Source organism: Yoonia maritima, assembly GCF_003003285.1.
In the GTDB taxonomy this organism is placed as follows: Bacteria; Pseudomonadota; Alphaproteobacteria; order Rhodobacterales; family Rhodobacteraceae; genus Yoonia; species Yoonia maritima.
In genome coordinates this window covers 56387-114057 of sequence record NZ_PVTP01000002.1, presented here as the reverse complement: position 1 = coordinate 114057, position 57671 = coordinate 56387, and the positions used below count along the sequence as shown (strand labels likewise).

General features: G+C 53.8%; 57 protein-coding genes and 1 pseudogene (2 of these 58 running past the window's edge). 20 read left to right on the top strand and 38 right to left on the bottom strand.

Going from position 1 to position 57671, the window contains the following annotated elements; all coding sequences use genetic code 11:
- Positions 1-1481, top strand: the 3' portion of a protein-coding gene (locus tag CLV80_RS03035) for an FMN-binding glutamate synthase family protein (RefSeq protein ID WP_106354693.1). 139 nt of this gene lie to the left of the window's left edge; 1481 of the gene's 1620 nt are visible here — the last part of the coding sequence; the start codon falls outside the window, past its left edge; it ends in the stop codon at positions 1479-1481.
- A gap of 2 nt (positions 1482-1483) precedes the next feature.
- Here CLV80_RS03035 and CLV80_RS03030 read toward each other — a convergent pair whose 3' ends face one another.
- The 3 genes from CLV80_RS03030 to CLV80_RS03020 all read right to left on the bottom strand — a co-directional run bounded on the left by CLV80_RS03030 (position 1484) and on the right by CLV80_RS03020 (position 4669).
- Positions 1484-2458: a DMT family transporter gene (locus tag CLV80_RS03030; protein WP_106354691.1), complete on the bottom strand. Its 975-nt coding sequence runs from the start codon at positions 2456-2458 to the stop codon at positions 1484-1486.
- 153 nt (positions 2459-2611) lie between these two features.
- The gene (leuB, locus tag CLV80_RS03025) at positions 2612-3715 is read right to left on the bottom strand and encodes a 3-isopropylmalate dehydrogenase (RefSeq protein WP_106354689.1); all 1104 of its coding nucleotides are present in this window, start codon (positions 3713-3715) and stop codon (positions 2612-2614) included.
- Positions 3716-3772: 57 nt separating this feature from the next.
- A complete protein-coding gene (locus CLV80_RS03020) occupies positions 3773-4669 on the bottom strand; it encodes a LysR family transcriptional regulator (protein WP_106354687.1) in 897 nt (298 codons plus the stop codon).
- Positions 4670-4758: 89 nt separating this feature from the next.
- Here CLV80_RS03020 and CLV80_RS03015 point away from each other — a divergent pair, with 89 nt between their 5' ends.
- Positions 4759-5670: a Rossmann-fold NAD(P)-binding domain-containing protein gene (locus CLV80_RS03015; protein ID WP_106355336.1), complete on the top strand. Its 912-nt coding sequence runs from the start codon at positions 4759-4761 to the stop codon at positions 5668-5670.
- Here the strand turns inward: CLV80_RS03015 and CLV80_RS03010 are convergent.
- The 4 genes from CLV80_RS03010 to leuC form a co-directional block, all read right to left on the bottom strand.
- Complete coding sequence (locus CLV80_RS03010) at positions 5605-6477, bottom strand: endonuclease/exonuclease/phosphatase family protein (RefSeq protein ID WP_375342187.1); 873 nt, start codon at positions 6475-6477, stop codon at positions 5605-5607. The genes CLV80_RS03015 and CLV80_RS03010 overlap by 66 nt on opposite strands.
- A gap of 101 nt (positions 6478-6578) precedes the next feature.
- Positions 6579-7418, bottom strand: a complete 840-nt coding sequence (locus CLV80_RS03005) for a hypothetical protein (RefSeq protein WP_243394387.1) — start codon at positions 7416-7418, stop codon at positions 6579-6581.
- A 334-nt stretch (positions 7419-7752) separates the two neighbouring features.
- Positions 7753-8358, bottom strand: a complete 606-nt coding sequence (gene leuD / locus CLV80_RS03000; protein WP_106354685.1) for a 3-isopropylmalate dehydratase small subunit — start codon at positions 8356-8358, stop codon at positions 7753-7755.
- Positions 8358-9764, bottom strand: coding sequence for a 3-isopropylmalate dehydratase large subunit (leuC, locus tag CLV80_RS02995; protein ID WP_106354683.1), 1407 nt, complete (start codon positions 9762-9764; stop codon positions 8358-8360). The genes leuD and leuC overlap by 1 nt, the downstream gene beginning before the upstream one ends.
- Before the next feature lie 348 nt (positions 9765-10112).
- Between leuC and CLV80_RS02990 the strand changes: the two genes are divergently transcribed.
- Both CLV80_RS02990 and CLV80_RS18790 read left to right on the top strand, forming a co-directional pair.
- Complete coding sequence (locus CLV80_RS02990) at positions 10113-11396, top strand: mechanosensitive ion channel family protein (RefSeq protein ID WP_106355329.1); 1284 nt, start codon at positions 10113-10115, stop codon at positions 11394-11396.
- A gap of 37 nt (positions 11397-11433) precedes the next feature.
- A pseudogene (locus tag CLV80_RS18790) lies at positions 11434-12239 on the top strand (M90 family metallopeptidase).
- Positions 12240-12325: 86 nt separating this feature from the next.
- Here the strand turns inward: CLV80_RS18790 and acs are convergent.
- Positions 12326-14284, bottom strand: a complete 1959-nt coding sequence (gene acs / locus CLV80_RS02980; protein ID WP_106354681.1) for an acetate--CoA ligase — start codon at positions 14282-14284, stop codon at positions 12326-12328.
- Positions 14285-14488: 204 nt separating this feature from the next.
- Here acs and CLV80_RS02975 point away from each other — a divergent pair, with 204 nt between their 5' ends.
- A complete protein-coding gene (locus tag CLV80_RS02975; protein ID WP_106354679.1) occupies positions 14489-14953 on the top strand; it encodes a YdcF family protein in 465 nt (154 codons plus the stop codon).
- 53 nt (positions 14954-15006) lie between these two features.
- Entirely contained in the window at positions 15007-15699 is a 693-nt protein-coding gene (locus CLV80_RS02970; RefSeq protein WP_133169738.1) for a hypothetical protein, read from the top strand.
- Here the strand turns inward: CLV80_RS02970 and ureG are convergent.
- From ureG to CLV80_RS02925, 10 genes are all read right to left on the bottom strand, one after another.
- Positions 15668-16279, bottom strand: coding sequence for an urease accessory protein UreG (gene ureG, locus CLV80_RS02965; protein ID WP_106354673.1), 612 nt, complete (start codon positions 16277-16279; stop codon positions 15668-15670). The genes CLV80_RS02970 and ureG overlap by 32 nt on opposite strands.
- Before the next feature lie 16 nt (positions 16280-16295).
- Positions 16296-16973 carry an urease accessory protein UreF gene (locus CLV80_RS02960; protein ID WP_243394383.1) on the bottom strand — a complete coding sequence of 226 codons (678 nt, stop codon included), beginning with the start codon at positions 16971-16973 and terminating at the stop codon, positions 16296-16298.
- Complete coding sequence (locus CLV80_RS02955) at positions 16921-17379, bottom strand: urease accessory protein UreE (protein ID WP_106354669.1); 459 nt, start codon at positions 17377-17379, stop codon at positions 16921-16923. The genes CLV80_RS02960 and CLV80_RS02955 overlap by 53 nt, the downstream gene beginning before the upstream one ends.
- Before the next feature lie 61 nt (positions 17380-17440).
- Entirely contained in the window at positions 17441-17578 is a 138-nt protein-coding gene (locus CLV80_RS18375; RefSeq protein ID WP_165793308.1) for a hypothetical protein, read from the bottom strand.
- Between the two features lie 96 nt (positions 17579-17674).
- Positions 17675-19435: an urease subunit alpha gene (gene ureC / locus CLV80_RS02950; RefSeq protein ID WP_106354666.1), complete on the bottom strand. Its 1761-nt coding sequence runs from the start codon at positions 19433-19435 to the stop codon at positions 17675-17677.
- Position 19436: 1 nt separating this feature from the next.
- On the bottom strand, positions 19437-19742 hold the full coding sequence (locus CLV80_RS02945) for an urease subunit beta (RefSeq protein ID WP_106354664.1): 306 nt from the start codon (positions 19740-19742) through the stop codon (positions 19437-19439).
- A gap of 40 nt (positions 19743-19782) precedes the next feature.
- Positions 19783-20085: an urease subunit gamma gene (locus CLV80_RS02940; protein WP_106354662.1), complete on the bottom strand. Its 303-nt coding sequence runs from the start codon at positions 20083-20085 to the stop codon at positions 19783-19785.
- Between the two features lie 3 nt (positions 20086-20088).
- On the bottom strand, positions 20089-20856 hold the full coding sequence (locus CLV80_RS02935; RefSeq protein WP_511261308.1) for an urease accessory protein UreD: 768 nt from the start codon (positions 20854-20856) through the stop codon (positions 20089-20091).
- A gap of 259 nt (positions 20857-21115) precedes the next feature.
- Complete coding sequence (locus tag CLV80_RS02930) at positions 21116-23404, bottom strand: glycosyl hydrolase family 28-related protein (protein ID WP_106354658.1); 2289 nt, start codon at positions 23402-23404, stop codon at positions 21116-21118.
- 166 nt (positions 23405-23570) lie between these two features.
- Positions 23571-25136, bottom strand: coding sequence for a lysine--tRNA ligase (locus tag CLV80_RS02925; RefSeq protein WP_106354656.1), 1566 nt, complete (start codon positions 25134-25136; stop codon positions 23571-23573).
- Positions 25137-25244: 108 nt separating this feature from the next.
- Here CLV80_RS02925 and CLV80_RS02920 point away from each other — a divergent pair, with 108 nt between their 5' ends.
- Positions 25245-25664 (top strand): tellurite resistance TerB family protein, encoded by a 420-nt coding sequence (locus tag CLV80_RS02920; RefSeq protein WP_106354654.1) that lies wholly within the window; start codon positions 25245-25247, stop codon positions 25662-25664.
- A 64-nt stretch (positions 25665-25728) separates the two neighbouring features.
- Here the strand turns inward: CLV80_RS02920 and CLV80_RS02915 are convergent, their stop codons facing one another.
- The 6 genes from CLV80_RS02915 to mgrA all read right to left on the bottom strand — a co-directional run bounded on the left by CLV80_RS02915 (position 25729) and on the right by mgrA (position 31729).
- Positions 25729-26031 (bottom strand): hypothetical protein, encoded by a 303-nt coding sequence (locus tag CLV80_RS02915; RefSeq protein ID WP_106354652.1) that lies wholly within the window; start codon positions 26029-26031, stop codon positions 25729-25731.
- Positions 26032-26131: 100 nt separating this feature from the next.
- Positions 26132-27601, bottom strand: a complete 1470-nt coding sequence (gene dacB, locus CLV80_RS02910; protein ID WP_243394380.1) for a D-alanyl-D-alanine carboxypeptidase/D-alanyl-D-alanine endopeptidase — start codon at positions 27599-27601, stop codon at positions 26132-26134.
- The gene (locus CLV80_RS02905) at positions 27598-28194 is read right to left on the bottom strand and encodes a nicotinate-nucleotide adenylyltransferase (protein ID WP_243394379.1); all 597 of its coding nucleotides are present in this window, start codon (positions 28192-28194) and stop codon (positions 27598-27600) included. The genes dacB and CLV80_RS02905 overlap by 4 nt, the downstream gene beginning before the upstream one ends.
- 60 nt (positions 28195-28254) lie before the next feature.
- The gene (locus CLV80_RS02900; RefSeq protein WP_106354645.1) at positions 28255-29085 is read right to left on the bottom strand and encodes a TolB family protein; all 831 of its coding nucleotides are present in this window, start codon (positions 29083-29085) and stop codon (positions 28255-28257) included.
- Positions 29082-30677 (bottom strand): glycoside hydrolase family 43 protein, encoded by a 1596-nt coding sequence (locus CLV80_RS02895; RefSeq protein ID WP_106354642.1) that lies wholly within the window; start codon positions 30675-30677, stop codon positions 29082-29084. Before CLV80_RS02895 ends, CLV80_RS02900 begins: the two co-directional genes overlap by 4 nt.
- Positions 30674-31729 carry an L-glyceraldehyde 3-phosphate reductase gene (gene mgrA / locus CLV80_RS02890; protein ID WP_106354640.1) on the bottom strand — a complete coding sequence of 352 codons (1056 nt, stop codon included), beginning with the start codon at positions 31727-31729 and terminating at the stop codon, positions 30674-30676. Before mgrA ends, CLV80_RS02895 begins: the two co-directional genes overlap by 4 nt.
- A 169-nt stretch (positions 31730-31898) precedes the next feature.
- Between mgrA and CLV80_RS02885 the strand changes: the two genes are divergently transcribed.
- The 5 genes from CLV80_RS02885 (at position 31899) to CLV80_RS02860 (ending at position 35737) form a co-directional block, all read left to right on the top strand.
- Positions 31899-32129, top strand: a complete 231-nt coding sequence (locus CLV80_RS02885; RefSeq protein ID WP_106354638.1) for a hypothetical protein — start codon at positions 31899-31901, stop codon at positions 32127-32129.
- A 533-nt stretch (positions 32130-32662) separates the two neighbouring features.
- Positions 32663-33595 (top strand): aldo/keto reductase, encoded by a 933-nt coding sequence (locus CLV80_RS02875; RefSeq protein ID WP_106354632.1) that lies wholly within the window; start codon positions 32663-32665, stop codon positions 33593-33595.
- The gene (locus CLV80_RS02870) at positions 33592-34662 is read left to right on the top strand and encodes an NAD(P)/FAD-dependent oxidoreductase (RefSeq protein ID WP_106354630.1); all 1071 of its coding nucleotides are present in this window, start codon (positions 33592-33594) and stop codon (positions 34660-34662) included. The genes CLV80_RS02875 and CLV80_RS02870 overlap by 4 nt, the downstream gene beginning before the upstream one ends.
- 9 nt (positions 34663-34671) lie before the next feature.
- A complete protein-coding gene (locus tag CLV80_RS02865) occupies positions 34672-35400 on the top strand; it encodes a GNAT family N-acetyltransferase (protein WP_106354628.1) in 729 nt (242 codons plus the stop codon).
- A 31-nt stretch (positions 35401-35431) separates the two neighbouring features.
- The gene (locus CLV80_RS02860; RefSeq protein ID WP_106354627.1) at positions 35432-35737 is read left to right on the top strand and encodes a hypothetical protein; all 306 of its coding nucleotides are present in this window, start codon (positions 35432-35434) and stop codon (positions 35735-35737) included.
- A gap of 18 nt (positions 35738-35755) precedes the next feature.
- On the opposite strand, the gene CLV80_RS02855 is transcribed toward CLV80_RS02860, so the two are convergent.
- The gene (locus CLV80_RS02855) at positions 35756-38257 is read right to left on the bottom strand and encodes a GcvT family protein (protein WP_106354625.1); all 2502 of its coding nucleotides are present in this window, start codon (positions 38255-38257) and stop codon (positions 35756-35758) included.
- A 173-nt stretch (positions 38258-38430) separates the two neighbouring features.
- Between CLV80_RS02855 and CLV80_RS02850 the strand changes: the two genes are divergently transcribed.
- Positions 38431-39084, top strand: coding sequence for an alpha/beta hydrolase family protein (locus tag CLV80_RS02850; protein ID WP_106354623.1), 654 nt, complete (start codon positions 38431-38433; stop codon positions 39082-39084).
- A gap of 15 nt (positions 39085-39099) precedes the next feature.
- Here CLV80_RS02850 and CLV80_RS02845 read toward each other — a convergent pair whose 3' ends face one another.
- Positions 39100-40320: a hypothetical protein gene (locus CLV80_RS02845; protein WP_106354620.1), complete on the bottom strand. Its 1221-nt coding sequence runs from the start codon at positions 40318-40320 to the stop codon at positions 39100-39102.
- A gap of 99 nt (positions 40321-40419) precedes the next feature.
- On the bottom strand, positions 40420-41406 hold the full coding sequence (locus CLV80_RS02840) for a 2-hydroxyacid dehydrogenase (protein WP_106354618.1): 987 nt from the start codon (positions 41404-41406) through the stop codon (positions 40420-40422).
- Between the two features lie 108 nt (positions 41407-41514).
- Between CLV80_RS02840 and CLV80_RS02835 the strand changes: the two genes are divergently transcribed.
- Both CLV80_RS02835 and CLV80_RS02830 read left to right on the top strand, forming a co-directional pair.
- Positions 41515-42045, top strand: coding sequence for an SH3 domain-containing protein (locus CLV80_RS02835; RefSeq protein WP_106354616.1), 531 nt, complete (start codon positions 41515-41517; stop codon positions 42043-42045).
- 43 nt (positions 42046-42088) lie between these two features.
- The gene (locus CLV80_RS02830; RefSeq protein ID WP_106354614.1) at positions 42089-43009 is read left to right on the top strand and encodes a cation diffusion facilitator family transporter; all 921 of its coding nucleotides are present in this window, start codon (positions 42089-42091) and stop codon (positions 43007-43009) included.
- An 8-nt stretch (positions 43010-43017) separates the two neighbouring features.
- On the opposite strand, the gene CLV80_RS02825 is transcribed toward CLV80_RS02830, so the two are convergent.
- The 7 genes from CLV80_RS02825 to CLV80_RS02795 form a co-directional block, all read right to left on the bottom strand.
- A complete protein-coding gene (locus tag CLV80_RS02825) occupies positions 43018-45045 on the bottom strand; it encodes a M3 family metallopeptidase (protein ID WP_106354612.1) in 2028 nt (675 codons plus the stop codon).
- 91 nt (positions 45046-45136) lie between these two features.
- Positions 45137-45925, bottom strand: a complete 789-nt coding sequence (locus CLV80_RS02820) for an amino acid ABC transporter permease (protein ID WP_106354610.1) — start codon at positions 45923-45925, stop codon at positions 45137-45139.
- Between the two features lie 17 nt (positions 45926-45942).
- Positions 45943-46725 (bottom strand): transporter substrate-binding domain-containing protein, encoded by a 783-nt coding sequence (locus CLV80_RS02815; protein ID WP_106354608.1) that lies wholly within the window; start codon positions 46723-46725, stop codon positions 45943-45945.
- A gap of 42 nt (positions 46726-46767) precedes the next feature.
- Positions 46768-47823 carry a HesA/MoeB/ThiF family protein gene (locus CLV80_RS02810; protein WP_106354606.1) on the bottom strand — a complete coding sequence of 352 codons (1056 nt, stop codon included), beginning with the start codon at positions 47821-47823 and terminating at the stop codon, positions 46768-46770.
- Entirely contained in the window at positions 47820-48275 is a 456-nt protein-coding gene (gene dut, locus CLV80_RS02805) for a dUTP diphosphatase (RefSeq protein WP_106354604.1), read from the bottom strand. Before dut ends, CLV80_RS02810 begins: the two co-directional genes overlap by 4 nt.
- A complete protein-coding gene (coaBC, locus tag CLV80_RS02800) occupies positions 48272-49465 on the bottom strand; it encodes a bifunctional phosphopantothenoylcysteine decarboxylase/phosphopantothenate--cysteine ligase CoaBC (RefSeq protein ID WP_106354603.1) in 1194 nt (397 codons plus the stop codon). The genes dut and coaBC overlap by 4 nt, the downstream gene beginning before the upstream one ends.
- 67 nt (positions 49466-49532) lie before the next feature.
- Positions 49533-50411 carry an RNA polymerase factor sigma-32 gene (locus tag CLV80_RS02795; RefSeq protein WP_106354601.1) on the bottom strand — a complete coding sequence of 293 codons (879 nt, stop codon included), beginning with the start codon at positions 50409-50411 and terminating at the stop codon, positions 49533-49535.
- A 95-nt stretch (positions 50412-50506) separates the two neighbouring features.
- On the opposite strand from CLV80_RS02795, the gene cobU reads away from it, so the two are divergent.
- Genes cobU through CLV80_RS02775 form a run of 4 tightly spaced genes read left to right on the top strand, consistent with a single transcriptional unit; the run spans position 50507 to position 53917 of the window.
- Positions 50507-51028, top strand: a complete 522-nt coding sequence (gene cobU, locus CLV80_RS02790; protein ID WP_106354598.1) for a bifunctional adenosylcobinamide kinase/adenosylcobinamide-phosphate guanylyltransferase — start codon at positions 50507-50509, stop codon at positions 51026-51028.
- A complete protein-coding gene (locus CLV80_RS02785) occupies positions 51025-51603 on the top strand; it encodes a histidine phosphatase family protein (protein ID WP_207766493.1) in 579 nt (192 codons plus the stop codon). Before cobU ends, CLV80_RS02785 begins: the two co-directional genes overlap by 4 nt.
- A gap of 58 nt (positions 51604-51661) precedes the next feature.
- The gene (locus CLV80_RS02780) at positions 51662-52351 is read left to right on the top strand and encodes a glutathione S-transferase (protein WP_106354594.1); all 690 of its coding nucleotides are present in this window, start codon (positions 51662-51664) and stop codon (positions 52349-52351) included.
- A gap of 51 nt (positions 52352-52402) precedes the next feature.
- Positions 52403-53917, top strand: a complete 1515-nt coding sequence (locus CLV80_RS02775; RefSeq protein WP_106354592.1) for a YifB family Mg chelatase-like AAA ATPase — start codon at positions 52403-52405, stop codon at positions 53915-53917.
- Positions 53918-53968: 51 nt separating this feature from the next.
- On the opposite strand, the gene CLV80_RS02770 is transcribed toward CLV80_RS02775, so the two are convergent.
- From CLV80_RS02770 to rsmI, 4 genes are all read right to left on the bottom strand, one after another.
- Positions 53969-54775 carry an alpha/beta hydrolase fold domain-containing protein gene (locus CLV80_RS02770; protein WP_106354589.1) on the bottom strand — a complete coding sequence of 269 codons (807 nt, stop codon included), beginning with the start codon at positions 54773-54775 and terminating at the stop codon, positions 53969-53971.
- 1 nt (position 54776) lies between these two features.
- A complete protein-coding gene (gene gshB, locus CLV80_RS02765; RefSeq protein ID WP_106354587.1) occupies positions 54777-55721 on the bottom strand; it encodes a glutathione synthase in 945 nt (314 codons plus the stop codon).
- A 70-nt stretch (positions 55722-55791) separates the two neighbouring features.
- Positions 55792-56148 carry a YraN family protein gene (locus CLV80_RS02760; protein WP_106354585.1) on the bottom strand — a complete coding sequence of 119 codons (357 nt, stop codon included), beginning with the start codon at positions 56146-56148 and terminating at the stop codon, positions 55792-55794.
- Positions 56145-57005 (bottom strand): 16S rRNA (cytidine(1402)-2'-O)-methyltransferase, encoded by an 861-nt coding sequence (gene rsmI / locus CLV80_RS02755; protein WP_106354583.1) that lies wholly within the window; start codon positions 57003-57005, stop codon positions 56145-56147. Before rsmI ends, CLV80_RS02760 begins: the two co-directional genes overlap by 4 nt.
- Before the next feature lie 26 nt (positions 57006-57031).
- On the opposite strand from rsmI, the gene CLV80_RS02750 reads away from it, so the two are divergent.
- On the top strand, positions 57032-57671 hold the 5' portion of the coding sequence (locus tag CLV80_RS02750) for a penicillin-binding protein activator (protein ID WP_375342186.1). 608 nt of this gene lie beyond the right edge of the window; 640 of the gene's 1248 nt are visible here — the first part of the coding sequence; the start codon lies at positions 57032-57034; its stop codon lies beyond the right edge, outside the window.

Genomic DNA, 57671 nt, shown 5'->3' with positions numbered 1-57671 from the left:
GAATCCGCGACATGCGGCAAACCCGTCATTCGATTCTGCGCAACTACCCGGTTTTGGGTCATCTGCGTTTCCTGTTTGAGGCAATCCGCCCCGAAATTCGCCAATACCTGATTGAGAACGATCAAGACGAACAGCCGTTCAGCCGCGAACAGCGTTCGTTGGTGTATCAGCGTGCAAAAGGTGCCGAAGATAAGCGCCCGTTTGGTACCCAAGAAAAAGTGTACGAGGCCGGTTATTCGTGGCTCACGCACTCGGTTCAACCGGTCCATTTCTCGGACACCGATTTTCGCGTTATGATCGGCGGTCCAGACTGCAAGAAGCCCTACAGCGCGTCGCTTTACAACATCTCAGCGATGAGCTTTGGATCGTTATCTGCAAATGCGATCAAGGCCCTGAACACAGGTGCCAAACTTGGTGGATTTGCTCAAGACACGGGCGAAGGAGGCATCAGCCGCTATCACCGCGAACCGGGCGGCGACCTGATCTATGAAATTGGGTCGGGCTATTTTGGGTGTCGCAATGATGATGGCACATTCAGCCCCGAAAAATTCGCAGAGCAAGCCGCAGACGATCAGGTCAAGATGATCGAACTAAAACTTAGCCAAGGCGCTAAGCCCGGTCATGGTGGGATGCTACCTGCGTCAAAGATTACGGAAGAAATTGCAGAGGCACGCCATATTCCAATGGGTGTGGATTGCGTTTCACCCGCTGCCCACAGCGCGTTTTCCTCACCACGACAGCTGATGCGTTTCATCGCGCAACTGCGTGATCTGTCGGGCGGTAAACCCGTTGGTTTCAAGCTATGCATTGGCCACCGCCGTGAATTCATGTGCATGGTCAAGGCAATGCTGGAAACGGGGGTCATCCCCGATTTCATCGTGGTCGATGGGACCGAAGGCGGCACAGGTGCAGCGCCGCTGGAATTCGCAAACCACGTCGGGATGCCAATGATCGAAGGTCTGACATTTGTGCACAATACGCTGCGGGGCGCTGGCATCCGTGACCACGTAAAAGTCGGTGCCGCCGGTAAACTGGTCAGTGCCTTTGATATTGCTCGCGCGCTGTCATTAGGCGCAGATTGGTGCAACTCGGCGCGTGGATACATGTTCTCGATCGGTTGCATTCAGGCCCAAGCCTGCCACACGAACCACTGCCCTGTGGGCGTCGCGACCCAAGATCCACTGCGCCAAAAGGCACTGAACGTCGAAAACAAAAGCCAACGGGTCGCGCGGTTCCATGCGAACACGCTTAAGGCGCTTGGCGAAATCGCCGGCGCTGCAGGGCTGAACGACCCCAGTGGTTTCCTACCCTATCACTTTATGACGCGTCGTGGTGACGGGCAGATGACCGAAGCCAACGATGTCTACAACTATCTACCGATTGGCTTCTTGCTTGAAGATGGCGACGAACACATCGTCTATAAAGAACGCTGGGCACGGGCATCAGCCGACAGCTTTGCCCCGCCAGAAGCCCGCACATAGGCTTACTCGGTAGTTTCTTCCTGCCGTGGCGGGGTTTGTCCCAGCACACGCATAAACAGGCTGACACGCGGTTCTGCACTGGTAACAGTGCGGGACCGATTTCGTAGAACTGGTGTGTTCTGTGACGTCCCTTTGCTTTCGCGCAACACGATATAAAGGCCGCTTGCGATGATAATCGTCGCACCTACACCCGTGAACAAATCCATCGTTTCGTCAAAGAACAGCATCCCGAAAATCGTGGCCCAAATGATCTGGCTGTACTGCATCGGCGCGATGATTGCGGCCTCGCCCGCCTGATAAGCAAGAATAACCAGAAAGCTAGCGATCCATGCAAACAAGGCGATCACACCCAGCATTCCCAGATGCGTAATCGGCATCGGCTCATAAACGAACGGTAGCGCGCAGCCCATCAGTACAAAGTTAGCAACCATCGGATAGATCAGCATCACGACAGGGCGCTCCTCTGATCCAATTTTACGCACGACAATCGATGCAATCGCACCGCACACCGCAGATGCAAGTGCTGCAAGATGACCACCAGTCAGCGGGGTCTGCCCCGGTCGCAACACGACCATAACGCCAACAAGGCCAACCAAAACCGCAATCCAGCGGCGCAATCGCACGGTTTCACCCAAGACCGGGATCGCAAGCACAGTGATTAAAAGCGGCGTCGCAAACAAGATCGCATAAACCTGCGCCAGCGGCAGCACAGAGAACGCATAGAACGCCGCAACACCTGTCACTGTTGCTGCCGCCGTACGCAAAGCCATCCACCAAGGGTGCACAGGCACCAATGTACCCGGCTTTGCGTCACGCATCAGCATAACAGTGGCTAGTGGGAAGCTTAGCAAAACGCTAAAGAACACGATCTGAAACGGCGAATACGTCGCGCCCAAAATCTTGATGATCACATCATGCGTGGCAAAGACAGCAAAAGCAGTCAAAGCAAACATAGCGCCTTTTGCGTTGGGTGACATATCCGGTCTTTCGTTGATTTAGCTACATACTGACAAAAAACGATAGCCCGCAGGTGTCAAGATCAACGGCCAATTTAAAGACACTGATCAGGCACCCACGGGCATCATGATGTTTCTGGATCGCACCCTAGGCAGGATGCGATAAAAATTTGTTTACAGTGACGCGTCCAGCGCAGCCAAAATGACATCACCCATTTCTGTTGTGGACAGTGGTGTGCCGCCTTCTGGCCCCATCAGGTCGCCAGTACGTGCGCCGTCTGCCAGAACCGCCTCGATAGCCGCCTCAAGGCGGTCAGCCTCTCCGCCCATGTCGAACGAATAGCGCAGCGCCATTGCGAACGATAAAATGCACGCGATTGGGTTGGCTTTGCCTTGGCCCGTGATGTCAGGCGCAGAGCCGTGTACCGGTTCGTACATTGCTTTCGGACGACCATTTTCCATTGGCACGCCAAGGCTGGCTGATGGCAACATGCCCAGAGAACCAGTCAACATCGCCGCACAATCCGACAGGATGTCGCCGAACAGGTTGTCTGTGTAGATCACATCGAACTGCTTTGGCGCACGCACCAACTGCATCGCACCGTTGTCGGCGTACATATGGGACAGTTCTACCTCTGGGTAATCCGCATGCACTTCGGTGACAACATCGCGCCACAAAATGCCGGATTCCATTACGTTTGCTTTTTCCATGGAACACAGACGCTTGTCGCGCTTCATCGCCAGTTCAAACGCTGCACGTGCACCACGTTCGATCTCGGCTTCTGTGTAACGCTGGGTGTTGATGCCCACGCGCATGTTATCTTCCATGTGAATACCGCGTGGTTCACCGAAATAAACACCTGAGGTAAGTTCACGGACGATCATGATATCCAGACCGGCAACCAATTCTTTCTTCAAAGAAGAGAAATCTGCAAGCGCGTCAAAACACTGCGCAGGACGCAGGTTTGCGAACAGGTCCATTTCTTTGCGAAGACGCAGCAGGCCACGCTCCGGCTTTACGCTGAAATCCAGATCATCGTACTTTGGGCCGCCAACAGCGCCCAGCAGTACGGCGTCTACTTCTTGGGCTTTTGCCATCGTGTCGTCATGCAATGGAACGCCGTGCTTGTCATAGGCCGCGCCACCAACAAGGTCTTCGGACACGTCAAAAGAAACGCCACGCTTATCGCCGAACCAGCCAATAATCCGCTTTACCTCGTCCATGACTTCGGGGCCGATGCCGTCACCGGCGAGGATCAAAAGGGAGGGGTTTGCCATATGTCTGGTCCTTGGTTGAAAATGTTGTCAACGGCCTAGCCTGCCAAGGCCAAAGGTTCAAGATACCAAGGGGCGCAGACCGTCCTCAAGCATATCCCAAACGCGCCGAATACGTGGGGTTTGGCGCATTGCCTCGTGTGCTGTTAGCCAAATGGGTAACGATGGCAGCGGAAAGCCTAACTTCACCCGTTCGACCGCTGGATCATTGTCCCCCACTACGGCCTGTGCAAAACCGATACCACAGCCTGCGCGCACCAATTCCCAATAGGTTACGTGATGATCGCAGCGTGTTTTAAAAAACTCAGGACCTACATTGATCCCGGCCGCGCGAAAACCGTCGATAATCATCTGGCTTCGATCGTAGCCAACAAAATCATGGGTCATCATTTCGTCTAAGGTCCGCGGCATTCCCCGCCGTTTCAAATAGGACCCAGCCGCGTATGTCCCTAATTCAAGATCACCCAAGTGTTTCGTTACCAAATCGAGCTGCGTCGGCCGGTACATCCGCACCGCAATGTCAGCCTCGCGGTAAAGCAAGTTTTGACTGTCGTCGGTTGGCACAAGTTCAATTTCGATCTCGGGCTCTTCGGTGCGAATACGGGCAATGATCGCAGGCATATGATCCGCCGCGACAGCAACACTGGCCGAAATACGCACAGCACCTGCTAGGCTGGCCTGCTGCCCAGCGGCCGTCAACGCAATCTGCTGCATCGCGTCGCGCATTGTCCGGGCTGGCGCAACCAACTCTGCACCTGTCTGCGTCAAGGTAAACCCGCGCGGTTGGCGGTGAAACAAATCCGCCTTTAACTGTGTCTCCAAGGTTCTAATCTGGCGTCCTAGCGTGGGCTGGCTTGCCCCCAAAGCGCGCGCTGCGGCAGATAGGCTGCCCCCCTCGGCCACCGCAAGAAACGCCTGCACGAGCGACCAATCTAAATCTGACAGACGAATATCCATTCAAAAATGAATACATGACCTGCACATTCAGGCAATTCATTTTCACATACGAACAGATCACCTTTGAACCACAACCAAAGGAGATCACAATGACCAAAACAGTTCTTATCCTCGGCGCCGCGGGAAAAATCGGCAGTCACGCGGCGGTTGCCTTTAAACAGGCAGGCTGGTCCGTTCGCCACTTCAACAGAAAAACTGACGACATGACACGTGTCGCAATGGGTGCCGATGTCATCATCAACGGGCTAAATCCTCCGCTTTACCATGACTGGAAAACCCTCATCCCGCAGATTACGGCACAGGTGATCGACGCTGCCAAGGCCAGTGGTGCGACTGTCATTCTACCTGCAAGCATCTATAATTTCGGCAATCAGCCCGGCACATTTGATGAAAACACCTTACAAACTCCAAACACTAGGAAAGGCAAGATCAGGGTGACAATGGAGCAGACTTATGCGTCATCGGGGGTGCAGGTCATTATGCTACGTGCGGGAAACTTCATTGACCCCAACGGTAACGGCGATTTCATGAGCGTGGGTAGTCTGCGTCGCATCCGCAAGCGCCAATTGGTCAATGTCGGCAACCCGAAGGCCATGCAGGCATATTGCTATACCCCAGATTGGGCGCGCGCGGCCCTGATGTTGGCGGAGCGTCGACATGAACTTAGTCAATTTAACGATATTCCGTTTCCCGGCCATGCGTTCACGAATGAGACGCTCAAACACTGTCTGGAAAACCATCTTGGTTATCACCTCAAGTACACTTCGTTTCCTTGGTGGGCGATGCGGCTTTTTTCCCCGATTTGGGAACTGGGTCGCGAAATGTCGGAAATGCGCTACCTTTATTCAATGCCACACACGATTTCCGCCGCCAAATTCAACCGGATTTTACCCGACTTCCAACCGACCGATTTGAAAACCGTGATGTTGGCTGGGTTACCGACTGATATCTACCCAAACAAGCCGGTGCGGTCCGACGGCCATACTGTCATCACTCTGTGATGGCTGCTCAGGTGCCGGGCGCATTACCTGAGCACCTGTCACCACCCAATCTTGTGAAGGTAACACATAGCTAACGCGCAATTCACCAAGTTCAGGCAGGTGAGGCCAATAAGCTGTAGCGATCCCCGGCAGTGGGTCTTGCAAACGTGGATCGCCAAGAAATTCGCCCATCGCCACCCGCATGCCGTCGCCCGCCTGCGGGTCTAGGTTTGCGTTCCCTATGATCACGAAGCTATCTGGCGCCTGACCGAACGCGCCGTCCAGCACCGCAGTCCAAAGCATTAGCTCATCGCGATTACGCAGCCCATTGCGATCCTCTGGGCCATCAAAAACGGGCGGGGTCGCTGAATATGCCATCAAGTGAAGGTCATTATTAGGCAATGCAATCGGAACCATCCAATGGTTCGTCGACGAAAGTCGCTGTACCGCAGCCGCTTCTGGCTCCATCGGAGGCAAAACGGCCCCAGGAACGTCCTGCCACAGCAAATCGGAAAGATCCGTCACATCTCCAAATGGAAATCGCGAAAGTATCGCCATACCGCCGTCGCCAGAGAACTCTCCGTATCCCTGCGCATCTCTGGCTTCGCCCAATCGACCATTCCCGTCAATATCCAGCCCTGTTGGCACGCCTGCATTGGGCTGCGCGGAATAAATATAGGGATAGGGGCCGTCTAAGATTTGGGAAAAGCTTTTCAACGCAAAACCATTCAAATCATAGTCGAAATCCGTCAGCAGTAAGACATCAGGTGAAGCGTCATTAATCACCGCAACAATGGCAGAAATTTCATCATCATTATCCTTTTGCAGGTCCCGAAGAAGTAAGCCGGGCCCGGCGCGGCTAAGCGGCGCAGCAAATGTTGCGATACGGTATGTTTCAGCCTGAATGACGCCCGGAAACGTAACAGCAATTAGACAACATAAGCACCATCTGAAACCGCGCGTTCGTATGCGACTTTCCGTTGCTGTTTTATCATCTGCGCCACACGACTGAGCGCGACACCACGCATTAATATACTTGCCGGCAAGAACGCCCATGCTGTCACAGTCCAAATCAACATATGCATATCATCCAGTTGGACGGGCATTCCAAACACCGCGCATAGTTTAAGTAATGCTGGAACAAGAAAGGGCAGCAAAAATCCTAAAATTACGTTAACGCGGCCATCACGTTCGAGGCGATCAACAACATCCCCGCCCGCAGCAGCATCAAACGTCGGCAAATTTACCCAAACATTAAATGGCCCCTCGCGGCGCGGCCAGTGCTGCAACCGCAAAACAATAATAAACCAAAGAATAGCGAAAATTGACACCAGATAGCTAAGTCCTGCAGCATCGCGTACACGCTGAACGACTTCAGGTACGGCGTCCTGCGGCAACATCAAAACCATAAGTCGGACAGGAGAATACGGAAAATCGATAGCCTCTCCAATACTAGACCCGCTTTTCTGAAATAATTCGGTAAATGCCGAAGGTGACACATAGCCGCGAAAAATCATCGACAGGCACAGCACCGTCGCAAACAACGTTGAAAACCGGACGCGATTAAAGGGCGGCGCATCCCTGAACTCGACCAATGTTGGGCTCGCGGCACTGTATTCGACCAACGTAAAGATAGCGGCAAAAATTGCGAATAACACGACAATCTGAAGGCTTTCGTGCGTCTCACGCGGCAGGATTACCGCCGGCATAACAACCAGAAACACGACCATAATTGCGCGCACTATTGCTCCGGGCAGACGATCAGACACTCTACAACAATCCCCATACATACCGACAGGCGGTCTAGGTTTCTTTGCATTTCAACAGTGAAATGCTGGGCGAACATATGCGTGCCGCTGCAACTCGATAACATACTATAAAACAGCGAATACCTAAACGACGACTATGGTACTGGCGCAGTTGCATCCCTTCGATCACATCGGACGAACCACTGCTGCATCGAATGTATTGCTAAATAGTGTACTGTACTTGTTACAACCTGTCACGCTGCTGAAATTAGATCACAAAATTTTCGACAAGTTTATCATTAAATGAAACAGGCCGCACAGCAGTGCGGCCTGTCCTATTAGATATTAGACTAGCTTAGGCCCAAGGACGTTCAGCGGCAGCCTTTGCCTCAAAGCTATCAATTGAGGCAACCTTTTCGAGTGACAGACCGATGTCATCCAAACCGTTCAGGAGGCAGTGTTTTTTAAATTCATCAACTTCAAAGCTGAACACCTCTCCATCAGAAGACGTGATTGTCTGCGCCTCAAGATCGATTTCGATCCGGGCATTCGACCCTTTTTCAGCATCTTTCATCAATACGTCGACCTGTTCTTGCGGCAGCGCAATCGGCAGAATGCCGTTTTTGAAACAGTTGTTGTAGAAGATGTCCGCGAATGACGACGCGATCACACAGGTAATCCCGAAGTCGGCAATCGCCCAGGGCGCGTGTTCACGTGATGAACCGCAACCAAAGTTATCGCCAGCAACAAGAATTTGCGCATCGCGGTACTGCGGCTTGTTCAAAACGAAATCTGCGATTTCGTTACCTTCACGATCAAAGCGCATTTCATCAAACAGGTTCGCGCCAAGGCCCGACCGCTTAATCGTTTTCAGAAACTGCTTTGGAATGATCATATCGGTGTCGATATTCACCAACGGCAAAGGGGCGGCAATACCGCTAAGTTTATTGAACTTTTCCATTAGTTCATCTCCCGGATATCAGTCAGGTGACCGGTGATTGCTGCTGCTGCAGCCATAGCTGGAGACATCAGGTGCGTACGCCCCTGGTAACCCTGGCGACCTTCGAAGTTACGGTTCGAAGTAGATGCACAACGTTCACCCGGCGCCAATTGGTCTGGGTTCATCGCTAGACACATGGAACAACCAGCAAGGCGCCATTCAAAACCCGCATCGATAAAGATTTGGGCGATGCCTTCTTCTTCGGCTTGCGCACGGACCAGACCAGAGCCGGGAACGACCATTGCGCGCATCCCTTCCTTGATCTTTTTGCCTTTCAGAACCGCTGCTGCGGCACGGAAGTCTTCGATACGGCCATTTGTGCAAGACCCGATGAAAACAGTGTCGATTTTGATGTCAGACAGTTTTTGTCCAACTTCCAAACCCATGTATTCGATTGAACGCTGAACCGCGCCGACTTTACCACCTGTAAAGCTGTTTGGGTCTGGAACGACTGCAGTGATCGGCAGTACGTCTTCTGGCGATGTGCCCCAAGTCACAAGTGGCGCGATGTCTTCGCCGCGGATTGTCAGCACTTTGTCGAAATGCGCACCTTCGTCTGTGAAGAGCGTTTTCCAGTATTCCAGTGCGGCGTCCCATTCATCACCTTTCGGTGCATGCGGACGGCCTTTGCAGTAGGCGTATGTCGTTTCGTCTGGCGCGATCAGGCCAGCGCGTGCGCCGCCTTCAATCGCCATGTTACAGACGGTCATACGGCCTTCCATAGAAAGGCTTTGAATTGCTTCACCACAGTATTCGATCACGTAACCTGTACCGCCAGCAGTACCAGTTTCGCCGATAACAGCCATGGTGATGTCTTTTGCGGTCACACCGGGGGCAAGTTTACCGGTGATTTCGACCTTCATGTTTTTCGATTTTTTCTGGATCAAGGTCTGGGTCGCGAGAACGTGCTCAACCTCAGAAGTACCGATACCGTGCGCCAATGAACCAAACGCGCCGTGTGTCGCTGTATGGCTATCGCCGCAAACAACGGTCATACCGGGCAATGTCCAGCCCTGCTCGGGGCCAACGATATGCACAACACCCTGACGAACGTCAGATACGGGGTAGTAGTGCAGGCCGAATTCTTTGGCGTTCGTGTCAAGCGCGGCAACCTGAACACGGCTGTCTTCGGTCATCGTGGATGCATTCGCGCGGTCGAGCGTGGTTGGCACGTTGTGATCCGGCACAGCGATGGTTTTATCAGGCGCGCGCACGGTTCGCCCGGCCATACGCAGGCCTTCGAATGCCTGTGGGCTGGTTACTTCGTGAACCAGATGGCGGTCGATATACAGCAAACAAGTGCCGTCTTCTGCTTCGTGCGCGACATGCGCATCCCAGATTTTGTCATAGAGCGTTTTGGGGGACATGGTCCTCTCCCGTATAAAATGTGATGATGAGTAGGCGAGCGGAAAGGCTGGCGGCCTTATCCCCGCGCGAGAAGCGTACAGATCGCAGAATAGAACCGCCAAGGCAGTCGTGCGCGATCGTCCATATCAAAAACCCGTTTCATAGCGGGTCATTTATACCCCTGAACCGAGTCCCGCAAGGGGCAGTACAGCACTTGCTTGTGTTTATCGCCCATGTAATCTGGGGTTTCAGAGATTTAGCAGGAACGCATGGCATATCATAATCGCTTAGCACAGGTGGCAAACGGCGTTTCCGTTGACAACCAAATTGATCAGGTGATTTCTTTGGGTACGCGTTTTGTCGATTTCATGAGCAAGTACGCAGATATGTTTGTGCGTCCTTGGAACCTGTATCAGATCGGCATTGCGATTGGCCTGTTTGTACTAGCACATATCCTGCGTGCCGTACTTGGACCACGTATTCGTGCATGGATGGCCGCGCGTGAAAACTGGCCAAAGTGGCGCATGCGCGTGCTTGTGATCGTGCATCAACGCCTCCGTGCGATTTTTTTCGTCGCACTCATCTGGATCACCATATTAATCATGCGCGAAGCGACGTGGAATAGCCGCAGCTATCTTCTCAGTATCGTAGGGACACTCGCCTTTGCTTGGCTGGTTGTCGTTTTTGCCACGCGCCTGATTAAAAGCCCCGTCTTGCGCAAAACTGTGCGCTGGAGCGCGTGGACCTACGTGACGCTATACGTTCTTGACCTTGTAGAAGACGCTGAACAACTACTCGATAGCGCAGGATTTCAGATTGGCGATATCCGGTTCTCTCTATTATTGCTGGTGCAATCACTGGTCATCCTTGGCGTACTGATTAGTCTTGCACGGTTTCTGACCAAAACCACCTCCAACCGTGTACGTAACAACGCTGACATTAGCCCATCCATGCAAGTGCTGATCGTTAAGGCCGTACAAATCGCATTCTATGGCATGGCGTTTTATCTAGGCGTTCGCGCACTGGGGATTGATCTAACCGGGCTTGCTGTTTTGTCCGGTGCGATTGGTGTTGGTCTTGGTTTCGGCCTGCAAAAGGTCGTATCGAACCTTGTGTCTGGTGTGATTATCTTACTGGATAAATCCATCAAACCCGGCGATGTGATTAGCCTTGGTGAAACCTTTGGTTGGATTAACGCGCTTGGCGCGCGCTACGTATCTGTCGTTACCCGTGACGGCAAAGAATACCTGATCCCGAACGAAGACCTCATTACTGGCCAAGTGGTGAACTGGTCACATTCAAACGAATTTGTGCGGCTGGATATCAATTTTGGTACATCCTACACAGACAACCCACATGATGTCCGCCGCATCGCAATTGAGGCCGCACAAAGCGTCGACCGCGTTCTGACCAGCCGCCCCACCGTCTGCCATATCGTCGGCTTTGGCGACAGTTCCGTTGATTACATCCTACGGTTTTGGATTTCCGACCCCACCGGCGGCCTGACCAACATTCGCGGAAATGTCTTTCTCGCGCTTTGGGACGCATTCCAAGAACACGACATCAGCATTCCGTTCCCACAGCGAGAGGTAAAGATGTTGGAGGCTGAAAATGTCAGCAAAGAAGCTGATAGGTCTCTGCCGAGCGCCTAAGCAATAAAAACCAACATACGAAACATTTGAAATAAACATGCCAATTCTCTTAACTCTCATGGCTCTTGCAGCCTGCGCTCTATCTTATCGAATCTGGCAAAAACAGAAGCTTCGACAGCGGCTACTGAAAGCGGGCCTCTCAGATAGCGAACGTAAGATCGTTGTGGAACAAGTCCCGCTGATACGGCGGCTTCCTCCTCAACTGACAGCCAAGCTTGAAGGAAAAATCAGGCTCTTTTTACATCAAGTCGATATTAGCGGCTGCAATGGGCTCGAGGTGTCCGAAAAAATGCGGCTTTCGATTGCGGCCCAAGCATGTCTGCTTATCGTTAATAGTGACGATTGGTACAAAAACCTTCGGACAATTCTTGTGTACCCCAGTGCATTTAAGTCGATCACGACCACGCACGATGGCTTTGTCGTTCAGCAAGAAGAAGTCGTACGATATGGCGAAAGCTGGTCACGTGGCCCTGTCATTCTATCTTGGGAACACTCCCAGCGGGTGCTGAAAATGAATATGACGGACACAATGTCGTCTTGCATGAATTCGCACACCAGCTTGATGATCTATCCGGAAACACAAACGGCGTTCCTCTACTCAAGAAAACCCAAAGCTTTGCGCAATGGGAACGCGTGTTTCTAAAATCATACGAGCGCCACCTTCAAAATGTGGAACGTGGACGCAAAACCGTGCTCGACGCCTACGGCGCAGAAAACCACCAAGAATTTTTCGCTGTGGCCGTCGAAGTCTTTTTTGAGAAACCCGTACAGCTACAAAAAGAGGAACCCGAACTCTATGCGCAAATAGCTGAGTTACTGAAGCTAAACCCAGCAGAATGGTGATAAGCAACTGTCGTGCAAATTAACCCACATATAAAAAAGGCAGCGCAAGTGAGTTGCGCGGCCTTTTCTATCAGTTAAGTAAAACCTTAGCCTTTGTTCATCCGGTTTTCGATTAGGTCATCGACCACGGACGGGTCGGCCAATGTGGATGTATCGCCCAGCGCACCAAAATCGTCTTCGGCGATTTTGCGCAGGATGCGGCGCATGATTTTACCTGAACGTGTCTTTGGAAGACCCGGCGCCCATTGGATCAAGTCAGGCTTAGCAATTGGACCAATCTCGGAACGCACCCAAACCTCAAGCTCCTTGCGCAGCTCTGGTGTTGGCTCTTCACCTGTCATCAAAGTGACGTAGGCATAGATGCCCTGCCCTTTGATTGCGTGCGGATAGCCAACAACAGCAGCTTCGGCGACCTTTGCGTGGGCCACGAGTGCGCTTTCGACTTCGGCGGTGCCCATGCGGTGCCCGGATACGTTGATCACGTCATCAACACGACCAGTGATCCAGTAGTAACCATCATCATCGCGCTTACAGCCGTCACCGGTAAAGTAATAACCTTTGTAGTCACTGAAATAGGTCTTCTCGAACCGTTCATGGTCACCCCAAACGGTGCGCATCTGTGCAGGCCAGCTGTCTTTGATACACAGCACACCTTCGGCGGCCGTATCGTGGATTTCTTCGCCAGAGGTTGGCTCAAGGATCACAGGTTGAACACCGAAGAACGGTAGCGTTGCTGAACCCGGCTTGGTCGCAGTTGCACCCGGTAGTGGGGTCAGCAGGTGACCACCAGTTTCGGTCTGCCACCATGTATCGACGATTGGCACGGTGCCTTTGCCGACGACATCGTTGTACCAGTTCCAAGCTTCTGGGTTGATAGGCTCGCCCACTGTGCCCAGAACTTTGAGGTCAGAGAGATCGTATTTTTCAACAAATTCAGTCCCCTGCCCCATCAGCGCACGAATGGCAGTTGGCGCAGTGTAGAATTGGTTGACTTTGTGCTTTTCGCAGACGGCCCAGAAGCGACCTGCATCTGGATATGTTGGCACACCTTCGAACATCACAGTGGTCGCGCCGTTGGCGAGCGGGCCATAGACGATATAGCTGTGCCCAGTGACCCAGCCCACGTCGGCAGTACACCAGAACACATCACCATCATGATAGTCGAATGTGTATTGATGGGTCATCGATGCATAGACGATGTAGCCACCAGTCGAATGCACAACACCCTTTGGCTGACCAGTCGAACCGGATGTGTAAAGAATGAACAGCGGATCTTCAGCGTTCATTTCTTCGGGCGGACAGTCGGCGCTGACCTTTTCTTCCATCTCGTGCAGCCAGTAATCGCCCTCAGGACGCCATGCAATCTGCTGGCCAGTACGCTTCACGACCAAGCATTTCACTTCGTCAAAGTCATTTAGAAGCGCTTGGTTCACGCTATCTTTAAGGTTCGTCACACGGCCACCACGTGGTGCGCCGTCAGATGTGATAACGACCTTTGCGTCGCATGCGTTTACTCGTGCGCCCAAGGCCTCGGCAGAGAAGCCAGCGAATACGATCGAGTGGATCGCACCAATACGCGCACAGGCCAGCATCGCATAGGCAGCCTCTGGGATCATTGGCAGGTAAAGCACGACGCGGTCGCCTTTGGTCACGCCCAATTCTTTTAGGACATTTGCCATTTTGCAGGTGCGTTCGTGCAATTGCTTGTACGTGATGTGCTGCGCTTCATCGTCAACGCTATCTGGCTCCCAGATAATCGCCGTTTGATCACCACGGGTTTCCAAATGGCGGTCGATACAGTTTGCGGTGACGTTCAGTGTGCCGTCTTCGAACCATTTGATGTCGACATTGCCGGGAGCAAAGCTCGTATTTTTAACCTTCGTAAAAGGCTTGATCCAGTCAACGCACTTGCCGTGCTCAGCCCAGAAACCTTCGGGGTCAGAAATCGACTGTGCGTACATCGCGTCATATGTTGCCTTGTCAGCATGCGCTGCAGCGGCCATTTCGGCAGATGGCGGATACATCTTGGATGTTTGATCGGTCATGGTCTCTCCCCCCTTTGACGTGTCGTTTGGGCCCAGCTAAGAAACTGTTGGCCTCCTCCGAGGCATATCATGATCAGAATGATTAGGAATCCAAGCCGTCGCGCTAAGCCAATGCGCAATTTGTCAATCTTAACACCCGCGAGGCGTGAATTTTGTTAGGTTTTTTACAAAGCCTACAAAACACATGGAATGAGGCGCATCAAAATGGACGCGATAATTGTTCTGGGCGCTGCTGTTTGGAAAGATGGCCCGTCACCTGCCTTGCGCCGACGCACCTTACACGCGGCCAGCCTTTGGCTTGATCGTCAGGCACCCATCATCATCCCATGTGGTGGACTGGGGGTTTACCCCCCGACCGAGGCGGCGCTGATGAAAACCCTTCTTGAGCATCACGGCGTTAGCCCCGACTGCATCCTGCCAGAGGACCAATCGACCACGACCTTAGAAAATATTCGCAATGCGCGGGAATTACTGACTGGTCGTGATGTCATAATTGTAACTGACAGGTATCACGCGCGCCGCGCTGCCATGGTCGCCCGACATTTCGGGTTCAATGCGATTGTATCGAGCCCGCGGCCCACCCGGAGCCATCTTAAGCAACACCTGCGCGAAGCAATCGCGCTGCCTGCTTACGCGATCAAACTGCGAAAGACCCCGCGCCAGCCTTAACGCAGTATTAACTATCCGTAACGCAGACTGCAGACATCTGACTGGATGAATTGATGCGGTTTCTTATTGCCTGTTTATGTTTTCTCTGTTCGGCATCCCTTGCGGACGCCGGACCATGGAGCCGTGAACACAGACAGATTTTCACAGCAAGTGGCGGAAACTTTTTACTATCGGAAGGCGCAAAACTTCCGGTGAACTATGACCCGACATTCTATGCCGAATATGGCCTAAACGGCCTTGTCACCCTTGGCGTCGATTATCACACGGCCGATCAGGGACGCATTCAAGCTGCGGTGTTTTTTGCGAGCTTTCCAATAGGCGAACCTATCGCGCCCAACACGTGGTCCGCACATATTGGCTTGGGTGGCCGGGTGGACCCACTTAACCCTGCAGAGCACCTGACGCGCGGCGGCGTGTCTTGGGGGCGCGGGCTAGATCAAGGCTGGCTCGCGATTGATACCAGCGCCACTTACGGCGACATAGATCAGGTTTTTCGGTCCAAAGCAGATTTCACATGGGGGCATCATCTAAGTGATCGTTGGACAGTCGTGTCCCAACTGCAAACCGGGCAAGGGTATGACGATGACACCTATGCCAAAGTGAACCCTTCGCTGATCTTCCATATAAATGAAAAGTATTCGATCAGCCTTGGCGCGGTGAAAGCATTAACCGGCGACCGCGGATCAGCGCTTAAGCTGGACCTGTGGTCGACCGCTACAATCCCCCAATTTCGCGCAGAAGACTAATCACTACATCGACGCCCTTTTCATGGCGCAGGCTCGCAAAAACAACGGGAAGATCCCCACGCATCCGCGCGGCATCCGTCGCCATCACGCCCAACGATGCGCCAACATGCGGTGCCAGATCGGTTTTGTTGATAACTAGAATATCGGAACGTGTGATCGCGGGGCCACCCTTGCGCGGGATTTCTTCGCCAGCGGCAACGTCGATAACATAGATCGTTACATCGGCCAGCTCCGGGCTGAATGTCGCAGACAGATTGTCACCGCCGCTTTCAATAAGCACCAGTTCAAGATCATCGTGTCGCGCACGCATTTCAGCAATTGCAGCGAGGTTGATGGACGCGTCCTCTCGGATCGCAGTATGCGGACAACCACCCGTTTCAACACCCATCACGCGGTCAGCGGGCAGGATTTGCATCCGCATCAGCGCTTCGGCGTCTTCTTGGGTGTAGATGTCGTTCGTAATCACCCCAAGGCTAACCTGATCCTTTAGCGCACGCGCAAGCGCCGCTGTCAGCGTCGTCTTACCCGCGCCAACAGGCCCACCAATTCCAACGCGCAATGGTCCATGCGGTGACATCATTCTTGCTCCATCTTTCTTATGATCGGAATATGCGAGGATACTGGTCCGCATGCTGCATCGACGCAATATCAACAGCGAAGCTGGCCGTGCTGATATCATCCAAAGTGGATTGCGCGGCTTCTTCGCCGATCGCAGCGCAGACAGGCAGCAAGCCCGCCAAAATACGCTGCCCTTCGGTTTGCCCCAATGGCATCAGTCGTTGGGCTGCCTGCATCAGATTGCTGGCAAAGCTTTGCAACCAAACCTGCGCTGTCGGAACAACCGGCAATCCCATAAGTGCCGCAGCACGGCCAACGGCCACGGGATAGGCCATATCCGGCAGGTCCAGCGCCCAAACTGCACGTGTCGTTGAAGCGAATGCTGCACCCTGCTGCAAGGTCTCCATCCTTCGTTCCCGCGAAGGCGAAAGCGCTGCCGCTAATTCAGCAACAGGTTCCACATCATCGGCACCATGTGCCGCGCACAGCAAAATTGCATCAGACCGGCCAGCCCCTTGGGTTAACACAGCATCCAGCCAATCCGCCAACCCAGCCGCATTGGCCACATCACCGCGTTGCACAGCACGCTCTAACCCATGCGACCACGCAAATGCGCCGATAGGATAGGCAGGCGAAAGCCACTGGGTCAGTGTCAGCAGGTGTTCAGTGTTCATGGGAATGGCTGTGATCGTGCCCCATAGTCCGGCCGTGCCCATAGGCACCGCCTTCTGGGGTAAAGGGGCCGTCGAAATCGGTAACAGTCGCGCCCAACTGTTCCAGCATCGCGCGCATCACCTTTTCGCGCTGCACCACCAACGCATCAGGCAAAACCGCGCAAGGCGCATGCCGGTTACCGATATGCCATGCAAGCCGAACAAGGTCGCCAGTGACCCGCATCAGCGGTTCGTCAGCAGCGGCAACAGTAATCTGACGACCATCTTCGAGCAGGAAAACCTCGCCCGCATTCACCGATGTCGTCTGCGGCAAGTCCACCAGGAACGGTTCACCCGCGTCAGTGGTCAACCGCTTACGACGCAACAGTCGTGCGTCATAGGTCAAACTAACCGTACCTGCCACAGCCCCATGCGCATGGGCATGTGTTTGATGCGCCTTGGCTGTCATGGCGCACCTATAGGATTTCGCAGGGCTATCCCCCCAGCATTCGCCAGAGGGAAGCGTGTTTTTAGCGCTTCGCCGCGATGCGACGTACCGCACGCACGACGGTTGCTGGTAGAAGAAAGATTTCCCGAACAGCCACTTTGGCCAATTCGATGATCATTTCGCGGTTTGTGATAAGAGTGTTGTTCGTCTGGAAAGTCATATTGAGCCTCGTCAAAAGCGATGTCTTTCCTCCCTGCAACAAACCTATAATGCTGCATCGCAGCAATCAAGCCCTTTGAACGCCACGTCATATCCATCAGAAAAGAAAATACCGTTGTGCCATCGGCAATTCTTTGGCGGGTTCGCATGTCAGCAACTCTCCATCCGCACGCACTTCGTAGGTTTCAGGATTCACCTCCATATGCGGCATAGCATCGTTCAGCTTAAGGTCTTTCTTGCCGATATTCCTGGTATTCGTGACGGCCAAGGTCTGTTTCGCCAACCCCAGCTTATCGCGCAACCCAGCGTCTTGGGCAGCAGCGCTCACAAATGTGACGGCAGAGTTTTCAACCGACCGCCCATATGCCCCAAACATCGGTCGCGTATAAACTGGCTGAGGCGTCGGGATTGACGCGTTTGGATCACCCATTTGCGCGGCGACAATGGTGCCACCCATCAAGATCATCTCGGGCTTCACGCCAAAGAACGCCGGATTCCACAACACTAGATCAGCACGTTTGCCTTCTTCAATCGATCCGACATGCGCCGAAATCCCATGCGCGATGGCCGGGTTGATGGTGTATTTCGCGATATAGCGGCGGACCCGTACGTTGTCGTTGTCGCCGGTTTCCTCTTTCAACGCGCCGCGCTGCTTTTTCATTTTATCAGCGGTCTGCCACGTACGGATCAACACTTCACCAACGCGGCCCATGGCCTGACTGTCAGATGCAATAATCGAAAACGCCCCCATATCGTGCAGGATATCTTCGGCGGCAATCGTTTCGCGGCGGATGCGGCTTTCGGCAAAGGCAACGTCTTCCGGGATTGATTTATCCAAGTGATGGCAAACCATCAGCATATCGAGGTGTTCATCTACCGTGTTCACGGTGAACGGGCGTGTTGGGTTTGTGGATGATGGCAACACATGTGCTTCGCCACAAATCTTGATAATATCGGGCGCGTGCCCGCCACCTGCACCTTCTGTGTGGAAAGCATGGATCGTGCGGCCCTTCATGGCGCCAACGGTATTCTCAACAAACCCAGATTCATTCAGCGTATCCGTATGGATCATCACCTGCACGTCCATCGCATCAGCCACAGACAGACAGTTATCAATCGCAGCTGGGGTCGTTCCCCAGTCTTCATGCAGCTTCAGACAAGACGCACCGCCCAACACTTGCTCTTCCAGCGCAGCAGGCAGTGACGCATTCCCCTTACCCGCAAAAGCAAGGTTCATCGGAAACGCATCCGCCGATTGCATCATACGCCCAAGATGCCAAGGTCCCGGCGTACATGTCGTGGCCAATGTCCCATGCGCAGGGCCAGTGCCGCCGCCGATCATAGTCGTCAGACCAGAATGCAGCGCGTCTTCGATCTGTTGCGGACAGATAAAGTGGATATGACTGTCGATACCGCCAGCGGTCAGAATGCGCCCCTCGCCAGCGATTGCCTCGGTACCCGGACCAACGATGATATCAACGCCAGGCTGGGTATCAGGATTGCCGGCCTTACCGATCTTAACGATGCGACCATCCTTAAGACCGACGTCCGCCTTAAGGATCCCGGTCCAGTCAACGATCAGGGCATTGGTAATAACCGTATCAACGGCACCCTCAGCGCGGGTCGCCTGACTTTGCCCCATACCATCACGAATGACCTTGCCGCCGCCGAACTTAACCTCCTCGCCATAAAGCATAGCATTGCTGCCGGAACCACCAGTGCTGGCCGCCCCTGCATATTCAGCGGTCAGATCACGCTCGACCTCTATGATCAAATCGGTATCGGCTAGCCGAACCTTATCGCCCACAGTGGGGCCGAACATTGCAGCATAATCGCGGCGTGAAATTGTCGCTGGCATCCTAAAGGTCCCCCATCACTTTGGCATTAAATCCATACACGCGACGTGCGCCGGACATCGGTATCAAAGAAACCTCACGGCGTTGTCCCGGTTCAAACCGCACGGCCGTTCCGGCGGCAATATCAAGCCGCAGCCCGTAAGCCGCGTAACGATCAAAATCCAAGGCAGGGTTCGTTTCCGCAAAATGGAAATGCGATCCAACCTGCACTGGGCGGTCGCCCGTGTTGGCCACTTCCATCACAGTAACCTCTGCGCCTGCGTTCAACGTAATTTCGCCATCTGCGACAATCAATTCACCGGGCTTCATCGTACAATCCCCTCATCATCTTGCTATAAATACTCAAAAATCAACGGATCGGGTCGTGCACGGTCACCAGCTTGGTACCGTCAGGAAAGGTCGCCTCGACCTGCACTTCGTGGATCATTTCGGCGATGCCATCCATAACCTGATCGCGGGTGATCACTTGCGCGCCTGCCTGCATCATGTCAGCAACTGACCGACCATCGCGTGCGCCTTCGACGACAGCGTCGGTAATCAACGCGATTGCTTCGGGATAGTTCAGCTTTACACCACGGGCGAGCCGCTTACGCGCGACTTCAGCAGCCATAGCAATCAACAGCTTGTCTTTTTCACGGGGGGTTAGTTGCATGGTTTATAGTCTCCAAACACGGGGGATGGGCGCGGTCGATAGCGCCTCAACAACAGGAATAAGCTGACAACGCAGGGCAAAGCCATCTTCGGCCAACAACCGGACCAGCAGTAAGTCATCAGCAATCAGACTTGCGCCACTTGTTTCAGGAAGCGTCAAACTGCGCGCCAAGGCTTCAGCCTGCGCGCCTGCTAACAGAACCGTTGCCATCGCACCTGCACCGTCTGCAATCGCCGCACGTGCCATTTGGGCCTGCGCATCGCCGATTATCCGAACTGCATCAGCAAACACCAACCTCCCGTCACGCCAGACGCGCCATTGGTCAGTAAAATGGACAGTGCGAACAACCTCGCCCATCGCGACGCGACCAAATATAATTGGCTCAACGATCAATGCAGCAGCACCGATAGCCAGATAAATATTCATCTGCCGATCCAGCGCCGCACTCTCAAACAAAATGGTTTCTTGGGGCAGCCAGTCAATGCGTGCGCCGGACGCCGCCCGCAAAGTTACATTTGAACGCGCCACTTGACCCGGATGAGCTCGATACGCACGTTCCGCCGCTTGAGATGAAAGAGTGATATGCGCGTTTTCATCAGCAGTGACATCAAACTGCATATGATCACCGCCAGTCAAACCACCCGCAGTATTCAGAAACACGGCATCCAACGCCGCGCTGTGCACCCTCGGAAATAGCGCCTTCAAGGATCCCTCTTGGCGTAGATCAGCAATGACTGAATCCCTACCCCGCCGCTTCGCCCTAAGCTGCAACGCGCCTTGGGCGCGCTGGGCCAAGGGCGCAGCTTTCGCAACATTGATTTCTGCAGCGTAGGTTATTGGGTGGCCTCAGTCATTTGATGTTTCGAAGATCAAACTGCCAAATAAACGTGGGGTGACACCAGAGCACACCAGAAAAAACGCTCAAGTTTTCACACTACCACCATCAAACGCCCAAAAGTTAGGCATGCATGGAGCTTAAATACAAAAAAGGGCGTCCGATGACGCCCCTTTGACCCGCTGTAAACTTAGCTTAATATGGCGTATCCATCCGGACTTGATACCGGACACTCCCCTTCACCGCCGTGCCCCAATTCAAATGCACCGATCGGTTATCAGCCCCTTGGCTACCCTCGGCCCAAGGCATTTCGTGAATGCGTGTGCCTACACTGTTGCTAATCGCCCCATCCGGCATAACCGTATCAACGAACTTGGCGTGCCCGTCGAACGGTAGTGCAGTGCCCGTTTCCATCACCCATGTCAGTGCCTCTGTGGCTTGGTCGTGGTCTAGGGTCGCAGGATTTGAAACGGGTTCGTGCACATTGTGGAACGTATTCCCCCGAAATTCGAGCCCACGCGTGCGGCCATAGTCCAAGTCAGCAAACGTTGTATCAACGCGTTCAACCCGGTCGATCTGTCCATTGGAAGATCGAAACACATTCCCCACAACCGCAAACCCGTTGATGTAGTGACCTGGACCATATGGCTTAATCACAATGAAATTCGCCCATGACGCCACATCACTGGTCAAAAAGATGTTGCCTGTAATGGTAAGTCCCCCAAAGGAAAATTGGGCACCCAGCGACGGGTCACTGCTGTGTTCATTGGTCCATTCGATAAAATTGTTGTCGCAATAGTTGCCAGTGAAAATGCTTTTGGGGTTTGGTGAAGTTAGAATGACGCCACCCTTGCGGACCCCCAATGTTTCATTATCGCCATGAAACCAATGATTGCCGGTAATCAAAGTACCTGAACCGCCTAAAACGCAAAAATGCTTAAAACGGTTTACCCTATTATCGCGAATTTTTACATCGTTTGCATTTGCGTTGAACCCGATACTTACCCTTTGTGACACAGGAAGCGGTTGCTCTGCCGAAATAAACTGGCAACGGTCAAGCATCATCCCCTGACAACCGCGTCCGGGCGACGTCAAACCCCGATCTTTGGGCTTGTTGATAAAGCAATCGCGTAAATGAAACGTAAGGCCTGCCGGCGCAAGCATAATACCACTGGCGATCCCGCTGCCCTGAAATTCAATATCGTCTAACACAAACTGGCTTAGCTTCTCGTAGCCCGAAAAATCCAACAAATACTTGTACCGCGTGAAGGTGAAGTTTTGACTGCCTTCAGCGTCGAACAATGGCGCGCTAAGCGTAATGGTACGGTCCGTTACATTAATTGAACGCACATAAACCTCGCGCCCTACCCCATTGCCTTCGACCAATGCCCCCACGGGAATGGTTGCAATGTCGACCACATCGGTCAGCGTCAATTCGTCCGCCGCGCTATAGCTGGCCTGCGATGTCACAACATCTGCATCCCAAGCAACGCCATCAACTGGTTCAAATTGCCCATTACGGATGACACGACGCGTGGCGTATACTGTCCGGGACGGATCACAGGCTTGCATATTCACAGGTTCAGACAGCGAAACGCGTCGCCCGCACAAATCAAGCGATTCATGATCGGCAAAGTTAATTAGCGCTTGATAGGCCTTTTTAAATGCGGTTTCTTCGTCTTTAAATGCACCTAAGTAAGCATCAAAATTATAACCGCGCTGCAAAATAAAACGGTACTGCGCATCCTGCACAATACGGCCTTCGCATTTAACGTGATTTTCCATCGTGACGTTATCTGCTAGACGATAGTCCCCAGCAGGCACCATGACAGTGCGGCCGTTGGCGACAGCGTCTGCGGTCTCGAATGCGGCGCTATCATCCGTGACACCATCGCCCTTGGCTCCGAAATCCCTAACATCAACTAGCGACAACAGATCGCGCGTAAAAACGCTGCTGACATCTTCAATCTGAATGTCGTCGACACGAACAACACCGCCGGTCAGGCCAGTCAAATCAATCCCAAAGTGCCCATAGTCAGCACCGCTCCAAAGCATATCGACGCCTGTGCGGTCACCTGTGCCAATGATTGCGCTGACTTCGACGACCTGTCCATAATTGGTCAGCTGTGTCGCAGGCCCAAATGCAGGCAACCCAGCAACAGGTGCCCCGCCCGCCTGCCCGGCCCAACCCGATACACGAACAGCAGGAAGCGGCCCAGAAATTGCTTTCACCTTCGCGGTCACACGTAAATAACAACCGGCGATGATGGGGGTTTCGCCCATATAGCGTACGCGCGCTGTTGGATCGACTTTCAGTACCTCGAGACACCCAGCAAAATCAGCGTCGGCCGCGACGAACACACCCGATCCACTGATCGCGTATGTGTCGGACCCCGGTGTGCCGTCACCGCTGGACCAAACACCCAAACCTGCCGAGAATGGCAGCGGTTGAAATACAATTCCGTCTGTAATCGCTTTGTTCATGAAAATACCTTCTCTGGCAGCGTGCATGTTGGTCCCGCGTCATGCGGCACCGCTGCGAAAGAGGTACGTGAAACTGCTAAATCAGCCCTGACACCACCGTAACGGTGGGGGTTGCAACACAAAAGGCCGGGCGCAAACCCGGCCTTTGAAATCGTCGTGATGAAACTCAGGCTTGCAGCTGTGTTTCAATGAGGTTGATCGTCTCCTCGACGCCATAAAGCGCGATAAAACCACCAAAACGAGGCCCTTGGGATGCACCCAACAGCACCTCATACAATGCGGTAAACCAATTACGCAGCGGATCAAAATTATGTTCTTTGCCAACAGCAAAGACCATGGATTGCAACGCTTCTGCATCTAAGCCACCATCCCAAACCTTAAGGCGGGCAACCATGTCTTCCATGGCGGTGCGTTCTTGATCAGTTGGCGCACGATACACTTTGGTCGGCTTCACAAAGTCGTTGTAATAACGCACCGCAAATCCTGCAGCGTGATCCATCTGCCGGTTCTTTTCAGCGGATGCATCAGGCGCATAGCGCTGAATAAATCCCCAAAGAGTTTCTTTGTCTTCAGCACCAGAAACAGACGCGAGGTTCAGCAACATCGCAAACGGAACAACCATGTCAGACGCAGGCACGTTATGACCATGAATGTGGAACACGGGGTTGTTCAGCTTACCCTTATCATCTTGGTCTGGGTACGCGCGTAGCTGCTGATGGTATTCATCAACCGCCTTTGGGATCACATCAAAGTGCATCCGCTTTGCCGTCTTTGGCTTGAGGTACATAAAGTACGACAGGCTGTCGGTGGACGCATATGTCAGCCATTCGTCAATCGTCAGACCGTTGCCAGACGTTTTAGAAATTTTGTGGCCTTCTGAATCAAGGAACAATTCGTAGGTAAAGTTCTCAGGTGGCCGGCCACCCAGCGCTCGACAGATACCACCATAAATCGCAGTGTTTGTGGCGTGATCTTTACCGTACATTTCGAAATCAACACCCAAAGCTGCCCAGCGCGCGCCAAAATCTGGCTTCCACTGCAACTTACAATTCCCGCCAGTCACAGGAAGGGTCACGTCAGTGCCGTCTTCATCTGTAAAAGTAATCATACCGTCTTTGGTGACTTCTTTCATGGGAACATACAGCACGCGGCCCGTAGTCGGGCTGATCGGCAAGAAGATCGAATAGGTCTGCCGACGCTCTTCGCGCAACGATTTAAGCATAATCGCCATGACGTCATCGTATTTTTCAGCCGCTTTCAGAAGAATGTCATCCATCTTGCCGCTGGTGTAATAATCAGTCGACGACGCGAATTCATACTCAAACCCAAACGTATCCAAAAAGTTGTTCAAACGGGCGTTCATGTGATCGCCGAAACTGCCATGTGTTCCAAATGGATCTGGCACAGCGGTCAGTGGCTTTTGGATAAATGGCTCTAACGCCGCTGGATCAGGCACGTTGCCCGGAATTTTGCGCATGCCATCCATATCGTCAGAAAAGCACAGCAGCTTAGTCGGGATATCAGAGATAATCTCAAATGCGCGGCGCACCATCGTTGTACGGCTTACTTCGCCAAAGGTACCAATATGGGGCAAACCTGACGGACCATAACCTGTCTCAAACAGAACATACCCCTTTTCAGGGTCCTTCTTTTCGTAACGTTTGAGCACACGGCGCGCCTCTTCAAAAGGCCAAGCCTTGGATGTCATCGCCGCGTCGCGCAAATTGGTCATGATATTTCTCACGTCTAAAGAGCACCCCCATGGTGCCTACTTAGCGCACTCCCTATTGCGACACGGGGTCAGCGTCAATAAATGGGTAACAAACACAAAGGAAACACCATGACCGAAGACGCACCGCTGACCGCACAAGACGCCCTTGTGGCGCTTATGATTGCCGTATCGGCATCGGACGAAAATATCCGCACATCAGAATTGGTAAAAATCAGCAACGCGATTAACATGCTGCCTGTGTTTGCAGGATATGATCCCGAACGCTTGCCCCGCATGTCAAAAATGGTGTTTGAACTGCTTGAACCCGAAGACGGGCTCGAGGCGCTGTTCGGCCTGATCCGCGACGCTCTTCCTGACCGCCTGTTTGAAACAGCATATGCGCTTTCATGCGACGTTGCCGCAGCCGACGGGCTTATTGACGAACAAGAAGGGCGGATGCTTGAAGAAATTCGTGAAGAGCTTGACCTTGATAGGCTACATGCAGCCGCGATTGAACGCGGTGCGCGCGCGCGTCACTTAACGCTTTAAGACGGCAATTCACGAAAAGAACGGCCCCTTTCGGGGCCGTCACACGATTTAAAAAGTAAAACTATTAAGATTCGTCGTCATCGAGCACACCATCATCCTCCGGTGCTTCGATAGAAATCGTCGGTACTTCGATGGTTTCAGTGGTTGTCGTGACCTCGACATCAGGCACCTCAACCTCGACTTCGGCTTGACCCATTTCGATTGAGCCTACGTCAGCGTCGAACTCTGGCAACGCGCCACCTTCAACAGATACGTCAACGTCTGGAAGTGCGCCTTCTTGGGTCTGATCGATATCGATCATATAATACGCAAATACTGCGATCACAGCCGCAAGAACCACACCTATAACGGTCATGCCCGTCTTCATTTCATGTCTCCTTTTCTGTGCGCTGTTGCCGAATTAGCAATCAAGCGCTTTCAGGAAATGAACACATCACAAGTCATAAAGTTCCAAAAATTCTTGCGCATCATGATAACCGCGTTGCCCATCCACGCAAAAGTTCCTGCTGAAGCGCCTTTGCGGCACGGTTCCATTGGCGTGCGCCGGGCGGTGATTCGCTTCCGTCTATCTTGCCACGTTCACGCGCCGGAACATCGGCCGCCAAAATCGCGAAAGCAAGGTTCCGACCGTCAGCAGCACGCAAATATCCTGCCAAATTTGATACGAAATTCAAAGTCCCGGTTTTGGCCTGAACCGCACCTTGGGCTGTTGGGATAACATCGCCCCCTGTGTTTACCACAGGAATGTCTTTCATTATCGGCCGAAGTGTCCGAGCGACGTCAGGCGCGGTCAAAAAGCGAACCATATCAGAAGCCTTAAGACGCGATGCATCACCTAACCCGGAATGATCCGCGAAATAGGGGCTAATACCGACAACGCGCCGCCGCGCCCAGCGCGACATGCGTGCGGCAGACGCTTGTAGCCCCCATTTTTGACCAGTGTCTTTGGTCGTGGTCGCAAGCCCGGCAACCTCGGCTGTAATATTGGTCGAATAACGCATCATAGCCCGCATGAGGTCGGTCAAAGGCGCACCTTGGAACGACACCATTGTGGCGACACCCGATGGCAAAACAGCAATTTCTGCGGGTGCCTTCAGCACGATACCCTGACTGCGCGCAAATGTGGCAAACACTTCTCCGGCGTAAAGCGCTGGGTGGCGCACAGGCAGCCAGCGTGACCCACCGTTATTCAGTGCAGACCTTGCGACGCTCCACTGATCCACATCACCAAGATCACGATAGGTAAAAACAGGCGTGGCGCGATCGGCTATTCGTATCCGCGACGTCGTCACCACTGGGCGGTAATTTGCACTGCGGGCATCCATCGCGGTGGTGTAATTTGCCCCGTCTCGCTTCCATTCAAAATGCACGCGATTAAAGTTCAAGTTTAATCCGGTTACGGTCGGGTTATATCCAAGGTGATCTAACTGCGTCCTATCGATTTCATCTAAATTCACCAGCGCATCATCCCAGACGAAAAAGTCGCCTTTTACCTCGGTAAGACCTGTGTCTTTTAGGCGCTGCGCCAGCTGCGCAAGATCATCGGTCACCAGATTCGGATCACCACCACCTGCCAAGATCAGGTTCCCGTCCAATACCCCATCCGTCACAGTACCATCAGCGTATATCGTCGTCTCGAACTGATGCATCGGGCCTAAATGTTCCAGTGCATAAAGCGCGGTGACGGCTTTGGTTACGCTGGCAGGCGGCTGCGGTACATCTGGACTATGCGCTTCGATCAGTTCTCCCGTATCTGCGTTGGATAGGACTATGGCAATTTCACCGCTTAGACCTGACTGCGCAATCGCTCGTTCCGTAATTGTCTGATAGCTTGGGCGGGCGACGGGCCGCAGCGATGACATCGGCGCTTCGGCGCTGACGCCAGTTGCATAGCTCGAAGCCAACCCGGAGAGCATCGTGCGTCTGGTCAGTTTCATTTCCACTCACCCCGCGCACGAATAGCCGTCGAGGACTGATTAGACATTGGCAGATTCACAAACGACCACGCGGGCGTTGGCAAACGTCCAATCATGTGGCTTGCTGTGCTCGGAACCTTTGATTGGGCATACATACGCGCGGCTTTAGACAGCCGTGCGGCGATGCGATCACCGGGGCGCGCGATCACGCCGATTGGCACGTTATCGATAATCCACCGCCAATCCTGCCAGTGATGGAACTGCGCCAAGTTATCAGCCCCCATCAGCCATACAAAACGCACCCCCGGATACCGCCGCTGCAATGCCTGCAAGGTTTGCGCTGTGTACCGCGTGCCCAGCTGCGCTTCGATACCGGTCACGCGAACACGCGGGTGCTGCATCATGGCTGACGCGGCCTGAATTCGTTCATTTAACGGCGCAGGCCCATTTTTCTTAAGCGGATTTCCCGGGCTGACAAGCCACCAGACATGATCCAGCCCAAAGCGTTTCAGCGCCGCCTTGGTAATATGCACATGGCCTTCGTGCGGTGGATCAAACGATCCACCAAGCAGGCCAATCACCTGACCAGATTTTGCGACTGGAAATCCGTACACACCACTTCCTTTATTACCCAAAGGCAAAAAGCCGAGGTCCGCTGTAAAAGTAAAGCCCCGTCAGGGCACAAAACGCATGAACGCAAATTGTTCACTATTGGGGGCCCAACACGGAACGTTGATTGTACCTTGTCCTCCGTACAGACGAACAATGCATTTAGCTGAACCGCCGGATGCTGGCATCAAACACAACTCGACGTCCAATTCTCCGGGGTGCCCTTGGGTATCCTTTGGATATGCCAAGTAAAGCACATGGGCACCGCCGGGCGATGGATGCGGAAACCAATTCACCGCTTCATCATCGGTCATCTGCTCGAGATCTGTTCCATCTGGCCTGATCCGCCATAGGTCAACCTGACCGTTACGTTCACCGTTAAACCAAATCCATTGGCCATCAGGCGTATAGTCGGGCCCGTCAACATGATCGAAGGCATCCGTGATGCAACGTTCAACCCCACCGGCGACCGGGCAAGTATAAAGCGCAAAAGGCCCACCACGTTTCGCGACATACGCTAATGTCGCACCGTCAGGCGACCATCCATGCCAATAGGACGGCGTCTCCTTGGTCACGCATGCGGGCACCCCGCCACCAATCGGCACGGTATAAATACAACTTTCATCCGTGCGACGACTGTCACTTATGACCAGTGTCTTTCCATCAGGCGAAACGCCGTGATCATTGTTGCAGGCAGTTGCAAATCCCGTATCGATGGAATGCAAGGTTGGCGCCTCCAACGGCACGCGAAAAATCTGCCCACCGCCGTTCACAATCAGATAGCCATCTGGATGCCAATTGGGCGCTTCAATATGCCCCGGATGGTCCAGCAGGACCTCTACCGCCCCGCTGTGCAATGTGTAAACACAAAGCTGGCTCCGTAGGGTGGGTTTCAACCCACCTCTCCCGGAAGATAATCGAACTGGGTGAACCGGGCTTCTTTGCCCTGACCTGATGTATCAAATGCAACCATCCCAACGAACGCGCCCGTGAACGATCCGTGTTCACCGCGCCCGCCTTCGTCCGATATCACCGACGCATCAAGCGCAGGACCAAAGGCAACCCAATCGCCCCCTTGGCGATAATAGAACTGCTGCGTTGCTCCGTTCACATCAACGCGCAGATCAACTGGACCACGCTTTAACGGCACGTCTTCTGTTGGAAATGTCAGCGCACATTCAGGCCAGTCTCCAGCACATGACATTATTGTCAGAACCGGCCCAACACCTTCCGCATATGTTACCAACGCCGCGTGAAACTTGTGACGGTTGTAATAAGTCGTCAAACCCGCAGCCTGCTGATAGGTATCGGCGACAATTTCGGCCGTCGTTTCGGCGCGATACGCGTGGTGTTCTTGCCTACGAGCAACCAGTGACTGCTCGAACCAACTTCCGATGCTTTCACGCCCAATCAAAACCAGCGCATCATCATCTTCGCGGAAAATACGACCGGTTTCCGGTGTCCGAAGCCATTGAAACTCTGGCGGTAGCTTTCCACCAAGCTGGCGCAACACTGGCACAGGCGCATGTTGTTTGGCATCAACCGGTGCTTCGACCTCAACGCGGGCGACCATGCCCCCTGCCTTGAGATACATCCAGTCGTCGCGCCACTCGACTTCTTCGATACCTGTCTCTCGGCCAAGGGCGCAAAATGGACCATGCGGCCCCTCCAATGGACGCCCCATCAGAAACGTATGGTAAAGACCACCCCAATGGGTTTCGACATATTGACCATGGCCGGTACGCTGAATTGGTCCATCCGACCCTTCCGCGCAGATCACATGTAAATCTGGGTGGTTTTCATACGGCCCCCAAATATCGCGTGAACGTGCCAAGGTCACAGCGTGGTTGTAGCCAGTGCCACCCTCAGCCGTTGTCATGTAATAGTAACCATTCCGTTTAAAGATATGCGGCGCTTCGGTAAGGCCACGTGGCGTGCCTGCGTATACATTCTTAACCGGACCAAACAGCCCCTTTTCAGGTGTCCATTCCTGCAACAAGATTCCGTCAAACGACGCGTGCGCAGGGTTTCCGCCCGTGCCGGGACCGCGATGGTTCCATTGCATATTCATGAAATACTTGCGGCCGTCGTCATCATGAAACAGTGACGGATCAAATCCGCTCGAATTCACATACCAAGGATCGGTCCACTCACCATCAATCGTCTCACATGTGGTGATATAATTCGGCGCATCTTTGAACCCACCATCCAGCCGCTTGACGTCAGTATAAACCAACCAAAACTTGCCATCTGCGTGCGAAAGGCAAGGTGCCCATATCCCGCAGCTATCGCCATTGCCGCGCATATCCAAAAGCGCGGCACGGTTGAGCGGACGCGCAACCAGATCCCAATTCACCAAATCGCGCGAATGATAGATTTGCACGCCGGGGTACCACTCAAACGTGGAAACAGCGATATAGTAGTCCTCGCCAACCCGACAAAACGAAGGGTCAGCATTAAAACCGGGCAAGATCGGGTTCTGGATCATTTCTTGCGCTCCGCAGCACCCTGCGTTTGCTCGGCTGATTTGGCCCAAAGATTGATCTGCTCTTCGTCAGCATATTTGTCGATCAGCGATAGTTCATCAGCAGTGAAGTCCAGATTGTTAATTGCACCGACGCAGTCTTCAACCTGGCTCGGCTTCGATGCACCAATTAGCGCCGTCGTGATACCACCACCGCGCAAGACCCAAGCAATTGCCATCTGCGCCAATGTCTGACCGCGGCCTTCGGCAATTTCGTTCAGCTTGCGAATGTTCTCTATCGCACGCTCGGTCAGCATGGTTGGCGCAAGCGATTTGCCTTGGCTTGCGCGACTGTCTTCGGGAATGCCACCCAAGTATTTCTTGGTCAGCATGCCTTGGGCAAGCGGTGTGAACGCAATCGATCCAACGCCCAAGTCCTTTAGCGTATCTTTCAACCCATCACGTTCGACCCAACGATTTAGCATGTTGTAAGACGGCTGATGGATCAGACAGGGCGTACCCAGATCTTCCAAAATCGCGACGGCTTCGCGGGTGCGTTCTGTGTTGTACGAAGAAATCCCCGCATAAAGCGCACGACCCGACCGCACGATGTAATCCAATGCACCCATCGTTTCCTCAAGCGGTGTATCTGGATCAAAACGGTGCGAATAAAAGATATCGACGTAATCCAAACCCATCCGCTTGAGCGACTGATCACATGAGGCAATCAAATACTTGCGGCTGCCCCATTCACCATATGGGCCGGGCCACATGTCGTAGCCTGCTTTGGAACTGATAATCAGCTCATCGCGGTAACCTTTGAAATCCTCTGACAAGATCGACCCAAACGCGTGCTCGGCAGAACCCGGCGGCGGACCATAGTTATTCGCTAAGTCAAAATGCGTAATGCCATTGTCAAATGCCGTCCGACAAATCGCACGTTTTGTATCATGCGGTGTGTCGTGCCCAAAGTTATGCCAAAGTCCAAGCGAGATCGCTGGAAGCTTGACACCAGACGCCCCACAACGGCGGTACACCATCTTTTCGTAACGGTTTTCTGCTGGAACATATGTCATGTGTTATCCTCCCCTATAACGTTTACGTGGCAAGCGAACACGCCTCTGGTGGGATGTCAACGGGGCAGTCAGGAAAACCTGACCCGATATCAACCCTGCCGTGTGCTACACTGCTTTTGCTGCATCTTATTTTTAGCGGCATAAACTTTAGCAACAAAGGAGTGTCCTCATGGCACGTTTTGCGATCGACCTTGGCGAAATGCCGATGTCCAAAGAAGATCAACTGCAACTTCAAAATGAACTGCAGTCCGTAGCCCTTAAACATGTTGCGCGGCTGGGGTTTGACAAACCCTTTGCCGTCAAATTTCCACGCGAATGGTGGGGCATTATTCTACACCCTGACCTTGATCGTATTTCTCAAATCGAAGCAGACCTTGGAAAACGGCTTGGAGGCTTGTGATGGGCCGCCCTGAAAGGGGCACTTTGGATTCCATAAACGCTGGGGTAGATCGTAGCTGCCCCAGCGCACGGTGCGAACCAGGTGCCAAATTACTGGGGGTCAAAGGTGCCGATGGACGCATTCACAACCTACGCACTGCAATGGCGGTCGATGATGAATTTATCACAACTGCAAGCCAAGTAGGCCCGCCAGAACAACGAATGCGTTTCTCAAGCCATTGCGCAACCAACGGGTGCAGCCAGTGGACAGGCAATCGATGCGGAGTCATTGATCGCGTGCTTACACATATCGAGGGTTTCAATTTATCTAAATCAGATGGGCTGCCCGCCTGCCCCATTCGCGCCACCTGTCGGTGGTTCGATCAAACTGGAGCAAAGGCATGCCATGCCTGTTCATACGTGATCACCGATAACGCATCTGCGATGGCAGAATAATCCCCCTGTCCTGCCACGCATTGGCAGGACAGCAGCACTGATTGTTACGGGTACAATCCCGTGCTTTTCATGAATGAAAAGCCATGCAACAGTATTTTTATGACACAACTTTGCACCCACAATGGCGCGCCCGTATCGCCCCTCACGTTTGGAACCATGCAATTCGGCGGCACAGCCGACGCCCACGAAAGCCGTGCCATGTTCGATGCGGCACGCACCATCGGGATAAACCACTTCGACACCGCTGTAGGATATACGGCTGGTCACTCTGAATCCATCCTAGGCGGCATGATCAAACAACAACGAGACGAAATATTTCTTGCCACAAAAGTCGGATATACTGGCGGCGGGGGGCATAGAAACATCACAGAACAGTTTGACCGCAGCCGCAAGCAGCTAAACCAAGACGCGGTCGACCTGCTATACCTACACAGATTTGATCCAGAGACACCGCTTGAAGAAACCTTTAGCACCTTGGCCGAATTTCAAAGCGCAGGCGTTATCCGCTACATCGGCGTGTCGAACTATGCTGCATGGCAGGTGATGAAAGCCCAAACCGTTGCGAATTCACTGGGTACAACAATCGACGCGATCCAACCCATGTACAGCCTCGTCAAACGTCAATCCGAGGTCGAAATTTTCCCGATGGCGCAGGACCAAGACATTGCAGTTATTCCGTATTCCCCGCTTGGGGGCGGGTTGCTGACGGGCAAATACGCAAATGGCGGCACGGGTCGACTGACTGAAGATGAACGATACCAAGCGCGCTATGACCAAGCATGGATGCATGACACAGCAAAGGCATTGTCAGGGCTTGCATCCGAATTAGGCACTGATCCCGCGACACTTGCAGTTGCGTGGGTCAAGACCCACCCTACGCGACCCAGCCCTATCATATCAGCCAGATCGGCCAGACAGTTAGAACCGTCACTGGCAGCAAATGAATTTGAAATGTCGCCCGAACTTTACGCGCGGATCACGGCGCTCAGTGTAACCCCTGCACCTGCAACCGATAGATTGGAAGAAGCATGATCGACTTTCTAGTTATAGGAGGTGGCATCGCTGGGTTATCAGCTGCTGCACGTCTGTCAGAGCTTGGCAGCGTCACAGTACTGGAAAGCGAAAGCGCCCTTGCCTATCACGCGTCGGGACGATCTGCTGCCCTGTTTGAACGCAACTATGGAAAGCCATCAACCATCGCTTTGAATGAAGCGTCTTATGGTTTTCACAAAGACGCTGAAGTGCTGAGCCCTCGCGGGATTATGCTGGTCGGAAATGATAGGAATACGGCAGAATTCAACACCGACTTTGTCCAAATGAAGCTTAACCGGCTAACCATATCAGAGGCCCAAGAACGTCTTCCCATTCTTGATCCCGATGTGGTTACGCAAGTCGGCTATGATGACCGCGCCCAAGACATCGACACGGATAGACTGAATCAGACATTCGCCAAATTGGCCCGTAAAAATGGGGCAATCATTCAAACGAAATCCGCCGTTACTAACATAAAACGTACCGATTTTGGTTGGGCGGTGACAACCGTATCAAACACCTATGAGGCGAAAAACATAGTGAATGCCACAGGCGGGTGGGTCGATGTTATCGCGAAAATGGCAGGCATTATGCCACTTGGTTTTACTCCGCTTCGTCGTTCAATGGCCCGTATTCCCGCCCCCGAAGGCATGAACGTCAGCACTTGGCCCATGGTATTTGCCGCAGGTGAAACATGGTATTCTAAACCTGATGCAGGCGCATTAATCGTTTCACCCGCAGACGAAGACCTTGTGACGCCGCACGATACATATGCCGATGATATGGTGCTGGCCGTAGGTATCGCGCGGTTCGAAGAAAACGTAACCATGTCCGTGACCCGTCTCTTGTCATCGTGGGCCGGAATGCGCACATTTTCACCAGACCGGACGCTCGTTCTCGGGCCAGACAGCAACGACACCAGTTTTATCTGGTGTGCAGGACAAGGCGGATATGGGATGCAATCAGCCCCCGCCGCGAGCCAGCTACTTGCTGATTTAGTTGCCAACCGCACCCCTGCCATTTCAGCAGACGCCGTTGCCGCGCTATCACCCGCACGTTTTTCCTGAAAGATCACAATGACACATACCACAAACCCGCAGGGGCAGCCTATCGGTAAACCAGTTCCCGAATGGACCGGCTGTGCACCTATTCCCAAAACACCAATGTGCGGACAGTACTGCGACCTTATCGCGCTTGATTTAGCGCATAGCGACGCGCTCTTCGCGGCCTTTGATGCTGATAAAACTGGTACGCTGTGGACATATATGCCTGTGGGACCATTTGCATCGGCCCAGGACTATGCAGCATGGGTCGAAACCGCGCATCTTAGCCAAGACCCGCTGTATTTCACAATCATCGCCAAAGATACCGGTCGCCCAGTTGGAGTCGCGAGCTTCCTTCGAATTGATCCAGCTAATGGTGTGGTTGAGGTCGGGTTTATTACTTTTGCGCCAGCGCTTCAACGAACCCCTGCCGCAACCGAAGCCATGTATTTGATGATGAAACGTGCCATGGGCGAACTGGGTTACCGGCGGTACGAATGGAAATGTGACGCGTTAAACGCACCCTCCCGCAGCGCGGCACAGCGACTTGGCTTTAGCTATGACGGGCTGTTTCGACAGGCGACCATCTATAAGGGACGCAACCGCGATACCGCATGGTTTTCGATACTCGACCAAGACTGGCCGAACGTTGAACACGCCTTTCAAACTTGGCTGGCACCTGACAATTTTGACGCGAATGGACAACAGCGCCAACGCTTGTCAGACTTAATGCCATCGTCAAAAATCAATCCCCCCGATTGAATATCCCCACGGGATCGCCAATTAGAGCAGCATGGAAAAAGACAAAACCGTCACACGCCGCAAGCGGTTCGAACGCGAATTTCATCGCGTGGCTGAGCTGGCCCCTTGGATAGAACGATTGCGCCAGCCCGGCTGGTTCGTTGTGCGTCTATTTTTAGCGCTTGTTCTGATTGTGGGCGGCTGCCTTGCGATCCTGCCCGTACTTGGGCTTTGGATGATCCCGGTTGGGATGCTCTTGCTTGCGATTGATATCCCGGCACTACAAGGGCCACTAGCAACCCTCATCGTGCGTGGTCGCTGGACATGGCACCGGTTACGCAAGCGCTGGCGTGGTTAGACAGCGCTTGCGTAAATGTTAGCCGTCGATACGGATCGTGGCGTTTTTCGGATCGTAAGGGCTGTCTTCGACAATTTCGGCGGGCCATAATTTATCGAACATTTTGACCTGAAGCTTGGTACCAACGACATCCATTCCGGGTTTGACATAGCCCATGCCGATGGATTTCTCGAACGCCACTGAATAGCCGCCTGAGGTCAGACGCCCCACACGGTTGCCATCCATATCATACAATGCCTCGCGGCCCCACGGGTCAGCATCGTCTGGACCGTCGATCAAAAGCGTCACGCATGTAGACCGGATACCGATCTTCTCCATCTCTGCCTTGCCATGGAACTCTTTGGACAGATCAACAAACCGCGGCAGATCAGCCTCAAGCGGGGTCGCATCACGGCCCAGTTCGGTGCCAAACGCACGGTAAGATTTTTCCTGACGCAGCCAGTTTTGCGCACGTGCGCCGACCAGCTTCATCCCGTGTTTTTCACCAGCTCTTTCGAGCAGATCAAACAGGTAGTTCTGCATTTCAATCGGGTGGTGCAATTCCCAGCCCAGCTCACCCGTATAGGCCACGCGGATCGCGTTCACCGGGCACATGCCCAACTCGATCTGACGGGCCGACAGCCAAGGGAACCGTTTGTTCGACAGTGCCGTTTCAGGATCAGCGTCGCAAATCACATCCTTCAGCACATCACGTGCTTTGGGGCCAGCAATGGCGAACACGCCCCATTGCGTTGTAACGTTTTGCACTTCGATACGACCAAACTCAGGTTCTTTGTCTTCAATCGCTTTGCGCAAGAAATCACTATCGTATTCAGTCCACGCCCCGGCAGAGACCAGATAGAATTCATCATCCTTCAACCGCACGATCGTATATTCCGTGCGTGTCGTCCCAGCAGTAGTCAGTGCATAGGTCAGGTTAATCCGACCGACTTTTGGCAGTTTGTTTGTGGTAAACCAATCGAGGAACGCTTCCGCGCCGGGGCCTTTAACGATGTGCTTGGTGAATGCTGTCGCGTCGATCAGACCAACACCCTCGCGGATCGCTTTTGCTTCTTCGACGGCATATTGCCACCAGCCGCCACGGCGGAACGAATTGGTTTCTTCGTCAAAGTTCGTAGGCGCATCCACGGGTCCGAAATAGTTAGGCCGTTCCCAACCATTGACCTGACCAAATTGCGCGCCGCGTTTGGCTTGGCGATCATAGGCGGGCGATGTCCGCAACGGACGTGCTGCTGGGCGTTCTTCGTCTGGCCAGTGCAGTTTCAGCAAGAACGGATAGGTTTCTTCGTTTTTGACGGTCGCATATTCGGACGTCATCCAATCGCCGTAACGCTTAGGATCAAGGCTCGCCATGTCGATCTCGGCTTCGCCTTCGACCATCATTTGCGCAAGGTAGTAACCAGCACCACCGCCAGCCGTAATCCCGAATGAGAACCCTTCAGCTAGCCACATATTCCGCAGACCCGGCGCAGGGCCGATCAGCGGGTTACCGTCTGGCGTGTAACAAATTGGACCGTTGAAATCATCCTTAAGGCCTACCTCTTCGGTCGATGGAATACGATGAATAAAGTCCATGTATTCTTGTTCAATCCGTTCAAGGTTCAGCGGGAACAGATCGGCACGGAAACTATCAGGCACACCGTACCGGAACCGTGATGGCGCACCGTCCTCATATGGTCCCAAAATCCAGCCGCCGCGTTCTTCGCGCACATACCAACGGGCATCAACGTCGCGCAGAACCGGGTGTTCGCCATTCTGTTTGCGCCACTCGACCAACGCCGGATCAGGTTCTGTCACGATGAACTGGTGTTCGACGGGAATCGCGGGTGTCTTGATACCCAGTAGCTTTGCTGTGCGCTGTGCGTGGTTACCTGTTGCGGTTACAACGTGTTCTGCGTGGATCACAATCTGTTCGTCGGATGGGATCAAGTTTCCGCCTTTTTCGACCATCTTTGTGCAGGTGACATCCCAATGGTCCCCGGTCCAATGATAGCCATCAACCTGCCAGCGGCGTTCAATCGTGACACCGCGCTGACGTGCACCTTTGGCCATGGCCATCGTGACGTCGGCTGGGTTGATGTAACCATCGGTCGGATGGAAGATCGCGCCAACCAAGTCTTCGGTCCGAACCAATGGCCAGCGTTCGCGGATTTGATCAGGTGTCATCCACTCATAGGGAATATCGACGGTTTCTGCAGTCGTCGCATACAGCATATATTCGTCCATACGCGCCTGTGACTGTGCCATGCGCAGGTTACCAACGACCGAAAAACCGGGGTTTAGTCCGGTTTCTTCTTCAAGCGTTTTATAGAACTTGATCGAATAGTCGTGGATGTGGCTAGACGCGTAAGACATGTTGAAATAGGGCAGCAAGCCCGCCGCATGCCAAGTCGAACCAGATGTAAGTTCATCACGCTCCAACAACATCACATCATCCCAACCAGCCTTAGCCAAGTGATATGCGATGGATGTCCCGACGGCACCACCGCCCACGACCAATGCTTTGACATGCGTTTTCATAAGCGCGACTCCCTTTACTATTCTTGCGTTCAATTTGCGCGAAACTAAACATTAACGACAGAACTAGCCGACGCCTCATCGTGCAATTGCGACAGCAAGACGTAAAGGTTCCGGTTTTATGCTACACTGCGAACCAGACGATAACATTATTACGTCAAAAATGGATAAAACAAATGGTTCAATTTTCTCTCGAAGATGCCGGAAAACTGGCAGAAGCAAGTTATAACAGCATCAACATTGTGAGCCCACGCGTGATGCGATCTTGCCCTCATCATGACGTGCAAGCACACCTTCTAGAAGGCAATATACTGCTGTTGCCGGGGTCTAACTCTGTCCGTGACTATCTGAGATATAATTTACGGCCCCTGCTTTTGGGACACAAACGACTAAAGCTCAGCGATGATAGCCTCGCCAAAGGGTCATCAGGGACAATCTGGCATCAAGGTTTTCTGGCATACGCCGCCGTGGTCGCAGATTGGTTGATCAAAGAACGGGTAACGCCGACATTCATTATAGGGCATTCATTGGGGGCGGCAGCCGCACAAGTTCTGACCAAAAGCTATGGGGTGCCCGGAATTGGCTTTGCTGCACCTCGTCCCCGCCATACACGTGGCCCGATCAAAAACGGCAAGATGTGTTTGATAATAAATCGCCAAGACGACGTTGTACCAAACCTGCCCGGCGCGTTTCACCATGTGGGCCAAGTCACCGCGCTACTGCCTAATCCTAAACATCGATTTCTTGCACATAAGATGAGTCACTATCGCGACATAGTGGAAGTCGGGCAAATCACAGGAAGACTACCCACGCATTGGGCAGGCTCATAAATAATCTGGCCGCGCCTAGTTGCCCCCTACGGAACAGCGACGCACACCATTTTCGATACGACAACGGGACGATTGCCCAAATCCGCTAGATACTGACGGGCGCGCATTAACATCAGCTGTTGAGGTAGGCTCAATCGCGCGTGTTTCGGGCAAACCGGCGATCAGCGCTAACACCTCTGGGGCAACCTCATAATCACCCGACAAATACTGTGCTAGGTCACTTTGCGCGGTTGCGATATCAGCAACCTTTGTCAAAATATAATACTCATGATCGTTCCAATCGCGACCGCTGTCGATCATCGCAGAAGCAAAGTAGCGTGCGGTGTTTTCTTCCGTACCGTTGTCCAAGACCGTCAACAGCTCAAAAGGGGCATCATGAATTTGATCTGGATATTCGGCATTCAACGTCGTCCAATCCATAATTTCGCCCGACTTCACACGCTGTAGGGCTTCTGTCCAAGGTGCTCCATAATCATGACCATTCTCAAGCATCTCTGCAGCGCGATACGCAATCGTAGGTTCCGGCACAGATGTCGCGAGCGGCGCATCTGACACAATACCCAATGAGACTGAAACATTTGGGTCAGGCGCCGGCAAAAGTTGATTTGCGCGCTCAAGATCGACCCCTATAATGGCCGCAGCGACTGCAGCATCCGTGCTATTGGTCAGCACTTTAATATCAAGAACTTCGTCGACCTCCTCATCACCTAAACGCATCGTAAACCGCCGATAACTAACAGGCTCAGGAAATGGGTTACCGGGAACCGAAGAGGTCCGAGGTTTTAAAATTAGCGGCGCTCCTGCAACCGTTGCGACCTCAACGTCAAGGTTGGGCTTTGGCGGAGCAGCGGTTGCGAGTTTCATTTGCGAAAATATATTGTCTCGCTTAGGCGGTTGATGCGGGCCAAAAACCAAACTTAGCACGATACGTTCGTCTTCGCGCATAAACGTCCAAACCGCACCCGCAGTTACATCCTCACTGATATCAGCGTAATGACGAAGAAGCCGTTGTGTCGTAGTCGCAGGTGCATCACGTGGTGCAAACGCTTCGGCGACGACCGTCTCGCCGTGTTCGGACAGGTAAGGAACGACATTCCAGCCATCTGGCGCTGTCACCTCTACGCTGATCAAACGTTGATTATAGACATAATCGTCCCAAACGATTTTGAAAGTGAAGACGATTGCAGCGGCAACCACAACCATTGCAACACCAATAAGAGCCAACGAAAATCGCATAGCGCGCCATTCCTAGAGTTTGTCAAAAGTATAATAAAACACGTAGCGAAAACAAAAGGCACATCAAAAAAAATGCCAATTTTCGTAATCATGCTAACGTCATAGCATCGCAGGTACAACCAGATCCGGGGGGCGATGCCCATCCGCAAAAGTCTGAATATTAACAATAACTTTTTCACCCATCTCAATACGGCCTTCCACAGTCGCAGACCCCATATGAGGTAGCAAAATAACGTTCGGAAGCTGCTTTAACCGTGGATTAATTTCATGCCCACGTTCAAAAACATCCAACCCAGCACCCGCTATTTCCCCAGCGCGCAACATCCGTGTCAATGCGTTTTCGTCGATCACTTCACCCCGCGAAGTATTCACAACCACAGCGTCCGATTTCATTAGCTTAAGACGACGGGTATTCATCAGGTGGAACGTCGAAGGTGTATGCGGGCAATTGATCGAGATGACATCCATATGTGCCACCATTTGATCAAGGCTTTCCCAATAGGTCGCCTGTAAATCGGTTTCGATCTCGGGGCGAAGCCGTTTCCGATTATGATAATTGACTTCCATTCCAAATGCGGTCGCCCGACGTGCGACAGCCTGACCGATCCGCCCCATTCCGAGAATGCCCAATCTGCGGCCGCGAATGCGCCCCCCCATCATCGCAGTCGGAGACCATCCTTGCCAATCATTTGATTGCGCAATACGCAGGCCTTCGGCCAAGCGGCGGCTCACACCTAAAATCAACGCCATGACCATATCAGCGGTATCCTCGGTCACAACGCCGGGTGTATTTGACACGTGAATGCCGCGCTCGCGGGCAGTGGCGACATCAATATTGTCAACACCTGCACCATAGTTCGCGATCAGTTTCAAACGGTCACCCGCACGAGCAAGCAGCTTTGAATCAATATGATCGGTGATCGCCGGCACCAGAACATCAGCGTTTGCCATGGCGTCGGCCAATTCATCAGTGGTCATTGGTGTGTCGTCGGCGCGCAGTGTTACGTCAAACAGCTCTTTCATGCGGGTTTCGACGACATCAGGTAACCGTCGCGTCACAACAACACTTAACCGCTTGCCTGACATGGTGAGCCCTCCCGTGGCTTTCCAAATTATCTATTCCGTGTCAGGTTGCGCCAAAGGGACGCGCAGCACAAGAACCGCGCGCCAATTTTGAGCAGTTAAGGACAAACAATGGGTACTTTGGTGCACTGGTTTCGCATCGTTCGACTTGCTTTGGCCGCAAGCGTTGTCATTGCGGGTACGGCGTTCGCGCAAGATATCAATGATGCGCCTGCGCTTGGGCCTGAAACGAACCTTCCAATGCCGCGTTTTGTTTCGCTAAAGGCATCCGAAGCGAATGTCAGACGCGGACCATCCCTTTCACACCGCATTGATTGGGTATTCCAGCGGCGCAACATGCCGCTACAGGTCATCGCCGAATATGGGCATTGGCGCCGGGTCATCGACCGTGACGGGCAAGGCGGGTGGGTCCATTACACAATGTTGTCAGGCGTACGGACGGTGTTGATCGACGGAGATAATACGCCTCTTCGTTCAAGGCCGTCAGAAGACGCCACCGAAAATGCAGTCCTTGAACACGGGGTCATTGCCCGTCTGGGCGATTGCACGCCTTCATGGTGTGAGCTGAGCGCAGGTGGCTACCGTGGGTGGACGCCAAAATCTGTGCTTTGGGGGGTCGCCGAGGCCGAGATCAGAGAATAGACTAGCGCTTGTGATAACGACAAAAACAGCCTAGCAAAAACTCATGTCCGACACAGATTCCACCCGCCTTAACGTCTCTGCAGGATTTTTATCCGTCGCTGTTGCGCTTATTCTAGTGCTGGCCAAACTATGGGCATTGGGGCAAACTGGATCACTCGCGATTGCGGCAACGCTCGCTGATAGTGCGATGGATTTGATGATGTCGCTTGGTGGCTTAGCGGCAATCGCATATGCTGCAAAACCCGCAGATGATGATCACAACTTTGGTCACACATCAGCTGAAGACTTAGCTGCGCTTGGCCAATCTTTATTCATACTCATTTCCGCCTGCGTCATTGGAACAGCCGCAGTTTTTCGGCTTCTTGACGATACTGTAACGTTGCCAGAACACGAAACGCAGGGGATTTCTGTGATGGTATTCTCCATCGTGGTCACGCTTGGGTTGGTATTGTGGCAACGCCACGTCGCGGCAAAAACCGGAAACAAGGTCGTGCAAGCTGATAGCCTTCACTACCTTGGTGATCTGATCCCAAACATCGGCGCGATCATCGCATTGTGGGCGTCTGCCACTCTTGGTCTTGGGCAGATCGACAGCGTGGTCGCACTGGGTGCCGCGGCGCTATTAGCGGTCGGCGCGCTGCGTATCGGTAAAGGCGCATGGGATGCGTTAATGGATCGCCAGGCAGAGCCCGCCATGATTAAGGGCATCTGTGAAATTACCGATGGGTTCAAAGGCGTACACGGCTACCACGACCTAAAAACACGCGTCGCTGGAAGCCGTGTTTTTGTGAACATGCATATCGAACTAGATGGTAGTCAAACTCTCAATGATGCCCACGCCACAGGGGCAGCACTTCGCCGGGCCATCGTAGACGCCTATCCGCAAGCAGATGTGCTGATCCACAAAGACCCGGTTGGCGTTGAGAAACATCCCGACGACCCGCGCCCGTCGAAGGTGGATTGAAATCCACCCTACGCAGAATGATCTAGGCCCCGCCCCTTAAGAAGCGCTTCGACGCCCGGTAAACGACCACGAAACGCGGTATACAAATCTGCTGCATCAACAGAACCGCCAGATGAAAGCACCGTTTCTTCCAAACGTTTCGCTGTTTCTGGATCGAACGGCCCACCAGCCTCTTCAAAGGCGGCGAATGCATCTGCGTCCATGACCTCTGACCACATGTAGCTGTAATACCCGCTCGAATACCCGTCGCCAGCAAAGACATGCGCGAAATGCGGGGTTGCGTGCCGCATCCGGATCGCATGCGGCATACCGATGTCTTCCAAAATCTCCGCCTGCTTTTGCATAGGGTCGGCAGGGGCCGGACCATTGTGGAACTCCAGATCGACCAAAGCAGACGCAACATATTCGACGGTTTGGAAACCCATGTCATATGTCGTCGCTGCCAACATGCGATCCAGCAGATCTTTTGGCATCGGCTCGCCTGTTTCTGAATGGGTCGCGAATTCAGCAAGCACCTCTGGCACCTCTAGCCAGTGCTCATAAAGCTGGCTTGGCAGTTCTACAAAATCGCGTGCAACGGATGTACCGCTGATGCTTTCATAGGTCACATCGGACAGCATTTGATGCAAGGCGTGGCCAAATTCGTGGAACAAAGTCCGGGCGTCATCATACGACAATAGCGCGGGCTTTCCCTCCGCTGGTTTTGCAAAGTTACAAACATTGACGACATGTGGGCGCACGTCACCGCTTAGACGCTGTTGCGGCCGCATCGCAGAACACCACGCCCCCGAACGTTTGGAGCCACGCGCGAAATAGTCACCAATGAACACGGCAACATGTTCGCCGTTGCGGGAGACTTCCCATAGGCGCACGTCGGGGTGATAGATTGGGCCTTCAATCGGCGCAAATTCAAGGTTGAACAGGCGATTTGCACAAGCGAACGACGCCTCGATCATGCGATCAAGCTGAAGATATGGCTTCAACTCGGCCTCGTCCAAATCATGCAGTTCCTTGCGGCGCTTTTCGGAATAGAAACGCCAGTCCCAAGGTTCCAGCGGGCCATCCCAGCCATCGGCATGCAGCATACGTTTTAGCACTTCAGCATCGGACTCGGCTGCCGATTTGGCAGGTTTCCAAACCTTCATCAACAAGTCACGTACCGCGCCGGGGGTACCGGCCATTTCAGTCTCTAATTTGAAATCGGCAAAGGTTTCATAGCCCAGCAAATCAGCACGCTGTTCACGCAGTTTCAGCGTTTCAGCGGCAAGCGCACGGTTGTCAGTTTTACCGCCATTTGCACCCCGCGCGGCCCATGCTTCATAGGCCTTTTGGCGCAGATCGCGGCGTTCAGAAAACTGCAAGAACGGTACAATCAAGGATCGCGACAACGTCACAACCGGACCGTCGGCGCCTTTGTCCTTACCCGCAGCTTTGGCCGTCGCGATCACAAAATCAGGCAGACCATCCATATCGCCTGCGGCCAATGGCATGAACCATTCACGTTCATCAGCCAGCAGGTTTTGAGTGAACTCAGTACCCAGAACTGAAAGGCGCGACTTCACATCGCGCAGTGCTACGGCGTCGTCACCTTCAAGCAATGCTCCAGAACGTACAAAATTCCGACGAGCCAGCATCAAAACGCGTTGCTGTTCATCGGTCAGATCCAGCGTGTCACGCGCCGCCCAAAGCGTTTCGACGCGCGCGAACAGCGCCTTATTCTCTGACACTTCAGAAAAATAAGCACTTAGCTTGGGTGCAAATTCCCGTTGCAACGCCTCGCGCGCGGGATTGCTGTCTGCGCCAGCCACACCATAAAATGCGCCCAGCACGCGGCCCAATGTTTCATCTGCCAGTTCCAGCGCCTCGATGGTGTTTTCAAACGTCGGCGCGTCGGGATTGTCTGCAATCGCGGCGATATTTTCACGCGACTCGGCCAATGCAGCATCCACAGCAGGCGAAAAATCCGCGTCAGTAATTTGATCAAATGGTGGCAGCCCAAATGGCGTGTCCCAATCGGCAAGCAGTGGATTAGTCATGGCAAATCTCCTTTGGACTATAGCTATGCCTCTGACATCGAATTTGCCAGAACCAGACCTTCGCTTTGTGCAAAATACTCAGAATCAGCGATCATCGCCTACGCATTCGCTGCTCAAATCGGCGCAGGGCAATCGACAGGCTGATCGTCATCGTCAGATATACCAAAGCAACGACATTGTAGGTTTCAAAGTATCTGAAATTGCCCGCCGCCGTCACTTTGCCCAGCTGCGTGACGTCCGTCACGCCCAGCACTGAAACAAGACTAGAATCCTTTAGCATCGCGACAAAGTCGTTCCCAAGTGGCGGCAGAATCGTACGCAAGGCTTGCGGAAAGACGATAAGCCGAAAAACCTGCCACCGGCTGAGACCAAGCGCCTCGGCCGCCTCGATTTGGCCGGTGTCGACAGATTGTAAGCCAGCACGAAACACCTCAGCCAAGAACGACGCATAAGCCAAAGTCAGCGCGATGATAGCGCGCCAAAGCAACGAAAAATCGCGTGTGCGGATAGGATCGAACCCAGTCAGTTCAGCCATCCAATTCCACAAAGAAACAAGCGCAGGCGCCAAAACAAAGGCGACATACAGCAACAAAACGATAATAGGCACGCCGCGCACGACTTCGATGTAGAACCGCGAAAACTGGCGCAACACCAACGACCGCGACATCCCCGCGAGCGCCAAACCCAGCCCAAGAACACAAGCAATCGAATAGGCAATCACAGTCACATAGACCGTCACCCAAATGCCTTTGCTCAGGGTGTGCAGGACCTTGGTGTAAGTCTCATCCGCGATGACCTGCCAAAACAAGTAAAGGCCGATCGCGACAACAGCGACCAGCCAATAGGGGAAATCCGGTTTATCGGTATTCTTAGGGTGCAACCCGGTTCGCCCCGCGCCTATTCACCCATTTTGTATTCAAGAAACCACCGCGTGTTCAGCGCATCTATCGTGCCATCTGCCATCATATCAGCAATGGCCGCGTTGATCGGTGCAACCAAATCCGACCCTTTAGGAAAAATGAAACCAAAATCCTCGGTCCCTAGTTTTTCACCAACAACCTTTAGCCCACCATCAGAGGCCGCGACGTAACCGTTGCCAGCAGTCCCATCTGTAAGAACAAGATCGACATCGCCAACTCGTAACGCCTGCACCGTGGCCCCGAATGTCTCCATCAATTGGATACGTGGGTTTGCCTCATTGCCATCCAGAACCTCATAGACGCCGACATAAAAGGGCGTCGTGCCCGGCTGTGCGGCCATCAATAAATCTTCGTTCGCGGCAAATCCTGCAGCGCTATCGAACCGATCCTCATCGCCACGAACAAGCATCACCATTTCAGAGGTCATATAGCTATCAGAAAAATCAACGACTTCGGCCCGGTCTTCGCGGATCGTAATGCCCGTCATCCCCATATCAAATTGGGCTTCGGAGACGGCAGGGATCATCGCATCCCAGCTAATATTTTCATACACGACAGTGGCATTCAGACGCTTCGCGATCTCATCCATGGCGTCATATTCCCAGCCCACGGCATCACCGTTGCCGTCAATGAACTGTAGCGGCGGATAGGCGTTTTCTGTGACCACAACGATCTCTTTGCCTTCCAAATTGGGCAAATGGCCTTCGGCGATGGCAGAGGTGGCACAAAGAGCCAAAGCAAGTGTCGCAAGCGTTTTCATGATAATCTCCACTGATCTAAATTGTGGATCAGCCTAAGAGCCTCAGCCCGAGACGCGCAAGCCCTTGCCCGCACAAACAGCGCAATCCTCACGTGGCTTAACCGCAATTGTCCGTGTTTGAGCATAAAGCGCATCATAAATCAGCAGCCGCCCACGCAGACCATCACCAGCGCCCGTAATCAGCTTAATTGTCTCAAGCGCCATCATAGAACCAATAACACCCGGCAGCGGCCCGATCACACCAGCCTCGGCGCAGCTAGGAACAAGTTCAGCATCGGGTGCCACGGGAAACACGCAGGCGTAGCACGGGGTGCCATTGGCGGGGTCATAGACGCTAATTTGCCCTTCCCATTGGGTGAGTGCCGCTGCGATCAACGGTTTCTCCAACGCAGCAGCAGTGCGATTGACCAGATACCGCGTATCGAAATTGTCGGTGCCGTCCAAGATGACATCATATTCAGCGAACAAGTCGTTCGCGATCTCATCGGTCAGGCGCCGATGATAAGGTTGCACAGTCACGAACGGGTTCTGCGCACGCATCGCTTCGGCGGCGGAATGCACTTTTGGCATGCCGATACTCCGATCCAAATGGATCACCTGCCGCTGAAGGTTCGCGTTTTCGACCAAGTCATCGTCGATCACCCCGATCGTGCCAACCCCAGCTGCTGCCAGATATTGGAGCGCGGGTGCACCCAATCCCCCCGCCCCAACGACCAAAACCGATGCGTCGCGCAGCGCTTTTTGTCCGGGGCCGCCAACCTCTCGCAGAATGATATGGCGGGCATAGCGGTTCAGTTCCGTATCGGAAAAACTGGTGGGGCTTTGTTCGGGCGTCGTGTTTGACACGGCACGTGCACGCACGCGACCCAACAGGTTCCGGTAACCTGCAATGATCCCGCCAAAGACGATAAGCATGATCCATAGGCGCACATCACCACCTGTCGCCATGCGTAATGGGTGGCCGTCAGGCAGCACAAGATGCCCTAAGATCACTGCACCAATCAACATGGCAAGCATCGTCCAGCGAGCACGCATTGGTGCGCCCATCAACATGCCGATACCCCATAGGGCAGCGGCCATTGCCCCGACCATAATCATAGGCCAGTCGATCCAAATCCGCCCGAACCGCGCGACGTCAAGTCCAAGGACGCAACTGGACGAAACCGGGCCTGCACAACTGGCGCTATTACCATTTGTGCAATGCGCATGCCGTGTTCGATGGTGAAATAATCCTGCCCCCAGTTAATCAGGATAATCCCCACCGGACCGCGATAATCGCTGTCAATCGTACCGGGGCTATTCACCAACCCAATCCCCTGCTTAAGAGCCAACCCCGACCGCGGCCTGATCTGGACTTCGTAGCCTTGCGGGATAGCCATGCGTAGGCCTGTTGGGACCAGCACGCGGCGACCGGGCGGTAATTCAATTGCGCGCTTGTCCGGTAAATTAGCACGTAGATCAGCGCCAGCCGCACCGGGCGTTTCATAAGAAGGAAGCCCAAGGCCAACGTCGGCACCTTCATCCCATTGAATTGTAATTTCTGGTGTCACGTGATGGCCTTTGCAATTCGGGTGGCAAGCTCGGCCGCCGTGGCATCCTTTGACATACGCGGCCAGTCTTCGGCGCCGTCAGCAGTGATCAAGGTCACATCATTTTCGCTGCCGCCCATGATGCCGGTCGAAGGCGACACATCATTTGCGACAATCCAATCACATCCTTTACGCAGGCGTTTTGCCGTGGCGTTGGCAATCACATCGTCCGTTTCCGCGGCAAAGCCAACGACAAGCGCAGGGCGTCCAGTTTTCATTTGTGACACCGTCGCAAGGATGTCCGGATTTTCTGCGAACTCAAGCTTGGGAAGCCCCGATTTATCCTTTTTGATCTTGCTATCGCCTGCGTTCGCGACGTGCCAGTCAGCAACTGCAGCAGCGAATACAGCGGCGTCAGCAGGTGAAGAACCAATTACGGCGTCGAGCATTTCATTCGCTGTCTCAACGGCAATTACGCGCACGCCTGCGGGTGGTGGCACATCGGCAGGACCAGTAACAAAAGTCACTTTCGCGCCCAGTGCAAGCAAAGCCTTGGCAATGGCCGTCCCTTGCGCGCCCGAAGATCGATTCGCGATGTAACGCACCGGATCAATCGGCTCATGGGTGGGTCCAGAGGTCACCAAAACATGCTTTCCCTTCAGAGGACCATCTGACAGCGCCGCATCAATCGCCGCGATAATGTCAGGCGTTTCGGCAAGGCGACCGGGACCGTATTCACCGCAAGCCATAGCGCCCTCATCTGGTCCGACGACAAGCACACCATCACCTTTCAAAGTTGCCAAATTGCGCTGCGTGGTTGGGTGTTCCCACATGCGCACATTCATCGACGGGGCAACCAACACCCGCTTGTCAGTGGCAAGAAGCAAAGTAGAAGCCAGATCATTCGCCAGCCCATTTGCCATCTTCGCCATCAGATCAGCTGTCGCGGGGGCCACAACGATCAGATCCGCAGCGCGTGACAGTTCAATATGCCCCATCTCGGCTTCGTCTGTCAGATCAAAAAGGTCTTGATAAACCTTGCTCGCAGACAGCGCAGAAAGACTAAGCGGGGTTACAAACTCCGCCCCTGCCTTCGTCAAAACAGGTGTGACCTTAGCGCCTTGTTCACGCAAACGACGCAGCAAATCCAACGCCTTAAAGGCAGCGACACCGCCACCAACAATTAACAATATGTGCTTGTCCGCCAGCATGTGCTGTCTCCGGTATTTACTCGGGTTGAACTTAGGTCAGTTCATACCGGAAACACAATGACAGGCCTTAAGCGAAAAATGCATGCACCTCTGTGCTTTGGCTCTCAAGACTTTTACGCATCTTACCAAAGGCTGCGGCCTCTAGCTGACGAACGCGTTCCTTTGACAGGCCCATTTCTGTGCCGAGGCTTTCTAAGGTACGCGGGTCTTCACGCATTTTACGTTCGTGCACAATGAACTGCTCACGTTCGTTCAATCCGCCCAGCGCAGTCGATAACCACTGCTTTAGTGTGTCATTGTCATGATTATTCGCGACGGTTTCTGCAGCTTGGGGGCTATCGTCCTCAAGGGCGTCAATCCATTCGCGCCCCTCATCCTCAGCCGATTGCGTCGCATTAAGCGAATAATCCGCCCCAGAAAGACGGCCATCCATCATTTCGACGTCATGTAACGGCACGCCAACCTCGGTCGCCACAAGCTGATGCAGCTCATGCGTCGGGATTGCGCGCCCTTCGGCGGCGGCCTCGCGTTCGATCCGGGCCTGAACGCGCCGCATGTTAAAGAACAACGATTTTTGCGATGATGTCGATCCGGTACGGACCATCGACCAATTCCGCATGACGTATTCTTGGACGGATGCCTTAATCCACCACATTGCGTATGTTGAAAACCGCACGCCACGGTCGGGGTCGAACTTATCAGCAGCTTTCATCAACCCTACAGATGCTTCTTGAATGAGATCATTCATCGGTGCGCCATAACGTTTGAATTTCCCAGCCATCGAAATCGCCAATCGCATGTATGCAGTGATCAGCCGATGTAACGCCTGTTCGTCGCGTTTATCGCGCCATGCATAGGCCAACGCCAACTCCGTTTCGGCGTCCAACATCTCTGCCTTCATCGCATTGCGCGAAAAATTCTGGTCCGTAATACCGATGGTGCTCATCAATCCGCTCCTTTGGTGGCTGCGCAGCATTAACTTTGCTGTGTATTTCGGTTACGTAGAAAGAAACGTGTCGGATCAAAAAAGGTTTCAATCTAATGTTGCCCAAACTCTCTCTCGTGCTAGGCGGGGCGGCCTCTGGTAAGTCAGCCTTAGCAGAAGACCTTGTTCTTAATACGCAGCTTAATCCTGTTTACGTCGCCACCGCGCAGGTTTTTGACGATGAAATGGCGCAGAAGGTTGCACGCCATCGGGACCAGCGCGGAACCCTTTGGGATACAATCGAAGAGCCGATCAATGTCGCGTCCGTTTTAGAGCGTGTCACCGAAGACGACGCAGTCTTGATTGATTGCGCCACTTTATGGCTTACGAACCTCATTCTTGGTGAACACAACCTTGCCAAGGAAAGCGCAGCGTTGCTGTCGGCGCTTGATACATGTGCGGGGCCCATTGTCATCGTTTCAAATGAAACGGGGCAAGGGATCGTTCCCGACAACGCGCTCGCTCGGCGGTTTCGAAATGCCCAAGGCACGCTCAACCAGCAGATCGCCGCCAAGGCTGATCTTGTTGTGGCCGTCATGGCCGGGCTGCCCATGACGCTAAAAGGGCAATTGCCGTGATGCGATTATGGTGGGTGCGGCATGGACCAACCCATGAAAAAGCATTTGTCGGCTGGCGCGATGTTCCTGCAGACTTATCCGATCATGCGCTGATTAATCGGGTCGCTGACCACCTACCGGAAACCGCGCTGGTCATTTCATCAGACCTGATCCGTGCATCCGCAACTGCGGACGCCATCATGCGAAACCGTACCCGCCTGCCCGATCATCCGGGCTTGCGCGAATTCGACTTTGGCGCATGGGACGGTCTGCACTTTACCCAAGTCGCAGAACGCGACCCAGACCTAAGCCGCCGTTTCTGGGAAGAACCCGGTGACCTGACAGCCCCAGACGGCGAAAGCTGGAACGCCGTTGCAAAGCGAGTCAATGCCGTCGTTGACGATCTGTGCCAACGCCACAACGGTAAAGATATCATCCTGACCGCACACATCGGTGTCATCATGACACAAATCCAACGCGCGAGCGGCAGTACTGCCTATCAGGCAATGGGACACCAGATCGACAACCTTTCTATCACGCAAATGGCTGTTGGACCGCAGGGATGGAAACTGGGCGTCGTTAATCACCTTCCGTGATGGGGTCCGTCACATTTTGTCGTTATGCATGTGGCTGACCGCGCACTAAGGTTTGGCCATGACATATGAACTTTACATTGGTGATCGCACCTTCAGCAGTTGGTCTTTGCGCGGCTGGCTTATGCTCGAAAAATTCGGGCTGGATTATAACACACATTTGGTAGGGCTATACGCTGGCACTTATCGCGAAGAACTGGCGCAGTTGGCCCCAGCCCGCACAGTCCCAGCAATGCAGACACCCGAAGGTTACGTGCTGACTGACAGTCTGGCGATGGGCGAAACGCTGGTCGAACGACACCCAGATGTGAACCTGTACCCACGCGACGGAGCTGCGCGCGCCCTTGCGCGAACAATCACGCATGAAATGCACTCGGGCTTTATGGCGCTACGCGATGCCTGCCCCAACATGATCACCCACGTATGGGAAGGGTTCCAGCCGTCCGAGGCCGTATTGGCAGACATTGCCCGCGTTGAGGAGCTTTGGGCGTTGGCGCGTTCGCGACATGGACAGAACGGGCCTTGGTTATTTGGTGAATATACATTGGCCGATGTCTTTTACGCGCCCGTTGCCCTGCGGATCACGGCTTATGACCTGCCGGTCAGCGATGCCGCCCAAGCCTATGTCGACGCCCACCTAAGCGATCCCGCGTTTTTGGCATGGCGTGAAGCATCCAAATCAGAAACCTACGATCCGTGGCCCTATCCAATGGACCTTGGCCGTAAACCATGGCCTGGCGATGCATCTTAACCATTCGTAAACCACGACCACGTAACCGTTAACAAAAAGCGGAGCGTGGACATGGTCGCACTGGCCTACACAGTAGCATTTGAAGGAATCGAGGCCCGGCTGGTCGAGGTGCAATGCGCCGTGACGCCGGGCATTCCCGCGTTTTCGATCGTTGGCCTGCCCGACAAAGCTGTGTCCGAAGCCCGCGAACGGGTCCGCGCGGCGCTGACCTCAATGGCGATTGCGCTGCCCTCCAAACGGATCACGGTGAACCTATCGCCCGCAGACCTGCCCAAAGAAGGGTCGCATTTCGACTTGCCCATCGCGCTCGCGTTGCTCGCGGCACTCGACATCATTCCGCGAGACGACGCTGCCCAGACAGTCGCATTGGGCGAACTATCACTGGATGGCACGTTGGTTCCTGTGGTTGGTGCGCTTCCCGCTGCGATGGCCGCAGCTGACGAAGACCGCACATTGCTTTGTCCGCACGCCTGCGGGGCAGAGGCCGCTTGGGTAGGCGCCGCAAATGTCATTGCCCCGCGCAGCTTGGCCGATGTTGTCCGACACTACACTGGTCAATCGGTTCTATCCCCGTCCGAGCCCGGCGAAGTCCACGGCACCAGCAGCAGCCGCGACCTATCCGAAGTCAAAGGCCAAGAACGCGCTAAACGCGCTTTGGAAATCGCAGCAGCGGGTCGGCACCATCTGATCATGGTCGGTTCACCCGGTTCGGGGAAATCCATGCTGGCCGCGCGTATCCCGGGCATCTTGCCACCATTGTCACCGGTCGAGGCACTGGAAACGTCGATGATCCACTCTCTATCTGGTCTGCTAGATGAGGGCGGGATCAACCGCGAACGCCCATTCCGGGAACCTCATCATACCGCGTCGATGCCCGCAATCGTCGGTGGTGGGCGCACAGCAAAACCGGGTGAAATCAGCCTTGCGCATAATGGTGTGCTATTCATGGATGAATTCCCAGAATTCGCGCGTACCGTGCTGGAAACCCTAAGGCAGCCCATTGAAACTGGCGAAGTCGTCGTCGCCCGCGCCAACGCACATGTGCGCTACCCCTGTCGGTTCATGCTGGTGGCTGCAGCGAACCCATGCAAATGCGGCTACCTTTCTGACCCCGCGCGCGCCTGCGCCCGCGTTCCGCAATGTGGCGATGACTACATGGGGCGCATTTCCGGCCCCCTGATGGATCGATTTGATCTGCGGATCGAAGTACCCCCCGTCGCGTTTACCGATCTCGACCTCCCCCAAGACGGCGATAGCTCTGCCACCGTAGCTGAACGCGTTGCGCGGGCACGCGATGTGCAAACGGCGCGCTTTGCAGACCATGACAGGATGCGTGTGAACGCAGACGCCGAAGGGCGAGTTCTAGAAGAAATCGCAACACCAGACGCAGACGGGCGTGATCTGCTGGTCAAAGTCGCTGAGCGTTTCGGACTGTCTGCACGCGGATATCACCGGGTACTACGGGTCGCACGAACAATCGCCGATCTCGACGGGGCCAAAGACGTGCGCAAACCACATGTCGCCGAAGCTGTCAGCTATCGGTTGTCGATGGCGAAAGAAGTCTGAACAAATTCTGCGATCTCCTCGAGCGCTTTGCGCGCTTCAGGGATGTAACCGTCAAACATCTGCCAAACATGTGGGACATCCTGCCAGACACGCAGGTCTGCTGCGCCCCCCTAACACGTCCGCCATTCGCACCGCATCATCACGCAATGCTTCACCACTACCGACCTGTATCAACACTGGTGGAGGCCGATCAAATTTCGCAAATAGCGGCGATGCACGCGGGTCGTTACGTGCGGCACTGCCCAAGTAACGGTCCACGACCTCATCCATCCGAGAAACAGGAAGAAAAACTTCTTGCTTCGTCGTTAGGCTTTGCCCTTGAAGGGTCAGATCGACCCAAGGCGACATCGCAAATGCCGCGCGCGGCTGCTGCCCGCGTTGGGTCAGATTGGCTAACAAGGCCAACATCAGCCCACCACCAGCACTATCACCGCCTAGAACAATGTCTTGCGGTCGATAACCTTTTGCTATCAGCAAATCCCACGCCCGAACTGCGTCATCGAAGGCGGCCGGAAATGGGGCGTCTTGCAGCAGCCGATAATCAGGCGCGCAAATGCGGATGCCAGTCATTTTAGAAATTCGCCCCAGGAGACCGCGATAGCTGGCCCCGCTCCCCGCGAAATAGGCACCACCGTGCAAATATAAGATCACCCGCCGAGGGGTAGTTCTGCCAACGCTCACCCAGTTCAGGGTCAGATCGTCGATGGTTTCAGTTAGGTGACAAATGTGCGGCGGGCCACGAAATACCCATGGGGCGACGAACTCAAACGCCCGTTTAGCGCGTGCCGGCGAACTCTGGAAACTAAGTACTGGCCGCACCAGATAGTGCAGCCAGAAATTTAGAATTCGCAATCGCATGTTATCCGGCGCGACGTGCTTCAATCGCGAGCCAGATTTTTTCGGCGACGTTCGTTCCGTCAAAGCGTTCAAGCTCTTGAATGCCAGTCGGTGAGGTCACGTTAATTTCGGTCAACCAGTCGCCAATCACATCGATCCCAACGAAAACCTGACCTTTCTCACGCAACAAAGGCCCAATCTTGGCGCAAATCTCGCGGTCACGATCTGTCAGCGCGACCTTCTCTGGGCGACCACCAACGTGCATGTTTGATCGCGTCTCACCCGCTGCTGGCACGCGGTTGATTGCACCGACAGGTTCACCATCCACAAGGATCACACGTTTATCACCCTTGGAAACCGCCGGCAGATATTTTTGCATGATCAATGGTTCACGGTTAATTCCGCTGAACAGTTCATGCAGTGAGGCAAGATTGCTGTCAGCATGGGCAAGCTTAAATACCCCAGCCCCCCCGTTGCCATAAAGCGGCTTGAGGATGACATCGCCATGCTCTTCACGAAAGCCGCGCAACGTTTCAAGATCGCGGGCGATCATTGTCGGGGGCGTCAAATCCGGGAAGTTCAGCACCAGCAGTTTTTCGGGATAATTCCGCACCCAAAACGGATCATTCACGACCAGTGTTTTCGGATGGATCATATCCAAAATATGCGTCGTCGTGATGTAGCCCATATCGAACGGCGGGTCTTGACGCAGCCAGACCACATCGAATTCACCCAGATCAACTGTCTGTTCCCCACCCAAAGTAAAGTGAGCGCCCTTGACCCGCTGAACCGTCAGCGGCCAGCCACGCGCGGTTACTCGCCCTTGATCAAACGCAAGTTTGTCAGGTGTGTAGTAGAACAATGAATGCCCACGTGCCTGTGCTTCTTCAGCGATACGAAACGTGCTGTCCGCGTTAATATCAATTGGGCCGATCGGATCCATCTGGAAAGCAATTTTCAGCGACATGTTGCAACCTCTTTGAATGCAGTGTTGCCCTGATACATGGCGCAGGCACATGCCTTGTGCAATGGGCCAGTCAGCTTTCCATGAAGGCGTTTTCGATCACCTGAACCGCACCAGCGCCATCCACCATCGCCAAATCAAAGCGCACATCGGTCAGTTGGCCAAGTGGTTCACCGGCCAAAAACTCTGACGCGCTACCGCAAATGCGATCCATCTGAGTGCGGCTTAGCCGCGTTGCGGCGCGTGCAAAGCTACGACTTTTCTTAACCTCGACAAATACAACTGTGGTGCCATCACGCATGATCAAATCAATCTCACCGCTTTTGCCGCGCCAACGTTGTGCCGCAACACTATGCGCGCGGCGTTGATAATCACGCGAAACGATTTCTTCGGCGGCTAGTCCTGCATGATAGCCGGTGCGTCCTGTCATTCATCATCCTTCATGCCCAACGCGACCTGATAGACCTGTCTACGTGGCAACCCTAACGCACCAGCAACAACTGTCGCCGCGTCTTTGACCCGCATCGTCTGCATCGCATCACGCAGCGCATCTTCGACATCCATTTCAGCCACGTCAGTTGCGCCCGCACGCCCAACCAGCACGACCAATTCACCTTTCACAGCGCGCCCATCAAAAGCCTCTGCCAATTCGGCCAGTGTTCCCCGCGAGGTTTCTTCGAACTTCTTTGTCAGTTCCCGGCACACCACGGCCTGCCGGTCCCCTCCCAATACATCGCGCAGATTCCCTAACATTTCCCCAACGCGTTTCGGGCTTTCGTAAAATACCAGCGTAAATGGGACATCGCGCAGCCCCGCAATTTCAGTTTCGCGTTGCTGTTTCGCCGCAGGCAAAAAGCCCACAAAAGCAAACCGATCCGTCGGAAGTCCGGACACAGTAAGCGCGGCAAGCACCGCAGAAGCACCGGGCGCAGATGTCAACATCAGCCCTTCGGAAATTGCGGCTTTACCCAATTCATATCCGGGGTCGGCAACCAAAGGCGTACCGGCCTCTGAAACGTAAGCCACTGACTTTCCTTCTTGAATATCTCGAACCAGCCGTGCGGTCGCCCCGTCACCACTGTGATCGTGAAAGGCAACAACCTTGCGACCGTTCAGTGGCACGCCGTGAATCTCCATTAGCTTACGGGCTGTCCGCGTATCTTCGGCGGCGATCAAATCGGCCGAGGCAAGAATATCTAGCCCGCGTAGCGTCATGTCGCGTGCAGACCCAATTGGCGTCGCGACAAAGTACAACCCGGCAGAGAGTGGCTTGTTTACAAAATTCATATCTGGACCCGCGTGCCCCCTGCTTTATGATGGCCGAAAATGGCGTCGACACCGTTATGGCGCGTCGCCTGATTTACGAAGGGATACCGCATATGTTTGCCCGTTACATTAGTGCTCGTAAGGCAGTGGCACAATTTTTCGCTTTTACCGCTTTGGTTTGGCTTGCTGCCTGCGATGTGACGCTGGCACCTGAAGCCAACGTCGGCCAGTCAATTGATACCAGTGACCCAGTCCCTGTTGCGCTGCTTGTGCCGCGCGGCTCTGGTACAGGTAGCGATGATTTCCTTGCGCAGAACCTTGAAAATGCGGCGCGTCTTGCGATTGCTGACCTCGAAGGTGCAAAAATCGAATTGCGTGTTTACAGCACAGCGGGAGACCCAGCCACAGCGGCATCCGCAGCGGCTACTGCAGTAAATGACGGCGCAAAGATCATTCTTGGGCCACTTTATAGCGAAGCTGCAAACGCGGTCGGCGTTGCTGTCGCGGGCCGCAACGTAAATGTATTGTCGTTTTCCAACACAACCAGCATCGCGGGCGGGAACGTCTTTATTCTTGGATCAACCTTTGAAAATACAGCTAACCGTTTGGTGCAATATGGTACGCGTAACGGCATCAACCGGTACCTCGTCGCTTACGGTGATAATCCATCGGGCCAAGTCGGCAGCC

What these genes read in the sequence shown, in the direction of transcription:
- CLV80_RS02940 (WP_106354662.1), bottom strand. Translation starts at nt 20,085, where the DNA reads ATGCAACTAACCCCCCGTGAAAAAGACAAGCTGTTGATTGCTATGGCT.
- CLV80_RS03015 (WP_106355336.1), top strand. Translation starts at nt 4,759, where the DNA reads ATGACCAAAACAGTTCTTATCCTCGGCGCCGCGGGAAAAATCGGCAGT.
- leuD (WP_106354685.1), bottom strand. Translation starts at nt 8,358, where the DNA reads ATGGAAAAGTTCAATAAACTTAGCGGTATTGCCGCCCCTTTGCCGTTG.
- CLV80_RS02955 (WP_106354669.1), bottom strand. Translation starts at nt 17,379, where the DNA reads ATGACAGCCAAGGCGCATCAAACACATGCCCATGCGCATGGGGCTGTG.
- CLV80_RS02885 (WP_106354638.1), top strand. Translation starts at nt 31,899, where the DNA reads ATGGCACGTTTTGCGATCGACCTTGGCGAAATGCCGATGTCCAAAGAA.
- CLV80_RS02760 (WP_106354585.1), bottom strand. Translation starts at nt 56,148, where the DNA reads ATGACAGGACGCACCGGCTATCATGCAGGACTAGCCGCCGAAGAAATC.
- CLV80_RS02855 (WP_106354625.1), bottom strand. Translation starts at nt 38,257, where the DNA reads ATGAAAACGCATGTCAAAGCATTGGTCGTGGGCGGTGGTGCCGTCGGG.
- CLV80_RS02835 (WP_106354616.1), top strand. Translation starts at nt 41,515, where the DNA reads ATGGGTACTTTGGTGCACTGGTTTCGCATCGTTCGACTTGCTTTGGCC.
- mgrA (WP_106354640.1), bottom strand. Translation starts at nt 31,729, where the DNA reads ATGACATATGTTCCAGCAGAAAACCGTTACGAAAAGATGGTGTACCGC.
- CLV80_RS02780 (WP_106354594.1), top strand. Translation starts at nt 51,662, where the DNA reads ATGACATATGAACTTTACATTGGTGATCGCACCTTCAGCAGTTGGTCT.
- CLV80_RS02775 (WP_106354592.1), top strand. Translation starts at nt 52,403, where the DNA reads ATGGTCGCACTGGCCTACACAGTAGCATTTGAAGGAATCGAGGCCCGG.
- CLV80_RS02930 (WP_106354658.1), bottom strand. Translation starts at nt 23,404, where the DNA reads ATGAACAAAGCGATTACAGACGGAATTGTATTTCAACCGCTGCCATTC.
- CLV80_RS02815 (WP_106354608.1), bottom strand. Translation starts at nt 46,725, where the DNA reads ATGAAAACGCTTGCGACACTTGCTTTGGCTCTTTGTGCCACCTCTGCC.
- CLV80_RS02970 (WP_133169738.1), top strand. Translation starts at nt 15,007, where the DNA reads ATGCGGTTTCTTATTGCCTGTTTATGTTTTCTCTGTTCGGCATCCCTT.
- leuB (WP_106354689.1), bottom strand. Translation starts at nt 3,715, where the DNA reads ATGGCAAACCCCTCCCTTTTGATCCTCGCCGGTGACGGCATCGGCCCC.
- ureG (WP_106354673.1), bottom strand. Translation starts at nt 16,279, where the DNA reads ATGATGTCACCGCATGGACCATTGCGCGTTGGAATTGGTGGGCCTGTT.
- CLV80_RS03030 (WP_106354691.1), bottom strand. Translation starts at nt 2,458, where the DNA reads ATGTCACCCAACGCAAAAGGCGCTATGTTTGCTTTGACTGCTTTTGCT.
- CLV80_RS02825 (WP_106354612.1), bottom strand. Translation starts at nt 45,045, where the DNA reads ATGACTAATCCACTGCTTGCCGATTGGGACACGCCATTTGGGCTGCCA.
- CLV80_RS02920 (WP_106354654.1), top strand. Translation starts at nt 25,245, where the DNA reads ATGACCGAAGACGCACCGCTGACCGCACAAGACGCCCTTGTGGCGCTT.
- ureC (WP_106354666.1), bottom strand. Translation starts at nt 19,435, where the DNA reads ATGCCAGCGACAATTTCACGCCGCGATTATGCTGCAATGTTCGGCCCC.
- CLV80_RS02925 (WP_106354656.1), bottom strand. Translation starts at nt 25,136, where the DNA reads ATGACCAATTTGCGCGACGCGGCGATGACATCCAAGGCTTGGCCTTTT.
- leuC (WP_106354683.1), bottom strand. Translation starts at nt 9,764, where the DNA reads ATGTCCCCCAAAACGCTCTATGACAAAATCTGGGATGCGCATGTCGCG.
- CLV80_RS02990 (WP_106355329.1), top strand. Translation starts at nt 10,113, where the DNA reads ATGAGCAAGTACGCAGATATGTTTGTGCGTCCTTGGAACCTGTATCAG.
- cobU (WP_106354598.1), top strand. Translation starts at nt 50,507, where the DNA reads ATGTTGCCCAAACTCTCTCTCGTGCTAGGCGGGGCGGCCTCTGGTAAG.
- CLV80_RS02875 (WP_106354632.1), top strand. Translation starts at nt 32,663, where the DNA reads ATGACACAACTTTGCACCCACAATGGCGCGCCCGTATCGCCCCTCACG.
- CLV80_RS02810 (WP_106354606.1), bottom strand. Translation starts at nt 47,823, where the DNA reads ATGATTATGGTCGGGGCAATGGCCGCTGCCCTATGGGGTATCGGCATG.
- CLV80_RS02945 (WP_106354664.1), bottom strand. Translation starts at nt 19,742, where the DNA reads ATGAAGCCCGGTGAATTGATTGTCGCAGATGGCGAAATTACGTTGAAC.
- CLV80_RS02840 (WP_106354618.1), bottom strand. Translation starts at nt 41,406, where the DNA reads ATGTCAGGCAAGCGGTTAAGTGTTGTTGTGACGCGACGGTTACCTGAT.
- rsmI (WP_106354583.1), bottom strand. Translation starts at nt 57,005, where the DNA reads ATGAATTTTGTAAACAAGCCACTCTCTGCCGGGTTGTACTTTGTCGCG.
- CLV80_RS02975 (WP_106354679.1), top strand. Translation starts at nt 14,489, where the DNA reads ATGGACGCGATAATTGTTCTGGGCGCTGCTGTTTGGAAAGATGGCCCG.
- acs (WP_106354681.1), bottom strand. Translation starts at nt 14,284, where the DNA reads ATGACCGATCAAACATCCAAGATGTATCCGCCATCTGCCGAAATGGCC.
- CLV80_RS02860 (WP_106354627.1), top strand. Translation starts at nt 35,432, where the DNA reads ATGGAAAAAGACAAAACCGTCACACGCCGCAAGCGGTTCGAACGCGAA.
- CLV80_RS02795 (WP_106354601.1), bottom strand. Translation starts at nt 50,411, where the DNA reads ATGAGCACCATCGGTATTACGGACCAGAATTTTTCGCGCAATGCGATG.
- CLV80_RS02845 (WP_106354620.1), bottom strand. Translation starts at nt 40,320, where the DNA reads ATGCGATTTTCGTTGGCTCTTATTGGTGTTGCAATGGTTGTGGTTGCC.
- coaBC (WP_106354603.1), bottom strand. Translation starts at nt 49,465, where the DNA reads ATGCTGGCGGACAAGCACATATTGTTAATTGTTGGTGGCGGTGTCGCT.
- CLV80_RS03020 (WP_106354687.1), bottom strand. Translation starts at nt 4,669, where the DNA reads ATGGATATTCGTCTGTCAGATTTAGATTGGTCGCTCGTGCAGGCGTTT.
- dacB (WP_243394380.1), bottom strand. Translation starts at nt 27,601, where the DNA reads ATGAAACTGACCAGACGCACGATGCTCTCCGGGTTGGCTTCGAGCTAT.
- CLV80_RS02895 (WP_106354642.1), bottom strand. Translation starts at nt 30,677, where the DNA reads ATGATCCAGAACCCGATCTTGCCCGGTTTTAATGCTGACCCTTCGTTT.
- CLV80_RS02915 (WP_106354652.1), bottom strand. Translation starts at nt 26,031, where the DNA reads ATGAAGACGGGCATGACCGTTATAGGTGTGGTTCTTGCGGCTGTGATC.
- CLV80_RS02850 (WP_106354623.1), top strand. Translation starts at nt 38,431, where the DNA reads ATGGTTCAATTTTCTCTCGAAGATGCCGGAAAACTGGCAGAAGCAAGT.
- CLV80_RS02960 (WP_243394383.1), bottom strand. Translation starts at nt 16,973, where the DNA reads ATGGGCACGGCCGGACTATGGGGCACGATCACAGCCATTCCCATGAAC.
- CLV80_RS02770 (WP_106354589.1), bottom strand. Translation starts at nt 54,775, where the DNA reads ATGCGATTGCGAATTCTAAATTTCTGGCTGCACTATCTGGTGCGGCCA.
- CLV80_RS02830 (WP_106354614.1), top strand. Translation starts at nt 42,089, where the DNA reads ATGTCCGACACAGATTCCACCCGCCTTAACGTCTCTGCAGGATTTTTA.
- CLV80_RS18375 (WP_165793308.1), bottom strand. Translation starts at nt 17,578, where the DNA reads ATGACTTTCCAGACGAACAACACTCTTATCACAAACCGCGAAATGATC.
- CLV80_RS02865 (WP_106354628.1), top strand. Translation starts at nt 34,672, where the DNA reads ATGACACATACCACAAACCCGCAGGGGCAGCCTATCGGTAAACCAGTT.
- CLV80_RS02870 (WP_106354630.1), top strand. Translation starts at nt 33,592, where the DNA reads ATGATCGACTTTCTAGTTATAGGAGGTGGCATCGCTGGGTTATCAGCT.
- gshB (WP_106354587.1), bottom strand. Translation starts at nt 55,721, where the DNA reads ATGTCGCTGAAAATTGCTTTCCAGATGGATCCGATCGGCCCAATTGAT.